General features: G+C 64.5%; 31 protein-coding genes. 13 read left to right on the top strand and 18 right to left on the bottom strand.

Annotation, left to right across the window (positions count from 1 at the left end; all coding sequences use genetic code 11):
* Positions 1-659 precede the first annotated feature (659 nt).
* Positions 660-2552: a di-heme-cytochrome C peroxidase gene (locus tag ACYOEI_RS39245; RefSeq protein WP_462856002.1), complete on the top strand. Its 1893-nt coding sequence runs from the start codon at positions 660-662 to the stop codon at positions 2550-2552.
* Positions 2553-2739: 187 nt separating this feature from the next.
* Positions 2740-3969: a catalase family protein gene (locus ACYOEI_RS39240; RefSeq protein ID WP_462856001.1), complete on the top strand. Its 1230-nt coding sequence runs from the start codon at positions 2740-2742 to the stop codon at positions 3967-3969.
* Between the two features lie 199 nt (positions 3970-4168).
* Here the strand turns inward: ACYOEI_RS39240 and ACYOEI_RS39235 are convergent, their stop codons facing one another.
* Positions 4169-4393: a dual specificity protein phosphatase family protein gene (locus ACYOEI_RS39235; RefSeq protein ID WP_462856004.1), complete on the bottom strand. Its 225-nt coding sequence runs from the start codon at positions 4391-4393 to the stop codon at positions 4169-4171.
* A gap of 192 nt (positions 4394-4585) precedes the next feature.
* Complete coding sequence (locus tag ACYOEI_RS39230) at positions 4586-5302, bottom strand: hypothetical protein (protein WP_462856000.1); 717 nt, start codon at positions 5300-5302, stop codon at positions 4586-4588.
* A 536-nt stretch (positions 5303-5838) separates the two neighbouring features.
* Here ACYOEI_RS39230 and ACYOEI_RS39225 point away from each other — a divergent pair.
* The 3 genes from ACYOEI_RS39225 (at position 5839) to ACYOEI_RS39215 (ending at position 9154) form a co-directional block, all read left to right on the top strand.
* Positions 5839-6357 carry a sigma-70 family RNA polymerase sigma factor gene (locus ACYOEI_RS39225; protein ID WP_462855998.1) on the top strand — a complete coding sequence of 173 codons (519 nt, stop codon included), beginning with the start codon at positions 5839-5841 and terminating at the stop codon, positions 6355-6357.
* Complete coding sequence (locus tag ACYOEI_RS39220; protein WP_462855997.1) at positions 6354-8069, top strand: LamG-like jellyroll fold domain-containing protein; 1716 nt, start codon at positions 6354-6356, stop codon at positions 8067-8069. Before ACYOEI_RS39225 ends, ACYOEI_RS39220 begins: the two co-directional genes overlap by 4 nt.
* Before the next feature lie 62 nt (positions 8070-8131).
* Positions 8132-9154: a DUF1559 family PulG-like putative transporter gene (locus tag ACYOEI_RS39215; RefSeq protein ID WP_462855996.1), complete on the top strand. Its 1023-nt coding sequence runs from the start codon at positions 8132-8134 to the stop codon at positions 9152-9154.
* A 165-nt stretch (positions 9155-9319) separates the two neighbouring features.
* Here ACYOEI_RS39215 and ACYOEI_RS39210 read toward each other — a convergent pair whose 3' ends face one another.
* Complete coding sequence (locus ACYOEI_RS39210) at positions 9320-10144, bottom strand: ABC transporter permease subunit (RefSeq protein ID WP_462855995.1); 825 nt, start codon at positions 10142-10144, stop codon at positions 9320-9322.
* Positions 10141-11049 (bottom strand): ABC transporter ATP-binding protein, encoded by a 909-nt coding sequence (locus ACYOEI_RS39205; RefSeq protein ID WP_462855994.1) that lies wholly within the window; start codon positions 11047-11049, stop codon positions 10141-10143. The genes ACYOEI_RS39210 and ACYOEI_RS39205 overlap by 4 nt, the downstream gene beginning before the upstream one ends.
* A gap of 220 nt (positions 11050-11269) precedes the next feature.
* Here ACYOEI_RS39205 and ACYOEI_RS39200 point away from each other — a divergent pair, with 220 nt between their 5' ends.
* From ACYOEI_RS39200 to ACYOEI_RS39190, 3 genes are all read left to right on the top strand, one after another.
* The gene (locus tag ACYOEI_RS39200) at positions 11270-11992 is read left to right on the top strand and encodes a response regulator transcription factor (RefSeq protein WP_462855992.1); all 723 of its coding nucleotides are present in this window, start codon (positions 11270-11272) and stop codon (positions 11990-11992) included.
* Position 11993: 1 nt separating this feature from the next.
* A complete protein-coding gene (locus ACYOEI_RS39195) occupies positions 11994-13307 on the top strand; it encodes a sensor histidine kinase (RefSeq protein ID WP_462855990.1) in 1314 nt (437 codons plus the stop codon).
* A 196-nt stretch (positions 13308-13503) separates the two neighbouring features.
* Positions 13504-14424, top strand: a complete 921-nt coding sequence (locus ACYOEI_RS39190; RefSeq protein ID WP_462855989.1) for an SAM-dependent methyltransferase — start codon at positions 13504-13506, stop codon at positions 14422-14424.
* A gap of 500 nt (positions 14425-14924) precedes the next feature.
* Here ACYOEI_RS39190 and ACYOEI_RS39185 read toward each other — a convergent pair whose 3' ends face one another.
* From ACYOEI_RS39185 to ACYOEI_RS39160, 6 genes are all read right to left on the bottom strand, one after another.
* On the bottom strand, positions 14925-16007 hold the full coding sequence (locus tag ACYOEI_RS39185) for a type III polyketide synthase (RefSeq protein WP_462855988.1): 1083 nt from the start codon (positions 16005-16007) through the stop codon (positions 14925-14927).
* Positions 16007-16717: a methyltransferase domain-containing protein gene (locus ACYOEI_RS39180; RefSeq protein ID WP_462855986.1), complete on the bottom strand. Its 711-nt coding sequence runs from the start codon at positions 16715-16717 to the stop codon at positions 16007-16009. The genes ACYOEI_RS39185 and ACYOEI_RS39180 overlap by 1 nt, the downstream gene beginning before the upstream one ends.
* A 201-nt stretch (positions 16718-16918) precedes the next feature.
* Positions 16919-17680, bottom strand: a complete 762-nt coding sequence (locus ACYOEI_RS39175; protein WP_462855985.1) for a hypothetical protein — start codon at positions 17678-17680, stop codon at positions 16919-16921.
* 60 nt (positions 17681-17740) lie between these two features.
* Entirely contained in the window at positions 17741-20320 is a 2580-nt protein-coding gene (locus ACYOEI_RS39170) for an FtsX-like permease family protein (protein ID WP_462855984.1), read from the bottom strand.
* Positions 20304-20987 carry an ABC transporter ATP-binding protein gene (locus ACYOEI_RS39165; protein WP_462855983.1) on the bottom strand — a complete coding sequence of 228 codons (684 nt, stop codon included), beginning with the start codon at positions 20985-20987 and terminating at the stop codon, positions 20304-20306. The genes ACYOEI_RS39170 and ACYOEI_RS39165 overlap by 17 nt, the downstream gene beginning before the upstream one ends.
* A gap of 54 nt (positions 20988-21041) precedes the next feature.
* The gene (locus ACYOEI_RS39160; RefSeq protein WP_462855981.1) at positions 21042-21734 is read right to left on the bottom strand and encodes a YceI family protein; all 693 of its coding nucleotides are present in this window, start codon (positions 21732-21734) and stop codon (positions 21042-21044) included.
* A gap of 257 nt (positions 21735-21991) precedes the next feature.
* On the opposite strand from ACYOEI_RS39160, the gene ACYOEI_RS39155 reads away from it, so the two are divergent.
* Positions 21992-22849 (top strand): class I SAM-dependent methyltransferase, encoded by an 858-nt coding sequence (locus ACYOEI_RS39155; RefSeq protein WP_462855980.1) that lies wholly within the window; start codon positions 21992-21994, stop codon positions 22847-22849.
* A gap of 645 nt (positions 22850-23494) precedes the next feature.
* Here the strand turns inward: ACYOEI_RS39155 and ACYOEI_RS39150 are convergent.
* The 6 genes from ACYOEI_RS39150 to ACYOEI_RS39125 all read right to left on the bottom strand — a co-directional run bounded on the left by ACYOEI_RS39150 (position 23495) and on the right by ACYOEI_RS39125 (position 35578).
* The gene (locus ACYOEI_RS39150; protein WP_462856003.1) at positions 23495-26269 is read right to left on the bottom strand and encodes a beta strand repeat-containing protein; all 2775 of its coding nucleotides are present in this window, start codon (positions 26267-26269) and stop codon (positions 23495-23497) included.
* Between the two features lie 815 nt (positions 26270-27084).
* Positions 27085-28293, bottom strand: coding sequence for a leucine-rich repeat domain-containing protein (locus ACYOEI_RS39145; protein WP_462855978.1), 1209 nt, complete (start codon positions 28291-28293; stop codon positions 27085-27087).
* 187 nt (positions 28294-28480) lie between these two features.
* A complete protein-coding gene (locus ACYOEI_RS39140) occupies positions 28481-29686 on the bottom strand; it encodes a leucine-rich repeat domain-containing protein (protein ID WP_462855977.1) in 1206 nt (401 codons plus the stop codon).
* 241 nt (positions 29687-29927) lie between these two features.
* On the bottom strand, positions 29928-31565 hold the full coding sequence (locus tag ACYOEI_RS39135; RefSeq protein ID WP_462855976.1) for a hypothetical protein: 1638 nt from the start codon (positions 31563-31565) through the stop codon (positions 29928-29930).
* Between the two features lie 171 nt (positions 31566-31736).
* Positions 31737-32663: an ABC transporter ATP-binding protein gene (locus ACYOEI_RS39130; RefSeq protein WP_462855975.1), complete on the bottom strand. Its 927-nt coding sequence runs from the start codon at positions 32661-32663 to the stop codon at positions 31737-31739.
* A gap of 356 nt (positions 32664-33019) precedes the next feature.
* Positions 33020-35578 carry a cellulase family glycosylhydrolase gene (locus ACYOEI_RS39125; protein WP_462855974.1) on the bottom strand — a complete coding sequence of 853 codons (2559 nt, stop codon included), beginning with the start codon at positions 35576-35578 and terminating at the stop codon, positions 33020-33022.
* A gap of 824 nt (positions 35579-36402) precedes the next feature.
* On the opposite strand from ACYOEI_RS39125, the gene ACYOEI_RS39120 reads away from it, so the two are divergent.
* The 4 genes from ACYOEI_RS39120 (at position 36403) to ACYOEI_RS39105 (ending at position 39951) form a co-directional block, all read left to right on the top strand.
* Entirely contained in the window at positions 36403-38379 is a 1977-nt protein-coding gene (locus tag ACYOEI_RS39120; protein ID WP_462855972.1) for an APC family permease, read from the top strand.
* 69 nt (positions 38380-38448) lie between these two features.
* A complete protein-coding gene (gene arr, locus ACYOEI_RS39115) occupies positions 38449-38844 on the top strand; it encodes an NAD(+)--rifampin ADP-ribosyltransferase (protein WP_462855971.1) in 396 nt (131 codons plus the stop codon).
* Positions 38845-38899: 55 nt separating this feature from the next.
* The gene (locus ACYOEI_RS39110; RefSeq protein ID WP_462855970.1) at positions 38900-39334 is read left to right on the top strand and encodes a hypothetical protein; all 435 of its coding nucleotides are present in this window, start codon (positions 38900-38902) and stop codon (positions 39332-39334) included.
* 287 nt (positions 39335-39621) lie between these two features.
* Positions 39622-39951 (top strand): hypothetical protein, encoded by a 330-nt coding sequence (locus ACYOEI_RS39105; RefSeq protein ID WP_462855969.1) that lies wholly within the window; start codon positions 39622-39624, stop codon positions 39949-39951.
* A gap of 55 nt (positions 39952-40006) precedes the next feature.
* Here the strand turns inward: ACYOEI_RS39105 and ACYOEI_RS39100 are convergent, their stop codons facing one another.
* Complete coding sequence (locus tag ACYOEI_RS39100) at positions 40007-40348, bottom strand: DUF4180 domain-containing protein (RefSeq protein WP_462855967.1); 342 nt, start codon at positions 40346-40348, stop codon at positions 40007-40009.
* 129 nt (positions 40349-40477) lie between these two features.
* On the bottom strand, positions 40478-41236 hold the full coding sequence (locus ACYOEI_RS39095; protein WP_462855966.1) for an alpha/beta hydrolase: 759 nt from the start codon (positions 41234-41236) through the stop codon (positions 40478-40480).
* Positions 41237-42094 lie beyond the last annotated feature (858 nt).

Below are 42094 nucleotides of genomic sequence, written 5' to 3'. Positions count from 1 at the left end.
AGAGCAGCACCCCGCCCCCCGCGAACGCGACGATGCTCAGGACCCGGAACGCCCAGAGGGCCTCGAAATAGGTCCGCGACCCCGTCGCCAGGAAGCAGAGCGCAGGCAGGAGCGTCCCAAGCGGCGAAAGGACCAACCCAAGGCGTAGAACCGCCGCACGACCATGGAAGCAACTGCCGGGGATAAGGCCGGACTGAAGTGGCTTTATCAAGAATTGCCGGCATCCTAGTAATTTCGTGGTACTCTGATATTTTTTAAATAAAATTGTGCTGGCAATTTTCCGAACTCAAATGCAAAATGTCGTGATTCAAACCCATCAGGTCGTCGAACGACTCGTGCGTTGACCGTGAGCCAGACAATCACCGGCTCCGAGATGGTCACACCTTTCTCTTCTCTCGCGGCAGCGCGCCTCGCTAATGACACGGGAGACGAGTTTTCCCCTCGTTCGCCAGTCTCCGCAAGGGCTTCTGTCTTCTGCAGGAGGAAATGTTCCCCGTGGTTATTCCATTCACCTCAGATAGGACTGCGTTTTTATGAAAAATCCAGCCGATATTTTCATCTTCACTATTTTGTCTTCTGTCGTCCTAACCACAGGCCAAACAAGCTTATTGGCCGCGGATAACCCCAGAAACGTTGACCACGGGCCAGGGATCACGGCGGTGAAGACACTGCCGCAGAACTGGACGGACGAGGAGTCGAACACATTTTACAACGTCCCGCAGGGCTCTCTGCTCGTTCCCTACGACTGGTTCCTCAATCTCGAACAGCCGACAGCCCAGGAGCCATTCCGCGACCCCAAGCACTTGCGTACCCTCGGCTACATCACGCGACTTCCTGATCAGAAGAATCCCGACGGTTTGCCGATCGGCTTTACGCAGGACGGCCCCGACGAGGACGGCACGAGGATGCTCGGCCTCACCTGCGCGGCCTGCCACACCAGCCAGATCAATCACAACGGAATCGCTTATCTTATCGATGGTGGGCCCTCCATGGGCAACCTCGAAGGATTCCTCGAAGAACTCGCCTCGGCATTCCAGGCCACCGCGACCGACGAGGCCAAGTTCAATCGATTCGCGCAAGCGGTCCTCCCCCCCACGGCCACGGACTTCGAGAAGGACGCCCTCCGAGGTGGAGTTCGCTCGGTCGCAAACCTCCGCGCCGGGTACAACGAACGCAATCTTCCCAAGCTCAAAAAGGACCAACACGGCCCGGGGCGGATTGATGCCTTTGGCGCGATCTTCAATGAAGTCGCCTCGACCTTCCTCGACATCCCCGAGAACGTCGCCCCGGCGAATGCGCCCGTGAGCTTCCCTTGCCTCTGGGATACCCCTCAGCACGAGCGTGTCCAGTGGAATGGAGCGGCAGAGAACAAGACCAGCCCACTCGGAGAGTTCCTCGTCGGCACCAAGAATATCGGGGCGCTCGGGAGGAATGCCGGGGAGGTCATCGGCGTTTTCGGGCATGCGGAAATCAGCAAGCAAGAGCGTCATATTTTTGTTCGTTACAAATCTTCGGTTAACCTTAAGAATCTCATTGCGATCGAAGCTTCGCTGGAAAGCCTCTGGTCTCCCCTCTGGCCCGAAGAAGCCTTCGGACCGATCGACGCGGATGCCAAGGCTCGGGGCGAGAATATCTTCGCGAGGGAGTGCCTAAGCTGCCACGATTCGATCAACCGTAAGTCGCCGACAAGGCGAGTCCCCTTCAAGGCTTCCGATGATGGCACCGACCCCAACATGAACCGCAACTTCGAACGCTCGGCCTCGACCGGACGGCTCGAAGGGCGACGCAAGACGCTTCTCACCCTGGAACGATTCGGCAAGACCGCCCCGATCGGAGCCATCCTCAAGCATGTTGTCGAACGGGCGATCCTGAAGCCCGTCAGCAACCCGTTCGAGATTACGCACGAACTGGCAAAGGCTGCGATCGGGAAAAAGCCGTCCGACATCATCGATGCCCTGAATCCCGGCTATCGGGTCACGACGACGATCGAGTTCGGCGACAAGAAATTGTTCGGCCAAGTCGACTCACTCATCAAGCAGGGGCAGAACTTGATCGTGAGCGGGGGAAGATTCCACCTCATGCCGTCGAGCCGAAACATCCTGACTGAAGGGGCGGGCGATGACCTGCTCGACCTCCGAAATCCGGAGGGTCTGCGTGCCGCCATCGGCCGCTTCAATAACAGACTCCTGGCACGACCCACGGGCGCCCCGGCCGTTGACAATGAGCCGGACAAGACCGTGATCACCGGTGCGACCGCGAAGCTCGGATACAAATCGCGGCCGCTCAACGGTATCTGGGCGACCGCCCCTTACCTGCACAACGGCTCGGTCCCCTCCCTCGCGGAATTGCTCAAGCCCGAGAACGAGCGGACCAAGTCGTTCCACATTGGCAGTATCGAATTCGACACCGCCAACGTCGGATTCAAGGATGATCCCTCGCAGCCGGTTTATGACACCACCCTCGACGGTAATTCCAACGCCGGTCATAGATATGGTACTCAGCTCACGACTGATGAGAAACGGGATCTTCTCGAGTACCTGAAGTCGCTGTGATTCTCGCCGCTTTCCGACAACCTCAGCGACTAAACATCGGGCCAAGAAAATGAGGCTGAAGACGATCCGCCTTTTCCTGACTGTGTCCCATCCGAGGCAATTCCTAGCCCGATGCCGGCTCGCTGAATAACATACAATAATCAGCATACATTGCCAAACGTCCCCCCAACTTCCGCGAAAGCAATTTATGAACACCTTGCTCGCAAAGGCCCTCCGCACCGGGTTCGTCCTCGCCGCGGTATCTCCTCTGGGCCATCCCTCCAACCTTGCGATTGGAGAGGAACCTGCCGCACACACCGACGCGTCGGCAGCGGTCGAAGCCGTGCCCCCCGGCGAGGCCGATCGGATCAAGCACATCATTAAGTTAACGTTACAGCAACTCCGCAATCGCTATGCTGGGCAGGAGCAAATCCGCCGTGGCGTCCATGCAAAGGACCACGGTTGTGTGACGGCAGTCTTCGAGGTGGTGACCGACCTCGACCCGGCCTATCGTGTCGGCGTCTTTGCCGAACCCGGGAAGCGATTTGACGCCTGGGTGCGGTTCTCGAATGCGGCCACGCTCGTGCTCCCCGATAACCCGATCGGTCAGAGCGGAAAGCCGACAGCCGGCAGTCGAGGGATGGCGGTCAAGCTCATCGGAGCCAAGGGAACGCCACTACTCCCTCCTCATGGGGCGCTCACGCAAGATTTCTTGATGGTCAACCACCCGGTCTTTGCCTTCGCCAATGTCGAGGATTACGAGGTACTCTCCGAGGTGCTCGCCGATCCCGCCAACATGGAGAATCCCGGGAAATTCTTCGTCATCCAGTCGACCAAGGATCCCGAGACCCAACTGCGGGCGAGGAGGACGCTGGAAATCGCCGGAAGGATCCAAGCCCCGACCGAGTCTGGCCAGGGATTCCAGCCCCAGCCGGCTTGTCCCGTCGATTGCCGCTACTTCAGCGCGGCTCCCTTCCGCTTCGGCGACGGCTCGGTGATGAAGTACTCCGTAGTTCCCGTTGATCCGCCGACCGGCACGACGCCGAATGTTGCCGACCCGAACTACCTCCGGACGGCGCTGATCGAACGGCTGAAGATAAGCGATGGGGCGAAGCCCGTCGTTTTCGAGTTCAAGGTCCAGCGGCGCGAAAACAGCACCCTCGATCTCGCGAAGGACATTGAAAATGTCTGCAACAATTGGCCGGAAGACAAATATCCGTTCGTAAAAGTCGCGACGCTTACAATCCCTCCCCAGCGGTTCAACTCGCCCGAAAGCCAGGCGGCGTGCGAAAATCTCACATTCTCTCCCTGGCACGGGTTGATTGAGCATCGTCCGCTCGGTGGCATCAATCGCATGCGGAAAGCGGTCTACGAAGCATCGACGCAAATCCGCCACCTCCCCAAAGAGCCCGCAGCAGCATCCTCCCAAAGCAACTGAAGCACCTCCGATGCCGCCACGTTATTCGCAAGCCACCCCGGCGCAGGCCGCGCCGGGGCTATTCGGGGGTGGAGAAGCGAAGGAGCCACGGCATGGGGCCTTGGATCGTGGAAGAGCCAAGCTATCAACCGATTTGTGGCCCTACCGAACTCCATCCGCCAATCGAAAAATCCCAAATCATAATCACTCACTAATTGTATCACGTTTCAAGTCTGCGGAGTAGATCCACCAGCGCAGGCGTGATATTGATCTCCCTCCGGGCGCCGACCTGGGCAATCGCCTCCAGGGCATTGACCCCACGCTCCTCCATGAGATATGCCGCGACGATGGCAGCGGATCGGCTGCGACCGGCATGGCAATGGACCAGGACAGGGCCAGCTGTCTTTGCCAACCTCCGCAAGCCGTCGACCGCGAAGCGGAGGATGCGCAGATCGTTGCCCCCCCATCGATCAGCGCGTACGAGGCCACCTCGATAAGCCCGAGTTCGGACGCTCGACTCTCGGCGAGCGTGCCGTCGAGGCTGAGTGCGGAGCGGAACCCGTGCCGCCTCAACAGGTCGGCGTCCTGAGCCTTCAGATAGTTCCCGATGGCAACTCGATCGGTGATCCAGTCCACGTTACCGGTGTCCGCTTTGGAGCGTCCAGGCCTCTCCAAGTGTGCGGGCTCCAGGGGCGACGCGCTCGATTCCGAACCCGACCAGTCCGAAGACGCTGGCCGTGACCAGCGCGGCAAGCCAGGTCCGACGCACGACGGCTCGAGACCAATGAGGGGCCGAATCGGGGCTGATTGCTCGCGACATCGCACCCAGCAGTGCTCCGTCCACAAGCAATTCCGCCAGCAGGACGGGCGACGTGATGATGAGGTAGACGCTCACGATTAGCGTACAGGCCGCTGCAATGAGGACGAGGATAATCAGGGGCCCAAGCCCTTCGCCGATATCCCCGAAATTGCCAAGCCCGCTGAAGGATGAGGAGCTCTTGCGGCGGCGCTCGTCCTCACGTGCCAGTCCCTCGCCCAGGGCGACCCCGCCGAGCGCCGCGACGCCGGGCACGAGGAGCCCTTCCGGATCTTCCGAGATCATCGTCGACGCCCCCTGCCCCTGGAGCCATCCCCAGAGGAGGCCCAGGAACATCGCGTAAGCCGCCGCGACCGCCAGGGGATAGCGAATCGCCATCCGGTCCACCCCCAGATGCACCATCGCGACGGACGCGAGGAAGCCCGACGCGAGGGTGACGGTGAGGACCGCAAGCATCACCAGACGCGGCCGACCCGCCTGCTCCAAATACCCGTGGGCCCGCTCGACGAAGAGTGCGCGCTTTTTGTGATCGTGCATCGGTCGAATCCACTCGATGAGGCGGCATTGCCTCGAGGATCGAAGGGGCCAGGCGAATTGAAATGGCCGCCAGGATCCGGATTCCAGCATATCAAACCAACTCGGCCGAGATAACCCTGGATCAAACCGCCGGAGCGCCGATGACGACCCAGAACCCCTCCCGAAACCCGTTCTTTTCTTAAAGAACGGATTTCGGGACAGTCTCTCGATCCTTGCCGACGAATGGCCCAAGGACCATCAACTCAAATGTTCATAACCACGTTCGTCGGTCCGTGCTTTGATCCCGAGTTGCAGAACTCGATCCCGCGGATCAGGACGACCGACGACCCGAACCTCGACTTGGGCTTCGAAGCCAGGCCCTGGACAGTGGCCGCCCATCGATTTGGGCGTATTCCGGAGAGTCCCCGTTACCTTTTGCCATTCTCTGGTATTGAGATCTAGCGAGATTCCAATGTTCCCAATCCTTGACCCGAAGAATGTCCGTGCTCCCTTGGGGCAAGGGAGTCGGGCACCGACCCCGATGCGCGACCCGAGCGATGAATAGTGAACAACGGACCGAGGATTTCATCCGCTGCCTGACCGACCACCAGAGCAGGCTCTTCATCTACTTGGTCTCGCTGCTCAGCGACGTCCACGAGGCGAAGAACGTCCTGCAGGAGACGAACCTGGAACTCTGGCGGAAGTCGGCCGAGTTCGTCGAGGGGACCGACTTCGGCGCGTGGTCGCGACGGGTGGCCCACTTCAAGGTCCTTGCCCACCTTCGCGATAAGAAGCGCGACCGCCTCCTCTTCGATGAAAACCTTCTGGACCAGATCGCCAGCCGCTCCGAGCCGATCGAGGACGAAGAGGCCGCGCACCTCGCGCTCCGTCAGTGCCTCGCGGCCTTGCCCGATGCGCTCCGCCTGCTCATCAGCCGGCGCTACGGCAGCGGCCAGTCCATCCGCGAGATCGCCCGCAAAGTCGGTAAGTCGGAGGCGGCGACGAAGGTCTCCCTGTCGAGGATCCGGAAACAGTTGATGCACTGCGTTGAGAAGCGATTGGCAACCCACTCATGACAAGCGAATCCCCGGAATTCCACGAACTTTTTGGCCTCCTCTCCGACCTTGCCGACGGTAGTTTGACTCCAGGAGGCAGAGATCGCCTCCGCGAACGACTCCGCGACGACCCGGAGGCGCAGGACCTCTACTTGCGGTTCATGGAACTCCACGCGCGGCTGCACCTCGACTACGACTCCGGCTCCGGCCCGATGGACATGCCGGGTGCCTCGTCGATGCCTTTGAAACCGATCGCTTCTCTCCCTGTCGACCAACCCATCGTCGACCATCACCTCGACGACTTCGACCCGACGTTGTCCACGCGCTCCTGGTCGATCCCGATGTTGGTCGGCGGTTCCTGCTTCGCTGTCCTCCTCGCAATCGGACTCGCCATCGTCTTCCGCGGCCCCTGGGCGCGTCGAGGACCGGCCGTGGTCGCGGTGCCGGGGAAGGTCGACGTGTCGGACGGCGTCGCCGTGGTCGTCCGGACGGCGGACACGCGTTGGGAGATGGACGGGGGTCGGATCCCGAAAGAAGGGGACATCCTGCCCAAGGGGCGGATGAAGGTCCACGAAGGCCGCGCGACGCTGTCGATGCTCAACGGCGTCTCGGTGATCGTCGAAGGGCCCGCGGACCTCGAATTCCTCTCGGTCGACCGGATCGCTTGCCTCAACGGACGGCTCCGGGCGAGGGTCCCTGAGGGGGCCGAGGGTTTCGTCATCTCGGGCCCCGGTTCGGCGGTGATCGACCGCGGTACCGAGTTCGGGGTCAACATCAAGGCCGACGGCAAGTCGCGCGGCAAGGTCTTCGAGGGAGAAGTCGAGGCCGCCGTGCTCGGGCATTCGGGCGCGTTGAGCCACAGCGAAGTCGTGGACAAGGGGAGCGACCCCTTCGAGATCGACCCCGTGGCCGGCCTCATCAGCCCGATCGCCGGGCCCGAGGACTTCGTCACGCCTTCGGTCGCGGTCCCCTCGCCGCTCGTGCTGGACACGAGCTACCCCAACGTCATCCGCGAAGCGAGGCCCCGGCATTACTGGCGGTTCGAGTCGCTCGACGAGGGGATCGTCCCCGACGAGATCGGCGGCGGATCTCCCCTGGTCGCGACCGGCCCCATTCGGCTCGCGGGAGATCCGTCCGGCAACCGTTGCGCCCACTTCGGGCCCGGCCAGCCGAACCAGAGTCTCCGGTCGGATGGCCCGTGGAAGCCGGTGAAGTCCCCGGGTTACGCGATCGAGCTCTGGTTCCTCTCGGAGACCATCGGACACGCCGCGCTGGCCAGCATGATCGCCCCGAAGGACACCACGCACCACCTTTCGCTCGTCGAGCTCACGTCGTCGAACCGGTTCGCCCTGTTCCGACCCGCGTCGGTCCGGTTCCTCTACCGCTGGCCGACGGGACGAGGCGGCGGAGACAACCTGTTCTCCGACGACATCTACGTCCCCGGCCGTTGGCACCACCTGGTGGCCCAGGTCGCCAACGACCGCATGGAACTCTACCTCGACGGCCAGGCCCAGGCCGCGCACTCGATCGGGACGGCCGGCTCGACCGCCCCCTGCCAGCTCATCCTGGGCCGGCTGACCACCCTGACCGACATCCCGAACTTCCACCACACCGGCTACCGGCGAGCCTTCGTCGGGCTCATGGACGAGGTCGCCGTCTACGACCGGCCACTCACCGCGGAGGAGGTCAGGGCCCACCACCGGCTCGCGACCCGGCCCAACCGGCCCGACTGAATCTATCGCGCTACCGCGACGTCATCGCGTTCCATCCCCGAAGAAATCCAAGGAGACCTCTCATGCCGCGCCGTCGCCAGGGATTCACGCTGATCGAACTGCTGGTCGTCATCGCCATCATCGCCGTCCTCATCGCCCTCTTGCTCCCGGCCGTTCAGGCGGCCCGCGAGGCGGCCCGCCGCGCCCAGTGCGTGAACAACCTCAAGCAAATCGGCCTGGGCGTGGCCAACTACGAGAGCGCCATCGGCTGCCTCCCCTGGGGCGAGCCGATCCGCAAGCTCTTCAACAGCGCCCCGTCGTGCCTGGTCATGATGCTGCCCATGATCGAACAGCAAGCCCTCTACAACTCTTGCAACTTCAACAACGCCGGCACGAACAACAACTTCTGGAACTCCACGAGCGCCGTGAACTCGACCGTGCAATTCACGGTGGTCAACGTCTTCATTTGCCCCTCGGACATCAACCGCGTGACCTTGGGGTACGGCACGACCACCTACGCGGCGAACGCCGGCGCGGACGGGTTCAGCTTCACGTACGCCACCCTGAACCAGAACAGCGGACCGTACTCGGGCGTCGGGCCGAACATCAAGCTGTCGAACATCACCGACGGCACATCGAACACCGTAGGCCATAGCGAGATCGTCCGCGGGATCGGCGTTAGTGCGTCGAACTTCGACCCGATGCAACCCTCGTCCTCTCCGATCAAGCTCGCGGCGAAGATCTCCGGGTCGAGCACCGTCATCGGCAGCCCGCAGGTCGACTACAATAACTGCAAAGCGACGAATGCCATTCCGACGGCCGTCTCCGGCGGCTGGCCCTACGGCGCGGCCTGGTGGTGGGGCCGATCGGGCCAGACCCGCTACAACCACGTCATGACGCCTAACAGTTGGAGCTGCGACTACGGCAACGACAACGCCGACAGCGACGCCGATGCCATCACCGCCAGCAGCCGTCACCCCGGCGTCGTCAACACACTGATGCTGGACGGCTCCGTTCGCGGCGTCAAGAACTCCATCGCCCCCACCACCTGGTGGGCCATCAGCACCATGGCCGGCGGCGAGGTCGTCTCCGCCGACTCGTATTAATCGCAATGACCCGACATTGGGCTAAGAAAAAAGGGTGAACACGATCCGCAGATGACACAGATCCCCACAGATAAAATTGAAAATTCTCGCGATTCTATCCGTGCCCATCTGCGGATAGATCCGCCTTTTCTTGTCCGTGTTCCATTACCCTCGACCCGAGAGACCCTAACTGTTCGACGGCAAATCCCGACGTTGGAACACAACGAACGCCGAGATAACCCCCACGGCGGCGACGGTCGCGAGGCCCGCCACGTGTCGGGCGAACGTCTCACCGGCGACGGCGACCTCGACGGGGTCGAACGCCTTGAAGACCGAGAACCGGCCGATCCACTCCCAGTCCGAGAGCGTCGGGATGGTCGAGGCCACGCCCGCCGCGAACCCGGCGATCGTCAACGTGGAGGCGATGAGGTTGGGCCGCCAGCGGACGACGTCCCACGAGGCGCAGAGGAGCGAATAGCCGTAGACGGCCAGGCCGACGAAGCCCAGGTTGACGGCGGGCTTGATCAGGGCGAGCGCCGAGGGAGGATCCGCGACGCGATTGAACTGCCCTCCGACACGATTGCCGATGACCAGGGCCGAGGCCAGGAGGATGAACCCGATCAGGCTCACCGCCACCTGAGTCCCCAGGTATTCCGCCCGGGACACGGGCCGAGACAGGGTGATGTCGAGCGTGCCCCGCTCAATCTCGCCCGCCACCGCGGCGCTCGCCCTCGAGATCGCCCAGGTGCAGATCAGCAGGAGCACGAACGGATGGCTCCAGAACATGACCTGGAACGAGAGCGAGGAGAAATCCATCGCCGCGCCCCCCATCCCTCGGGCGAATCGGCGGAAACCCTCGCCGTCGCCGCTGGCGCGGAGGAAGCGTCGCTCGACGCGGCAGGCGATGAACGACGAGAGCCAGCCCAGGCCGAAGAGCGACGCCGAGGCAATGCCCAGGAACCATCGCGATTCGCCCAATTGCCTGCGCAGCATGGTGCCGAAGCCGGTCATGATGGGTCGTCCTCAACGATGGCGTCGGGGCCGTGGTATCGGTCGTAGAGGCTCCGCAAATCCTCGGTGCCGACCGCGAAGTCGACGATGGCTTGCGAGCCGATCCAGGTCGCCAGGGGCGAAACGGCCCCTCGGTGTTCCATGAGCAGCACGTCACCGTTCCGCTCACGGACCGTGAGTCCCAGTTCTTCGGGAAGGACCTCGGGGATCTCCCCCTCGAACCTTGCGAGGACCAGGCGCAGTCCGCGCCGGGCGTGCATGTCCTCGATGTGCATCAGGCGACCTCGGCGCATGATCGCGACGCGGTCCGCGACCGCCTCGACCTCGGAGAGCACGTGCCCCGAGAAGACGACCGTCTGGCCCGCGGCCTTGGCCTGCGAGACGAGGTTGACGACGTCGTTCCGCACCGTCGGATCCAGGGCCGAGGTCGGCTCGTCGAGGATGAGGATGTCGACCGGGTCGGCGAACGCCTGGGCCAGGGCGAGCTTCTGCTTCATGCCCGTCGAATAAGTCCGGACCTTCCTCGACAGGTCGAGGGCGAGTACGCGCTCGGCCAGGGCGACCGCCCGGTCGAGGGCCTCGCCGCCGCGAAGATCGCTCAGGTATCGCAGCATCTTCAGGCCGGTGAGGTTGCCGAAGAGCCGGATCTCGCCCGGGAGATAGGAGACGCGGTTACGGACGTCCCGCCCCTCTCGCCAGGGGTCGAATCCGGCCACGGTCGCGCCTCCGGCCGAGGGGTAGAGCATCCCGAGGAGGAGCCGGATCATCGTCGTCTTGCCCGACCCGTTGGGGCCGAGGAGGCCGAGGACTTCCCCTTGCCGGACTTCGAGGGTCACGCCCGACAGGGCGGTGAAGCGACCATACCGCTTCGTCAGCCCTCGGGTCTCGATGACTCGATTGTTCATCAACTCGTCCCATCTCCGTGAGCGCCTTGGGCCGGGGCGAACGCCGCCGCGAAGGCATTTGGGCCGATGCGTGCCTCATGGATACCCGACGATCGGAAACCGGTCCGTCAAGATTTGTCAGGCCGGCCTCGAGCCCGCGCACGGAAGGGAGACAATCCGCGGCCGAGGGGCGATAGTAGTGGGGAGAGGGGCTTGCCGATCACGGGACGGAGAGTGGGTCATGGGACGCGAACCGAATTCCCCCGAGGGGCCGGCCCGGGCGCTCCTGGTCGATGACGACGTCGAACTCGGCGAGTTGTTGCAAGACGCACTCGACGAGCACGACATCCAGGTCGAGCTGGCCCACGACGGCCGCCGAGGCCTGGCCCGCGCCCTCTCGGGCGAGCACAGCCTGCTGCTTCTCGACGTGATGCTCCCCGGCTTCGACGGCTTCGAGCTGCTCCGCCTCGTCCGGCGCCAAAGCCGCGTCCCGATCATCATGCTGACGGCTCGCACCGCGCCGGCCGACCAGGTCGCCGGCCTCGACGCCGGGGCCGACGACTACCTGCCGAAGCCCTTCGGCACCGACGTGCTCCTGGCCCGGATCCGAGCGGTCCTCCGACGATCGGGACGGGGCATGGTCGGCCCGAACGCCCTGGACGTGGGCCGGATCCGGCTGCTCACCGCCGCCCGCGAAGCCCAGGTCGACGGCGTCCCGGTCGCCCTGACCACGCTCGAATACGACATCCTCGAGTACCTCGCCCGCGCCGCCGGCCGGATCGTGCCGAGGGGCGAGCTCTCGGTGGCCATGTTCCAGCGCCAGCCCTCGCCCTTCGACCGGGCGTTGGACACACATATCTGCAACCTCAGGAAGAAACTCGGGGCGAGCGGAGAGGCCATCGGCACGGTCCGAAGCGTGGGTTACTTGCTCCGCGTCTCCGACGGCCCGGGGGAGCCGGCCTGACATGCGAACGACGCTGGTTGCCATCGTGCTCTGGGCCATCGCGGCGATCGCCCTGTGCGTCGTCGGCCTCTGGGCCACGGCCAAGGCCCTGGATCACCCTCGGTATCGGGGGGTCGACCCGATGAGAAGCCTCGTCAACATGCTCGCGGAGGATGCCGGCCGGGCTTTAAAGGAAGGGGGCGTCGAGGCCCTCGCAGCCTACCTCCGAACGCACGACGGGAGGCTCCCCGGTGAGCGGTTCCTGGTGGACGCGCGAGGGCGCAGCCTGGTCGACGGGTCCGACCGCTCGGCCCTCATCCGCCCCGGCCGCCGCTCAAATCCCGGCATCGTCAGGCAGCCCGACGGCCGATTCGCCGTCGTCATCCAGCCCAAGAACGGCGGCCCTCGCTTCCTCTGGGTCGTCGAGCCCTGGTTCGAAGCGCCAAACCCCGTGCCGTTCATCGCCGTTGTCGTGGCCATCATCGCCGCGATGGGGACGGCCCTGGCCCTCTATCTCTCCCTGCCGCTCCGCCGACTCCGTAAGGTGATGGACCGCTTCGGCCGGGGCGACCTCCGGGCCCGCGTCGGCTCGCGCCGACGCGACGAGATCGGCGTCGTCTCCCGAGAGTTCGACCTGCTGGCCGAGCGCGTCGAGACCCTGGTCACTGCCGAGCGGAGGCTCTTGCAGGACGTCTCGCACGAGCTGAGGTCGCCGCTCACCCGTCTCGATGTCGCCGTCGACCTCGCAATCAAACGCGACGACCGCGGCCCCCTCCTCGAGCGCATCCGGCGCGACGTCACCCGACTCTCGGCCCTCGTCGGCGAGCTCCTCCACCTGACCCGAGCCGAGGGCGACCCTTCGGCCCGCGTGCTCGACGAGATCCGGCCGGCGGAGTTGCTCCGCGACCTCGTCGACGACTGCGCCATCGAGGCCGAGGCAAAAGGCTGCCGCCTCGGGTTCGAGACGACGGCGTCCGACGCGATCGAGGGCGACCCGGAGCTCCTGCGCCGGGCCTTCGAGAACGTCATCCGCAACGCAATCCGGCACGCCCCGGAAGGCACTCCGGTCGAAGTCTCCCTGACACCCCACAACCGAGGGACGAAAGTCGTCGTGCGAGATTTCGGACCGGGCGTCCCACCGGGTGCGTTGTCGTCTCTCTTCGATCCGTTCTTCCGCGTCGAGGACGACCGCAGCCGCGCCAGCGGCGGCGTCGGCCTGGGACTTGCCATCGCCCGACGCGCCATCGAAGTCCACGGCGGCCAGGTCTCGGCCAGCAACGCCGATCCTGGGCTGGTCGTCGAGATCATCCTGCCGCTTCGATCGTGCCATCAATGATCGAATTGATTTCCAAGAGCGCAGGACGAGGTTTCAAAGTCGATGCGGGCCATGTGAACCCCGGGAACGACAAGTGTGTCGGATCCAGGGAAACCCTCGGAAGACGACTCCAACCGAGTTCTCCGGTTGTTGAAAACATGGCCGACGTCCCGGCCGGAGAGCTTCGATCGCCCCTTCCACGACGACGGAGTCCCGCATGGCTTCAGACGCAAGATTGGTCTCGGAGCGGTTCCCTCGCGCAACGAAGTATCATCCCGATTGGGTGCTCGCCGGGGTCAGCGGGGCGGCCAATCCGTTGTGGCTGACGGAGTGGCTATCCGAAACACTCGACCTGCGGCCGGGCATGCGGGTGCTGGATCTCGGATGCGGCCGGGCGATGTCGTCGATCTTCCTCCACCGAGAATTCGGCGTGCAGGTCTGGGCCACCGACCTGTGGTTCAGCGCCTCGGAGAACCTGCGGCGGATCCGGGACGCCGGAGCCGAAGACGGCGTGTTCCCGATCCACGCCGACGCCCGTTCTCTCCCCTTCGCCGCGGGGTTCTTCGACGCGATCGTGTCGATCGACTCGTTCTTTTATTATGGCACGGATGATCTGTACCTGAACGAGATCGCGCGGTTCGTGAAGCCGGGGGGCGTGTTGGCGATCGCCGGTGCCGGGTTGGTTCGAGAGTTCGACGGACCGGTTCCCGAGCACCTCAGGGAATGGTGGGCGCAGGACCTCCCCTGGTGCTTGCACTCGGCCGCCTGGTGGCAGAGGCACTGGGGACGGACCGGTATCCTCGACGTCGAGGTGGCCGACACCCTTGCCGACGGCTGGCAATACTGGCGGGACTGGCTGCAGGTAATCGCGCCGGCCAACACGGTGGAGATCGCGACGTTGGAGGCCGATCGAGGCACCTCGCTTGGCTATGTGCGGGCCGTCGGCCGACGCCGGGCGGACACTCCCCTGTCTGAGCCGATCGTGTCCGTGCCCACGGAGTACACCAAGGCGCCGTTGCGTCGCCTCGAAGGCGATGGAAGCCCCTCGTCGAAAGGCCAACGAGCACTCTCCGGTCGACTCGGGGGGGAGACTCACCACAAGGACACAATGAAGCCCCAAGGAAACGCATCAGAATAACGTGATATTTTTCAGACTTGAGGTCCAAGGCGGTCATGCGGGACGCGACCGCCATCGACGGGATTTCCTCGCGCGACACCGCTCTTTCCAAGTTGATCGACGTGCGGATACGCCGTCGCTGGGCCGCCGCGGAGGACAGGTCCTATGAGTGGGGCGGTATCCGTGCCGTGAGTCGAGCCACCGGGTTGTCGCCGAACACGATCGCCAATCGCCAAAGGGTCGGTGGAACTGGAGGCGCATGAGGCCGACCCGACTGCCGAGCCTGGCGTGCGGCTACGTAGGCCGGGCGTCTGCCGGCGTGCCGGGCCGGATGCCCTCGGATTTCAACGGGCGATGCCGGCGCCCGATCTTCCCGTTGTTTTTCGCCTCATATGTCGTTATTTTCACTCGACTAATCTCACAGATCCGAATGAGCTCCTTGAAGTATGACGCGACCTGACTCTTCCTCCGTTCGATGTTGCGTTCGAAGCCGCTCGGCCGCGGTGCGTTGATCCCACCGCCTAGCGCAGCAGTGCCACCTCGACGGCCAAACCCGGCCCGAAGGCCAGCGTCACGCAAGGCCGTCCCGCCCCGGCGCGGCGGAGGCGGTCGAGGATGAAGAGTATGGTCGGGGATGACATGTTCCCGAACTCTGCCAGTACGCGTTGACTGTCACGGAGCAACGCGTGATCGAGGCCGAGCGCCTCGCCGACGGCCGAGAGGATGCGCGGACCGCCCGGGTGAACGGCCCAGGATGCGACGGCGCTCGGCGTGAGGCCGAGTCTTGAGAGCCACCCTTCCAACCAGGGACGCAGGTGTTCCCCGATCAGATCCGGCACTCGCGACGAAAGCGTCATCGTGAAACCTTGGTTGCCGACTCGCCACGACATCGCGTCCTCCGACTCGTCGATGAGAGTCGACCCGCTGGCGACCAACCGATACGCCGTCGAGTCGACAGGTGTGCGCCCACCCACTCCCACCACGGCCCCGGCGCCGTCGGCGAAGAGGGCATTGGCCACGACCTTGTCGGCGTCCCACCCATACTGGTGGTGCAGGCTGCACAGCTCAACCGCACACACGAGAGGGACGGCGGTCGGGTCGGCCCCGACGAATCCCTGAGCGACGCGCAAGCCGTTGAGCAGCCCGTGGCAGCCCATGAACCCGACGTGCGTGCGTGCCACGTCGCGCGACAGGCCAAGCTGCCGGATGAGGGCCGCATCAAAGCCGGGCGCACAGAACCCGGTACAGGACACCGTAATCAGGTGTGTGACCCGCGTCGGCGCGATCGCCGCGTCCTGAAGGGCCGCCCGCGCGGCCGACACCGCCAGCGGGCCGGCTCCGTCCTCGTAGCGCTGCATCCGGTCACGCGTGGTCGGCTCGCCCGCGGCAAAGAACGACTGTCGCGCATCCAGGCTGCCGCCGGATGCCTCGAGGAGCACGGAGTGCCGCGTCTCGACGCCGGACCGGCGGTACATCGTGTGGAACATCCGCCGCTGAGCGGGCGTCTCGCACGAGAACTTTTGGGCGATCTCGGCCGCGTCGGCCGAAGTGATCCGGTGCGGTGGGTTGGCCGTGCCGATTCCCGCAATGATCATGGGGACCATCAGATAGCCTCAAAGGATACGGGGATTTTGTTCACACGTTGGATCAACGTCCCGGAGATCGCCGGGCACCACCTCGCAAGGCAGAAGACGCCTCGCGCGACCCGGGGGTAGCGAGCGCCTGCCGTCAGGCCGCGACACACAAACTCATGACGACCGACTAACCGAGCCAACAGGAATCGCTCCGGCCAGTGTCGGGTGAGGGACGCCCCTTTCAAGCCAGCTCGACCAGTCAGGTCCGCCGCCTCTGCCAGCGTGAAGGCCGCAGCGACCGACACCGGCCCGTCGTGGTGCACCACCTTCGAAGTGATGAGCAGCCGGCACCCGGCCCACGCCAGCGCGTGCCCTTTCCGGCTGCGTACGAGGTCATCCACCGGTACCATGTGGTCGGCGGCGTCGCGCATCCGCCGGAGGAGGCCGACGGCCTCCGCGTCGTCGAGGTGGTGCAGGAACAGCGTCGACGTGATCACGTCGTACCCCTCGGGCAGCGGGCCCTTGAGAGCGTCGCACGGGAAGAAAGACACGTCGTACGCCTTCGCTGAGGCGCGTTGCCTCGCGAACGCGATCGCACTCGGGCTCACGTCGCACCCGTCGACCTGCAGGTCAAGCCCCGCCCACGCCGCGAGTTGTGCCAGCGCGATGGGAACATCGCCGCCGCTCGGAACGCCGAGCACCCGGAGTGGCCTGCCGGATCGTTCGAGGGCGCATCGCATGATCGCCGGCCAAAGCACCGTCGCGCTACGGCTGAGGACGTCGATCCTCCCCAGTCCTCGTAGCGCGGCCGCGTGCTCGGCCGGCTCGAGGCCCGGTCCGTCCTTAGCTCAGCCCCGCGCCGAGAGAGGCGAGATAACGCATTCAACCCAATGATCTCCACACATGAAATCCAACTAGGTAAGAATCAGAAATCCGGTCGGTCAGGCCTCGGTCTTCCGGGCCTGTCGCTTCCCGAGCGGCCCGTAAGGGATGAACGGGTAGCCGGGCACGTGCCGCTGGTAGTCGCGGTATCCCTCGCCGATGTAGTAGGCCAGACGTTGGTCCTTGAGATAACTGCCGACGAAGATGTGGGCCGACCAGACGAGCGCCAGGACCGCCCGATCGTAGGTCATCAGCGGGTTGAACCAGACCAGGCCGAGAAAGCTGAGATAGACCGGGTGCCGGAGTAGGCGGTAAGCCCCCTTGGGCTCGAACCCACGCCGCGGCACCTCCTTGCCGCGGGCCCACGCCCACCACGGCGTCAGGCCGGTCTGGTAACCGAGGCCGGTGAGCCAAAGGCTATAGAGCAACGCGCCCCAACTCAGAAGGAACGCGGCGTTGACCAGGCGACCGGCCGTTCCTCGGAGTGCCCAGACCGCGTCCGCACTGGGCTGCCACGTCTCCATCACGAGGAGGAGGCAGGCGCAGGTCGCGGCGCTAAATACGCACCCGTAGAGCGCCGGAGGAATCCAGCGCCCGAGCGTCTTGCGTACCGGGGGGAGAAGGAGGACGCTGTGGACCACCGCGAACTGAATCGCGAGCACGCCATCGGCGACGAACCACAACGTCGAGGCGCCCCGCGCGGGCGAAAACAAACCGTGAAAGCGTCCGCCATCACGGAGGAACGGGAACAGGCGGCAGACCGTTACGACGAAAAGTCCCTGGGTGAACGCGCCGAACGCCAACCAGAACGACCGCTTCATGAGAGAACTCCCTCCGTGGGAACGATGCCGTCGTCGGAAGCGACCCGGATCGGGATCGCTTCACTCGTATGCGATGGCGTCGGTGATGCTCTGCCTCGCCGTTTGGAGCGCGGGTCCTAGGGCAGCCAGCAGGGCCCCCGCGCCCGCGAGGAAGGCAACGACGAGCGCGCACGCCCAGGGAAAGCGGACCGGGAACAGGAACCCCGTCTCTTCGAGCAAGACCACGCGCAAGACGTACCACTCGAGGGCGGTCCCGATGGCAAGGCCGAAGGCGATTCCCACGACGGCCATCAGCCCCGCCTCGGCGAGCACGACGCACGCCGCCTGCGACGGCGTCGCGCCGACGGCGCGGAGGAGCCCCAGCTCGCGGCGACGCTGCAAGGCGGAGATCAAAAGCGCCATGGCGACGCCCAGCCCCGCCACCACGGCGGCCGTGACCTCCTGCACGTACGCCACGCCGTAGAGCCGTCCGACCATCCCGAGAATGTGCGCCCGCAGGGCCTGGCGCGGGACGACGACGAGCGCCTGATCGGCCGCCCATGGGGCCTGCGAGATCGACCGGACGAGTTGATCCGAGTCCGCGCCGGGGGGGGCCGTCACGCTGAAGACGTCGACGCCTGTGACGCCAAACTCGGCGCCCAGTCGGGCTCGGTCGACCATGACGAGGCCGCGATTGCACGAGAAGTCGACGACCGTCCCCACGACTTGGAGTCGCACCGACCCGGTCGCCCCCGGCAATTCGATCGTGTCGCCTTGGGCTACGCCGTACAGCGAGGCGAAGTTCTCCGACACGATCGCCGTCGCCGGTTCGCTGAGGCGACGATACTTGTCGAGATCGGCCAGGGGCGGCCGCCGGCCGCGATTGGCCTCGCAATACCGACGGGGGTCGAGCGCCAGGACCATCACGCGGGTCTCGCGGCCTGCGCGCGTCCAGGGAAGGTAACGGAACGTCATCGCCACGGCGTGCGAGCCGGGGACGAGGGCCTCGACTCGAGAGCGGACATCCTCGCGCATCGGCAGGGTCTGGCCGCTGGCGCTCAGAGGCCCCCCCGACGTGACGAACAGATCGCCGGCGATGCACGTGTCGACCCAACGACGAATGGCTTCTTCGTTCCCGTGGATCACGCCGCCCGTCTGTAAGATCAGCGCCATGCCACCGGCCAACGAGGCGACTGCGACGCCGCTGCCCGCCGGGTGACGCACGAGCCGATCCGCGGCAAGGCGGCCCGGCGGCCCGAGCCAGGCCTCGGCAAGAGGCCGAAGGGCCCGTCCGATGAGCGATGTGACCGCCGGGATCACGAGCGCCGCGCTTGTGAGCAGCGCCACCAGCGTCGCGTAGGCCCTGAATCTCGACCCCACGCGGTCGCCCTCCGCGAAACACAGCCCGGCCGCGGCCAACGCCGCGACCGCCCCCGCCAGGCTCGCCCGCGAGCCCCAGCCCCGCGCTTGCCCTGGCACTCGCGCCAGCGCGGCCAGCGGTGCGCGGAACGACACGCGCGCGATCGGCACAACGGCGGCGATCAGGGTCGTGGCAACCCCTGCGGCGACCCCGCTCAAGCCGGTTGAAACGCCGATCTCCGGCGCCCGCGCGTCCAGCGGCACGAACACGTCACCGAACGCGCGAAGCATGGGCCCGCACGAGAGTCGGGCCAAGGCCCAGCCGAGCGGCAAACCCAGCATCGATCCCGCCAAACCCAGCGCGCAGGCCTCCGCCACGAAGAGCCGCATGACTTGAATGCGCTCGGCCCCCAGGGCACGGAGCAGGCCGACCTCGGCCCCGCGCTCGGTTACGCCGACCGAAAATGCGCCCGACGTGAGCAGCAAGGCGAGCACGAGTGCGCCGGCCCCGCATAGGGAGAACGCGATGCGGAGACTTTCGAGAGCGTCCTGCACACGGGCGTCTTGGGCCTCGGGCGTCAGTACCTCGGCCACTCCCGCGGTCTCGGCCGCCAAGGCGGCCCTTACGCGTTCGCGGTCCGCCCCCGGCGCGAGCGAGACGTCAAGCCGTGTCACGCGGCCCGGATCGCCGATGATCCGACCGGCGATCCGAACGTCGGTCAGCAGCACGTGCCCTCCGAGGGATGCCCACTCTCCCCGCGATTCAAGCACACCGACCTCGATCAGTCGCCGGGGCATTCCCGTCGCCAGGACGTCAATCGTCCTCGCATAGCGCGGCAACTCGGCAGCGAGCGCCTCCCCGACCACAACCGGGGCTCGACCGGCCAGGACGGCCCGGGCGAAATCCGCGGGCGAACCGCCGCGCAACGTCAGCCCCGCGCGTTCGCCTCGCTCGCGCTCGGCGGTCAAGTCGACACCGAGCAGGACGGCCGAACACCGCACGGGCCGCGTGAGACGCACCCGCCGCACGAGCAACGGGCGCACCGACGCGACACCCGGCACCGCCGCAAGTCGCGCCGCCAGGGCGAGCGGTAGCCCCACGTCGCCATGGCCGATGTGGAAGTCCGCACCCGCGGCGAGCGGAGAGGCCGACGATTGCATCGCGGCGCGGAGGGTGCGGTCGAGCACCCGCGTGGTCGTCCACGCGGCAACCCCCAGCGCAACACTCATCACCATCAGGCCGAGCCGCGCCGGGTGCCGTTGAACCTGGCGCAGGCTGAGTGTCCTAATCAATGAGAACATGTGGCTCTCGGATCGTGTCATCGGCCTCGATTCGGCCGTCGCGCAGCGCGATCGTTCGGTCGCCTAGCGAGGCGGCCTCGTTATCGTGGGTCACCATCACGACCGACCGTCGCCCCGGCTCCGGTAGCGACCGCAACAGTTCGAGCACGACGCGGCCGGACGCCGAGTCGAGGCTCCCCGTCGGCTCGTCACAGAGCACGAGCGCCGGCTCGGTCACGAGCGCCCTTGCGAGCGCCACACGCTGCATCTCGCCGCCGGAGAGCTCGTCGGGGAAGTGGCCCACTCGACTCGACAGCCCAAGCCGTCCGAGCGCGGCTCCGGCCTTGGCGAGCGATCGGCGACGGCCCTCCCTCGCCAACAGGAGGGGTAGAGCCGCGTTCTCCACCGCCGTCATCGTCGGGAGAAGGTTGAAGAGCTGGAACACGAAGCCGATCTCGCGCCGACGTAAAATGGACCGCTCCCGGTCGCTGAGCGTTCTCAAGTCGCGGCCGCGGAATAGCACGGTGCCCGCGCTCGGAGTGTCGAGCCCCCCGAGCAGGTGGAGCAGCGTCGATTTGCCCGAGCCGCTCGGCCCGGTGATCGTGAGGAACTCGCCGGCGACAATCTCAAGATCCACCCCACGCAAGGTCATCACCTCGCGACGGCCCTGGCGGTGGACTTGCGTCAACCCGCGCGCCTCGATCAGTCGTTCCCGCGCTTGTAATAGTAAGGGCATGGCGAGTTAACGAGCCCGGGTCGAGGACGGTGTGGCAGCCGCGGGGCGAACGATCAACTCGCCCCAGACCTGCAAGGCGTCGTTCACGCCGACCAGGCCACCGACCGCCGAATAGGGCCTTATTCCGAAGTTCGTCTGCGGAATCGCAAACGCGCAACGCATCCTGAGCACGCCCGTCGTGGTGGTCTTCTCGACGACCGCCGTCAGGGGCATCGGTCGGGTAACCCCGTGAAGCGTGAAATCACCGTCAAGCCGATATTGCCCCGGCGCACCGACGGCCTGGCCGCCCAGCGGTGTCGCAGACCGAAAGGTGTATTGCGCGGTCGAGAACCGGGCGACATTCAACACGTCCTTGCCCTGCATCGTGGCGGTGGTCTTCTGAGCATCCGACGCGGAGACCGCCCCGCTGAGGCCGACGTGGCTCCGGGCCTCGGGCCGATCGGCGACGAAGGTCGGCATGTCGAACACCAGGTTTCCTCCCCCCCCGAGAGCCACCGTTCCCGAGGCAAGCCGGCCGACCACCCCGTGATCGTGCCCGAACCGCGTCGCCGATGTGACCTTGATGTAAACGCGGCTCGCGCCCGTATCCACCCGGAGCGGCACGCGGCCGGGCGCCGGCTCGTCTCCTCCGACCGCCGAGCCCCCGCACGCCACCAGGATTGCCGCGCCAGCACAGTACCCTCGGATAGAAAACGGCATCGCTCTCACCTCCGTGTTCGGCATGATCCGCATTTCGTCCGCACGAGCGAGATGCGGGGGACACGCCACGCATAGGACGCCCCGGGCGTCCTCCCTTTCTCAAGCGTGAATCGGGGGCGGAAGCGCGCGCCGATGGTCGCGACTTTCGTATTCCGATGGGAGTGGACCGCGACGTGACGACAGCCGCGGGCGTCATCGTCCACGGCGACAGAGGGCGCGATCCACCACGGAAAACGGACTTTTTCAAAGGATTTTACATGTCAATTGGCTCGACCGCCGCAACCATCGTGCTCGACCCGGCGGAGGTGGCGGCTCATTACGACGACCTCGACCGTTACTACCGAGAGTTCTGGGGCGAGCACGTCCATCACGGGCTCTTTGACGCTCGGGGAATGTCGCCCGAGGAGGCCACGCGGCGGCTCATCGCGGTCGTGGCCGCGGAGGCGGAGGTCCGGCCCGGGATGAGTGTCTGCGACGTCGGTTGCGGGTACGGCGGCTCGTCGCGAGTCCTCGCCCGCGAGTACGGAGCGACCGTCACGGCACTGACCATCTCGTCGGCCCAGCACGCCTTTGCGGTGTCCGTCGCGCCGGATACCGAGAACCCGCGATACCTGCTGCGCGACTGGCTCCGCAACGGCCTCGAACCCGAGTCCTTCGACGCGGTGATCGCCGTCGAGAGCTCGGAACACATGCCCGACCTCGCGACCTTCTTCCGAGAGGCCGCTCGCGTCCTCCGGCCGGGCCGAAGGTTGGTCGTCTGCGCGTGGCTGTCCCGCGACCACCTGAAGGGTTGGCAACAGTCGACACTCCTCGGGCCGATTTGCCGTGAGGGCCGCTTGCGGGGGATGGATACGGCCAGCGAATACGAACGCCTAGGGCAGGCGTCGGGGCTCGTCCCCATCGCGTTTCAGGACGTCAGCCGGCAGGTCAAAGTGACCTGGCCGATCTGCGCCCGGCGCGTCCTCGGTGCCCTGATCCGCGAACCGGCGGACCGCCACTTCCTGCTACACGGCCGGAGTCCGCACCGCATCTTCGCGCTGACCTTGCTGCGGATCTGGCTCGCGTACGAACTGGGCGTGATGCGTTACGGCATCCTCACCTACGAGAAGCGGTAGCCGGGCCGTCGGCCGGTGTCGATATTGCCCCTTGGCGCCTCGGCGAGAGCAAAGGACGTCCTCCGTGCGAGTCAGAGAAATGTGATCCCGTGGAGGCGGCCAGGCGGCGCCGGCCGGCCAGGGACCACGAAGCGGCCAGCCATTACGCCGACGCAGGCGGATCGGGCCGCACAAGCAGCCAAGGGCTGCGAGTCAGGAGTGATAGCGAATCCGTCAGATGTCCTGCTCCAACCTTCGCGGAACCCACATTTTAATATTCTATACCGATTTTGTCATTTTCAACACTCACAGAAGTTACGCAGCAGTGCTTGTCTGTCCGATGATTTCGATCAGTGGGGCCGCTCCGGAAGCAACCTGGAAATCCCAAGGGTCGCAAGCCCTCCACGGATGGGCCAATTTTCACGAACGAACGTCCACTACTGCGTAACTCCTAACTCAGTCGCATCCCCACAGCACTCCGGCGGCCATTCCGGCCGGGTCGATCCGGGCTGCCGAAGGCTCTCGTCGCTGACTCCGTCGCCGATAAGCCCTTGCCGCAGGGAGGCACGAGACAACAGACGGAAGAAGGGGGAACGCCCCACGGTCCGTCGACCGAGGATGTCCCCCCTTGAGGGAATGATTGAGCCGGGACCGGGGTGCGGGCGATCAGCCCTGGATCAGGATGTTGTCGCCCGTGCCGCCGTCGAGGACGTCGAGGCCCGGCCCGCCGAGGAGGATGTCGTCGCCGGAGCCGCCGAGCAGGGTGTCGTTGCCGTCGCCACCGATGAGGACATCATCATCGGTGCCGCCGTCGGCGGTGAGTGCGATCGCGGTGTTGGTCAGGGCCGAGGCGTCGACGACGTCGTCGCCTCCGAGGGCGTTGATGGTCAAGCGGTCATTCGCGGCCTCGGCGCCCTGGATGTTGACCTGGGCCGGGAGGCCGAGGACCGACACGCCCGCGGCACTACCGCCCGCAGTGATGACATCGTCACCGTCGGTGCCGTTGACGATCACGTTGTCCGCCTGACCATCGCCGGTGTTGCCCCCCACAGTGCCAGCCAGGTTGAGGTTGACCTGGGTGAGGCCGGTGCCGGTGAGGTCATTGACCGTGATCGTGTCGGCACCGCCGAGCGCGTTGAAGTTCAACGCTTCGAAGCCGTTGAGATCCATGGTGATGTTGGCGACGTCGCGGGTGAACCGCACACGGCTGCCGTTGGCCGAGATGGCGATCTTCTCGTTGACGTTGGCCCCGTTGAAGAGCAACGTATCATTCCCCCCCTGCCCTTCGACGGTGTCGCTACCATCGCCGGGGTTCCAGACGAACGTGTCGTCCCCGTCGCCGAGGAACACGACGTCGTTCCCGCTGCCGCCGTTGACGAGGTCGGCACCCTTGCTGCCGAAGATCGTGTCGATCCCGATCCCGCCGTTGATGACGAGCGAGACCAGGTTCGCCGCGAGGCTCGAGGCATCGATGGTGTCGTCACCCCCCAGGCCGTTGACGGTCAGCTTGTCGAGGGCCGCGTCGATATTCTTGACGTCGACGCGGGCCGCGAGGCCGAGGACCGACACGCCGCCGGTGATCGCCGAGACCGAAATGGCGTCGGCCACGTTGGTGCCGTTGACGATCACGTTGTCCGCCTGGCCGTCGCCAGTGTTGCCCCCCGGCGTTCCGGCGAGGTCGATGCCGACGTTGGTCAGGCCGGTGCCGGTGAGGTCGCCGACGGTGACGGTGTCGGCACCGCCGAGCGCGTTGAAGTCGATCGTCTCGATACCGTTCAGATCCATGACGATATTGGCGACGTCGCGGGTGAACAGGACGCGGCCGCCGTTGGCCGAGATGTTGATGTTCTCGGCGACGTTGGCCCCGTTGAAGACGAGCGTGTCGGCGCCGGTCTGCCCTTCGATTGTGTCGCTGCCGTCGCCGGGGTTCCAGACGGACGTGTCATCGCCATCGCCCAGGAAGATGACGTCATTGCCCTGGTTGCCGTCGATGAAGTCGTTTCCGATGTCGCCGATCAGGAAGTCGGCCCCGGCGCTGCCGAGCAGGGTATCGTTCCCGGCGCCGCCGTTCACGGTGAGTTGGATCACGCCCGCAGGCAAGGCCGCGGCGGAGACCGTGTCGTTCCCGCCGAGGGCGTTGATCGTCAGGGAGTCGTTCGCCCCTTCCGAGCCCGTGATGTTGACGAGGGCATGCAGCCCGGCGACCGAGACGGTCGAGCCCGAACCCGTCACGTTGACGGTATCGTCGCCGTTGGTCCCGTTGACGATGATGCTGTCGGCCTGGCCGTCGCCGGCCCCCGCCCCGTTCGTCAGGTCGAGGTCGACCCGGTTGACATCGGTGCCGGTGAGGTCGCCGACGGTGATGGTGTCGGCACCGCCTAGCGCGTTGAAGTCGATCGTCTCGATGCCGTTCAGATCCATGACGATGTTGGCGACGTCGCGGGTGAACAGGACCCGGCTGCCATTGGCCGAGATGTCGATCTTCTCGTTGATGTTGGCACCGTTGAAGAGCATGGTGTCGTTACCACCCGACCCTTCGACGGTATCGCTGCCGTCGCCCGGGTTCCAGACGAACGTGTCGTCGCCGGCACCGAGGTCGACCTTGTCGTTCCCCCGGCCCCCCTTGATGGTGTCGTTGCCGTCGCCGCCGACCAGCGAATCGTTGCCGTCGCCACCGATCAGGGTGTCGTTCCCGGCGCCACCGTCGACGGTGACGTGGATCAGCGCCGCCAGGCCGTTGCCGGCCGTGAAGGAGTCGTCGCCCCCCTGGGTGTCCACGACGAGGCTCTCGGCCGTGCCGATGTCCAGGCTGAACGGGGTCGGTGAGATCCCGTCGAAGCGAACACGCGTCCCATTGGCGGTGACGGTGAACGTCTCCGCGGCGTTCGAACCGTGAACCGCGATGGTGTCGGCGCCTGAGCCCCCTTCGTTGAGGTCCGTCCCGTCGCCGGGGCTCCAGACGATCCGGTCGTTGCCGGCCTCGCCGAACACTTGATCGTTGCCGATGCCACCCGAGAGGGTGTCGTCGCCATCTCCGCCGAAGAGCAGGTCGTCCCCACCCCTTCCCGACAGGTTGTCATTCCCGGCCTCGCCGAAGAGTAGGTCGGCGCCCGATCCCCCGATGAGCGTGTCGTTGCCGTTGCCGCCGAAGAGGTTCCCCCTCGGCATCGCCCCGTTGGTCACGTCCAGGGCGAGGGTGTCGTTACCGTCCTGGCCGAAGAGTTGGATCAGGGACGTGTTGGCCACGGTGGCCGTCCCGCCGGTGATGGCCACGGACCCGCCGTTGACAAGTAGGTTCCCCGTCGCGCTCCGGCCGACGACGATCGTGTTGTTGAGCGAATCTCCAAGGACGGTCAACACCCCGGCGGTCGGGGAAAACGTCGCGACGACGGCCGGAGTGCAGCGCACCTCCAGGAACTCGGGGCCGACGAGCCCAGCCATGGCCCGCCCCCTACGCAACGCCCGGCGACGGTTTCGGCGATCCTCGAACATGCGGCGGAATTGACCCTTCAACATCGTTGTCATCTCCATTGGATTGGGGAGGAAAGCCGCGTCCCGCCCACCCCGCCAGGGGGTTTGGGATCGCCTCGAGGGACGCCCGCCGTGCCGCACGACCGGACACGAACCGAACGCCCAGGCGCACCGCGATCGGCCGGTCGCGCCCTCACGGCCGGGACCAAGCTCCCGAGACCGTTCATATCATCAAATCATCACAAATCGGCCCGTCGACGACTCGATCGCGGCCCCGACGGCGTGCGGATCATCCGCCGCCATCGACCGCGCCTCTCGAAGGCCGAATTCTCCGAGCAGCCAAGGCTGTCCGGGCAAGTCCCTTGAGGACCCGCGTCTCTCGACGCCGAGGGCGTCCGACGTTCCGGCCGCCCCGGCCGTTCGCACGAGCTATTGGGAAATCACCAACCGTGGCCGGAACGGACATGCGTTTTCAGATTTTTTCCCGACGCTCGGCGGCCAGGACACGAACTCGTTTCAAAGAGAAGACTTAAGAAAAACCAAATCCTCGTTACAGGTCGGCTCCGTCCCCCGATTGCCTGGCCGTAGGACGACTCCGTCCCACGGACACCGCGTACCAACAGCCGAACGGCAGGGGACGAAGCGCCACGGGCGTGGAACTCCGTCAGTCCTCGAAGCCCGTGGCTGCGGACATTCCTATCAACCCATCATTCGACAAGATCAAGCCACCACTTCGGGCCGAGTGGGAAGCCCTTCGAGAGCCCTAACGTCGCACGGCATCCGCCTCAAAACCCCATCCGAACGTACCTCGTCTGGGGGCGGACTTTTTGCGCAGCCTGGATGCCCGCGTTCGTGACGGCCGTGCCACCTACTGCGATTTGCTCGCACGCACCGAGCCCTTTCAGGCGGGCGATTCCAGTGTCGGTGATCCGTGTCTTTTCCACGAACAGCAAGGAGAGCTTGTTCAAGCCGGCCAGGTGCTTGAGCCCTTCATCAGTGATCGCCGTACGATTCAGGTGAAGGTTGTTGAGATTCGTCAATCCGGCGAGGTTTGCAAGCCCGGCGTCGGTAATCTTCGTCCCGCTCAGGTCGAGGTGAGTGAGAGATTTCAAACCCTTCATGCGGGCCAGTGTCTCGTCCCCAATCCGGGTGTCCACCACATAAATCTCAGTCAACAATGGCATATTTTCAATACACTTCATTCCCGCGTCGTCGACCGGCGAAGAGTTGATGCTCAGCGACTTCAGGTTCGCCGGATACGGGAAGGTTGACAGGTCGGCGACCCCGGTATGATGGAGATTCAACCAATCAAGCTTTGCCATATTTCGGAAGGTACCGAGGCCGGCCGACGTGATCCGGGGAGAATGGATCGAGAGCATCTTGAGGTTCACGAGCCCCTCCAGCGGGGCCAATCCCGCATCAGTAATCTCGGAGACCCAACCGGCCTGGAGCCACTCGAGGGACGTTAATCCTCGCACATGGACGAGGTCGGCATCGCCGAGGGCTTTGTAGGGTAGTTCGAGCCGCTTGAGCTTCGTCATCCCGGCGATGTGCTTCACGCCGGCGCCGGTCACGCCGGTGAAGCTCAGGTCCAGGGCCTCGATCTCGGTGAGATGGCGAACCCGAGCCAGCCCTGCGTCCGTCACGCCCGCGGCACCGTTGAGGCCCAGTTTCTCAAGAGAATAGAATTGGCCGACCTTGGCCATCATCTCGTCATTCCCGTTCGGCCCCGGGTAGACTTCTTTCACCTCGTCAAATAGATCGAGCGAGAGCGGGCCGAGCAGCCAACCCGACACTTTTAGCAGGAGTCCCGAATCCCCCCGCCTCCCGGGCCGCTGCGAATCATACTCGACCGCTCCTCCCGCTTTCCGGATTTCCGCGACCGCGTCACGCTGACCCTTGGCGCGTCGGACGACCCATCCGAGTCCGCTCCCCACGATCAAGACCGCCACCATCATCAAACGCACGCTCAGTCGAACTTTTGGCATTTTCATTACTTTAATCCCTCTTATTTTCTCTTAATCACAACCCATGCAGTTCGACGCCAGGCCACACTTCGTGGCCGACGAGACGAGTCCGCATCGATGGGTCGTGAGCCGTTCGCTTCCATCGAATGATGACGGATACCTACGCTCCGAACGTGGCCACCAGAGAAAGGAGACACTTTGAGCTGCACCCGTGTCAATTCCCCACGCCGAAGAACTTCACGCGAGGACGCAACTCCTGCGCGGCGTGGACGCCCGCGGACGTGACCGCCGTCTTGCCCAACACGACCTGTTTGCACGACTTGAGGCCCTTCAGGCAGGCAAGCAGTCCGGCGTCCGTGATCCGAGTCCCTTCCACAAACAGCAGCTTGAGCTTGTTCAAGCCGGCCAATTGCGTGAGCCCCTCATCACCGATCATCGTCTCATTGAGCTCGAGATCCTCGAGGTTCGTCAATCCCGCGAGATTGGCGAGCCCCGCATCGGTGATTCGCGTACCACTGAGTCTGAGTCGAACGAGGGACGCTTTATCCCGCAGGAGGGCCATAGTGCCATCACCGACATTGGTGCCCTCCAGGTAAAGATCCGTCAAATTCCGAAATCCTGCAATCGGCCTCATCCCCACATCGTCGATCGGCGAAGAAGTGAGGCCCAGTGAGTCTAACTTCGTCAGGTGCCGGATGGGCGCGAGGTCGACAACCTTCGTCCGGATGAGATTGAGATGTCGAAGTTTCACCATCTTGCGCAAGGAATTGAGGCCGGTCGACGTGATCCCGGGGGCATAGAGCGAGAGAGTTTCGAGGTTCACGAGCCCTTCCAGAGGCACCAGCCCCGCGTCGGTCAGCGTCGAATTCCAGCCGCCCTGGAGCCACTTGAGGGACGTCAATCCTCTCAGTTGGACCAGGTCGGCATCACCGAAGGATCGGAATGGCAGTTCCAACCGCCTCAGCTTCGTCATGCCGACGACGTACTTCAAACCGGCACCGCTCACGCCGCTCGCACTCAGGTCCAACTCCTCGATCCCGGTGAGACTCCGCACGCGAGCCATTCCCAAGTCCGTTATACCGGAGTTGAGACTCAGAGCTTCAAGGGTATTGAATCGTCCAACCTTGGACATCAGTGCATCCTTCGCCTTCGGTCCCAAGTGGACCTGCTCGACGTCGTCGAAATAGTCGAGCAAGTGTGGACCGAGGAACCGACTCGAGATCCTCAGCAGGAACCCAGAGAACGCCGGCCGATCCGGCCTTTGCGAAGCATAGACGACCGAACCTCCCGCCTTCCGTATCTCCGCGACGATCTCGCGTTGGCCGTTGTCGAGTCGGATGACCCATCCGAGCCCGCATCCCACGATCAGAACCGCCACCATCATAAAGCGCAAGCTCAGGCGAACTCTCGCCACTTTCATGATCTTAAGCCTTGCTCGATTTATTTTATTTAATATATTTACAATACAAAAAGTGATCACAAACCTCGAGTGGTGGATCGTGACCAGATCTTCGGTCGTGGTGATAGAGCCAGAGGTCGGCAGGACCGTCTCGCACTGGCAGCCGTCGCCGAACGAACGTCGCGACCTGCCAGTGCGGGAGGGTAGAGGACGCCTCGAGAACTTCCCAGGTCGGTCCGGGCCGAGGCGATGGGAGGGCGAATCAAGCACCGTCCAGGGCATTGGTCAGGGCCGGCCCCCGGTCCTTGGCGAGTTCCTTCTCCCGTTCGTTGAGCCGCACCGTGCGATCAACTTTGCGCTGGGTGACCACGAGGAGGAAATTGAACAGGAACGCGAACGTGATGGGAGGGGCGAGGGCGGCGAGTTGGATCGTGTCGGCGTTGGGGACCCTGCCAAAGCCGGAGGAGAGGGCGATCCCCGGAAGGGGGCTGAGGGCGAGGATCGGCAGCGTCCTCTCCTGGGAATTCGGCGCGTTGCCCATGCCGATGATCGCGCCGACGAGCATCGGGACGAGCCAGGCCAGGAAGAGGAAGAGGGTCGTCAGCACCAGGCCCGATCGCCGGGTCCGCAGCGAGAAGAACTGGAGCCCGAGGCCGACATAAGCGACCGTCAGGACGCCGATGGCGATCGGCCGGGAGTGGATCGACTGCCTCAAGGCCAGCCATGCCTTGTCGTCGAGATTGGCCCGCTCGACGACCGTCGGGTCGGGATTCATGGCGAGGTTGAACATGTCAGGCACGGGAGGCCTGCCGATGACATGAACGACCGCGGTCGTGCCCGCCAGGACGATCGCGCAGAGCGCGAACAGGGCAATGCGATTGCTCCCCGCGTCCGACCAGGGGCTCGGCCGGCGCTTACCCTCGCGTTCGGCCCGGCGCAATCCCTTGATGTACTCGCCCGAGTCGGGCGTGATCGTCACGGCCAGGAGCATCGCCACGACCGAGAAGACATAGACCGCGGCAATCATGATCGCATCGGCGGGCGTTAGCTCGGTCGGAGGGAGCGGCCACATCAGCCTCGCGACATCCCAGAGGCCCCCGATGGAAAGGACGGCCAGGGTCATCATGCAGGCCAACGCTTGCAGCTTTGTATACGAATGGGTCCGCTCCGCCTTCGTCTTGCGGACCACCGCCAGGCCGAGGAAGCCGAACAGCGGCACCTCGTAGATCAGGAGCCAGCCCAGCCAGGGGAGCATCGCGCCGCAGAAGTTCAGCCTGGGAGACTCGTCGAGGAGCCAACGCGTCCCGAAATAGATCCCGAACGACCCGAGGTAGCTCAGGAAGAGCATGAAGAAGACCGTCACGATCGTGCCGTGCATCGAGCCTCGAGGCTTCTTGCGCGTCAGGCATCCCAGCATCGTGACCGCCTGGGCAAGCCAGGTGGTCACCAAGAACGCGACCTCGAGTTGCGCGAACCAGTGGATCCCCTTCCAGGGGTCGTTAACGTCGACGAGGTGGGCGCTGAAGAGTGCGAACGGGAGGCAGATGGCGGCGAGAGCGTACTCACGGATCGGCGCCCCGAAGAAGAAGCCGAGGGCGATCACGGCCGGCGGCAAAGGAGAGACGCGATGGTAGTCGAGGATGCCGGTCTCCCGCGCCCCCCCGAGCGAGGAGTTGATCTGGTTCGACCCGCCGAAGGTCAAGGCCAGGATCTGAATGCCGAGCAGCATCGCCACCGCCGACGTATTGCCGACCCAGGGGACGTTGATCCCCATCCACGTGATGCAGGCCGCCAGCACAAGCACCACCACCCCCCAGGGCAATGCCTGCCCAGGCCGAAGCCTCGAGCGCACATGCTTGATCAGGATCGGATTGTCATACACGATCTCCGCCACACCCATCGCGACCGCCTCCCCACACGGATTTTTTAGCCACGGATTGAACACGGATGAAACACGGACAATTTTGATCTTTTAACTACCGATAATAATTTTTATAATTTAATTCCTGTATTATCCGTATTTCATCCGTGCTCAATCCGTGGCTAAAAAATCCGTGGCCAAAAAGAAATCTCAGGAAAGCTCCTTGGCCCCAACCTTGAGGAAGAGCTCTTCAAGCCCTTCGCGCCTCCTCGAGAACGAGGCAACCCTCACGCCGCCCCGGACCAGCGACGAGAGCAAGTCGCTGGCCTGTTCGGTCTCGCCGCGGTAATGGATGGAGAACGTGGCCCCTTCACGCTCGACCGCGCCGGCGAGCGGGTCCCCCTCGACGATCGACCAGAGGGCCCCGGGATCGCCGAGGATTTCGACGACCAGGACCGTCCCCTGAGTGAGTCGGGCCTGGACCTCGGCGATCGTCCCGTTGACGACCATCCGGCCTCTTTCCATGATCGCGACCGACGTGCAGAACTCGGACATCTCGGCCAGGATGTGCGACGAGATCAGAACGGTCTTCCCCATCGCCCCGAGCGACTTCACCACGTTCTTGAGGTCGATGCGCCCCTGGGGGTCGAGGCCGCTGGCGGGCTCGTCGAGCATCAGGACCTGCGGATCAGGGATCAGCGTCTTGGCCAGCATCAGGCGCTGGCGCATCCCCCTCGAGAGCTCGACGACCATCGCGTTCCGCTTCTCGGACAGCCCGACCAGCGCCAGCGAGCGGTCGATCACCCCCCGCCGATCGGATCTCGGGATCGAGTAGCTGGCGGCGAAGAGGTCGAGGAACTCCCAGCACATCAGGTCGTCGTACATCGGCGGGAAGTCGGGCATGAATCCGACGACCCGACAGGCATCCTTCGGATTTTCGCGCATGTCGACGCCGGCCAGCTCGATCTCGCCGTACGTCGGCTCGATCAGGCCGAGCATCGCCCGCATCGTCGTGGTCTTGCCCGCGCCGTTCGGTCCGATCAGGCCGCAGACCTCGCCCGCGCCGACCTCGAGCGAAAGGTCGCGCACCGCGCAGAAGGCATCATAATCGACGCGAAGGTCGCGCACCCGGATCATCGCACCGGACTCCTCGGCCCTTCAATCATCCATAACCCGCACCACAATAGAGCATACCGTCATGGCCAACCAGGCCCACCCGGCCACACCATGATCGTCCTTGGTGGATAGGCGCGGGGGACATCGAGGGCGTCTCGCGAGTAGTTCGCCGCCGGAGGGAATTCATTGAGGTGGGATCTGCGATTTGCAAAGGACGAGTCGCGGACGACTTGGGATACCAACGTGAGGGAGGACTCGTCGGGAGCACGGTCGCCCACCTCGGGCGCAAGCGTCACGGTGAAAGGGGCAAGGGCAGGATCGGTCGGGTGGGCCGACCCGGTCCTGCCACGCCCCCTCGGTCGATGTCGCTAGACGTTTCAGGAGGTCCTTCGCCGGATCGTCGCCACGCCGGTACTATCGGCGATCGTGGCGCCCGAGGGTTGCGACAGGATGAGTGAGAACGTCGAGTCGGGCACGTTCGCCGACTTCCCGAGGATCGGCACGAGGATCGTCAGCTTGGTCTGGCCGGGCTGGAACGTCAGCGTGCCGCTCGTCGCCTGGTAGTCGGTCCCCGCCTTCGCGGTGCCGTCGGCGGTCGCGTAGCGGATCGTGATCGTCTGGGTGCTCGCCGCCGACAACGTGACCGTGAACGTGGCCACGGGCGTGGAGCCGGCGAACGGAGACTCGATCGGCGTCAGGAGGTTGATCTTGTTCTGGTTGACCGTCTTCCAGTCATCCTGCAGGATGCCGCCGGTGTCGCCCGAGTTCGGGTTCCACGACCACCATGTCCAGCTCAGCCCGGCCTGGCCGGCCGCCAGGTCCGACTTGCCGTCGAGGTTGAAGTCGCCGCCCAGGTACTTGACCAACGTGCTCGCCCAGAGCTGGTCGGATTGCGTCTGGAGCGTGCTGCCGAACTCGCCGAGCAGGACCGGGGCGATGTTCTGCTTGTACAGATAGCCCCAGTTCTTGTCCCAGATCGCCGCCAGGTTCTTCGGGTAATTCGGGTCGGAGAACCAGGACTGGGGGTAGACCGAGGCCGGGTAATCGTGCGGCGAGTAGACGACCCGGTTCGCGACGTTCAACCGCACCGGGAAATCGCCGGCATTCGAGAGGTTTCCGCCCCACCAATCGCTGCCCGATTTGCCGTTCTCGACCCCTTCGACGATGATCAGCCAGTCCGGGTTGATCGCCAGGATGGCGTTGCCCGCGCGCTCGGCGGCGAGTCGCCAGTCATTCGGGCCGCCGCCTCCCCAGTTCGCCGGACCGTGCGGCTCGTTGGCGAGGTCGCCGCCGATGACCGTCGGATTGCCCGCGTAGTGCTGGGCGAGCATCGTCCAGTCGGAGATCCAGCGGCTCTCGGGATAGGCGCTCGTGTACCACAAGCCCGACCCCTCGGCCCCCGCGCCGGCCTCCGACCGGTGATGATCGAGGAAAACTCGCATGCCGATCTGACCGGCGTAGGCCACGATCTTGTCCATGATCCCCAGGCCGTTCAGGCCCTGGAGGTCGGGGTTCAGCGAATAGTTGATCCCCTGGGGCTTGCTGCTCGCGTCGAAGAGCTGGTCCGAGAACGGCAGCCGGATCGTGTTGAACCCGAGCTGCTTCATCTGGTCCATCATCTCCTGATAATTTCGCGCCCAGAGCCCGTCGGGGGCGTAGTTGGCCGTCTCCATGCCGAACCAGTTCACGCCCGCGATCTTGACGGCCTGGTTGTTCGCGTCGAGGATCTGGTTCCCCTGCGTGTGGAAGTAGCCGACCGCGCCCTGGGCGGCGGTCACCTGCACGGTGGCGTCGGAGATGGTTGTCGACGGGACGACCACGGGGGTGGGGTCGTTGTCCACGATCGTCACCGTGGCCTGCCCCCGCGCGATCGTCGCGCCCGAGGCGCCGGAGATCGTCACGGCGAATGTCTCATTGGGCTCGTCGAGGAGGTCGCCCTTGATCGTCACCGGGATCGTCTTTTGCGTCTGGCCGGGCGCGAACGTCAGCGTGCCGCTGGCCGCCAGGTAGTCGGATCCCGCCTTCGCGGTGCCGTCGACCGTCGCGTACGAGACCGTCACCGCCCGGGTCGACGCCTTGGAGAGACTGACCGTCAGCGTCGCCGAGACGTTCTGGGCGTCCCCCTCGGTCACCGAGACGTCGTCGATCGAGAGCGTCGGCGGGGTCGTGTTCGTCGAGCCGATCGCAACGCCGTTGAGGATGTATCCCGACGGCGCCGGGCTCGCGCTGCCCGAGGCGACGAAGCCGAAATTGACCGACTGCCCCGCGGGAATATCCTGGTTATAGTCCAGATGGGTCACCACATAATGGTTCCCCGTATGGCTGACGATCGACGCATTCCAGATCGACGTAATCGTCGCCGGAGAGTCGAACGCGAGCGTCCAGCTCTTCACCGGGCTCGTGCCGGGGTTCGCGATCGTCACCGAGCCCTGGAACCCTCCTTGCCATTGGCTCGTCACCGCAAACGAGGCCGTCGCCCGGGCGGCGTTCGGGTCCGAACCCGGGCTCGTCGTGACCTGGCCCGCCCCCTGGAACACGAAGTTGGTCGGACGGTCCCCCGAGCTCCCCGCGCCCGCGACGAATCCGATCGACACCGCCTGCCCCGCGCCGATCGTGGCGTTGAAGCCGGCATTGTTCAGGACGTAGTGGCTCCCCGTGTGGCTGACGATCGACGCGTTCCAGAGATTGGCGATCTGCCGAGGGTAGTCGAACGAGAGCGTCCAGTCCTTGAGCGGGGTCGCCTCGTCGTTGGTGATCGTCACCTGGCCCTGCAAGCCGCTCCCCCAGTCGTTCACGGCCGAATACGCGACGACCGGCAACCCATCCCCCACCCCCGACAAGGCCAACCGCTCCTCGAGCCGGTCCCATGCCGGGACCACCGAACGCTTACGCCCCGACACCCGCCGGCCCGACCTCGACTCCCGAGAATTCGCCATCGTGGGGACCTCCTCAAGGTGCATTCTTGGCAGAAGAACCTTAGCCACCCAGCGATACTATGCAACCACGCATGCATTGACAAGCGGCGTTTCGCAATCACCACACGAGTCAGGACACAAAGCGCAACCATCAATCGAGACAAATCGTACCCCGTCAAGCCTTGATCCGGGGTGTGCCATGGCCGCTCTCGTCATCATCGGACGCTCGAGACCGCACGCACATCACCCCGAATATGTGGAGCACTAATGCTCTCGGAGCCGAGCGAAACCCGCGGGGCAGGAGGAACCCACCCATCGCGTGACCTATACATCATAATTCATACAAATCAATGTCTAATTTTGTACAGATCTAAAATTTATTAATATATCTCGTGAAATAACATTTTCGAGGCGACTCTCGAAAAACGCTTCCCGGAACCGCCCTTGGTATTCGCAACTCTCCAAAGTGGCTCTCTCCAACACTTCACGAACCAACTGAAGTGCGGTTCCAACTTTAGCGGGTGTTCGACTTCTCGCGGCGGCCTCGGGTGTACGTGCTCCCGGGGTCGCTTTCGGTGACGTGCTCGCTGGATGCGGTGGCGCATCGGGCGAGGGTGGTGGGGGAGTGGGCCGAGGCCATTGCCCCGAGGGCCGCGAATCGCGTTGCCAGTCGACAACCAAACCCGGAATCCGTTAAGGAATTCGGTTTTCGCCTTTTCAAGCCAAAACGTCGACACCGCCACGCACTTTGAACAGGAACAGATTCCCCGCGACCGTCAGCCCGGTTAACCTGGCTTTCCCCAACGTCTTCGTTAGGGTCAACTCAGACGGATCGGGTACGAATCATGGCGCAGGCTCTCGCTCCCAAGCCCAGCAACGGAAAAACCCCTGCGCACGCTTTTCGAGAGTGGTTGCTGGAGGGCCAGACCAAGGGGATCAAGGGGCCGGCCAGCAAGCCAAACGCCCAGCACGAGCATCCGTGGTGGCAGGTCATGTGCCTGACCGGGGTCGACTACTTCTCCACCCTGGGATACCAGCCCGGCATCGCTGCACTTGCTGCGGGTGCCCTCTCGCCCATCGCGACCCTGATCCTGGTGCTCCTCACGCTGTTCGGCGCCTTGCCGATCTATGGCCGTGTCGCCCGAGAAAGTCCGCACGGCGAGGGCTCCATCGCCATGCTCGAGCACCTGCTCGCCTGGTGGAAGGGGAAACTCTTCATCCTGGCCCTGCTCGGCTTCGTCGCCACCGACTTCATCATCACCATCACCCTTTCGGCCGCCGACGCTACGGCGCATATCGTCGAGAATCCGTTCTCGCCCGCCTTCCTACGCGGCCACGAGGTCGGCGTCACCTTGACGCTCGTTGCGCTGCTCGGTGCCGTCTTCCTCAAGGGATTCAAGGAGGCGATGGGTATCGCGGTGGCGCTGGTGGCGGTGTACCTCGCGCTCAATGCCATCGTGGTCGGTTATGGCCTGGCCAGAGTGGCGAGCCATCCCTCTCTGCTCGTCGAGTGGAAGGGGCGGTTGTTCACGGCCCATGGCAACCCGCTGGCGATGCTCGGCATCTCTCTGCTGCTCTTCCCCAAACTGGCCCTGGGCCTCTCCGGATTCGAGACCGGGGTCGCCGTCATGCCGCTGGTCCGAGGCGAGCCCGCGGACTCGCCCGATCTGCCCGAGGGTCGCATCCGTCACACCCGCAAACTCCTGATCGCCGCGGCGCTCATCATGAGCGTCTACCTGCTCGCGAGCAGCCTGGTCACGACTCTCCTGATCCCTCCCGCCGAGTTTCTCCCGGCCTCGGAAGGTCATGCGGCGGGCAAGGCCAACGGCCGGGCACTCGCGTACCTGGCGCACAGGTTCTTCGGCGAGGCGTTCGGTACCGTATACGACCTCTCGACCATCCTGATCCTCTGGTTCGCTGGAGCCTCGGCGATGGCGGGATTGCTGAACATCGTCCCACGCTACCTGCCGCGCTTCGGGATGGCTCCGGAGTGGACCCGCGCCGCGCGGCCGCTGGTCCTGATCTACACGGCCATCGCCTTCGCCGTCACGCTGTACTTTCGCGCCAGCGTCGACGCCCAGGGCGGGGCCTACGCGACCGGCGTCCTCGTCCTGATGACCTCGGCGGCGGTCGCAGTCACCCTCTCGGCTCGACGTCGCGGGGCGAAGGGGGCGGCCGCCGGGTTTGCCGTCATCGCCCTGGTCTTCGCGTACACGACGGCGGTCAACGTCGTCGAGCGGCCTGACGGAGTGAAGATCGCGGCCTTCTTCATCACCGCGATCGTGGCCGTCTCGCTCATCTCGCGGGTCTGGCGGACGCTGGAATTGCGTGTGGACCGGGTCGAACTGGACGGCGAGGCGCGGCGGTTCATCGCCGAATCTGGGGAGGGCGACCTGCACCTGGTCGCCAACCATCCCGACGCCAGGGACGAGGAAGAATACGAGGGCAAGGATAGCGAGGCCCGCGAGGACTTCTACATCCCGGCCGAGCAGCCGATCCTCTTCCTCGAGATCTACGTCCGGGATTCGTCCGACTTCTCGGAAAACCTCAAGGTGCGGGGCGTCGACGTCGGCGGTTACCGAGTCCTTCGCGCCGAGGCGACGGCGATACCGAATGCGATCGCGGCGTTGGCGCTCTACCTCCGCGATGAGACGGGTCGCCGCCCGCACGTCTACTTCAACTGGACCGAAGGCAATCCACTACTCTACCTAATCCGCTACGTGCTCTCGGGCCGCGGAGACATTGCCCCGATAACACGCGAAGTTTTACGCGAGGCCGAGCCGGACAAGGAGCGGCGACCCGCCATACACGCAGGAATCTAATCGCCCAGGAGGCGAGTCGTCGCTGCTAGTATCGAGGTTTGCGAAGCGATTCCATGACGAGGTTTGCGTATGCCTGTTCTGGACGGCGGCCCATTCTATCACGGCACGAAGGCGCATCTGCACGCCGGCGATCTGCTGATGGCCGGCTACACCTCAAATTACGATCCCAAGGTCGTGATGAACCACATCTACTTCACGGCCTTGGCGAAAGGGGCAGGGCTCGCCGCCGAGATCGCCAAGGGCGACGGGAAGCCGCGGGTCTACCTCGTCGAGCCGACGGGAGAGTTCGAGAACGATCCGAACGTCACGGACAGGAAATTCCCCGGCAACCCGACGCGGTCGTACCGAAGCAAACAACCTCTGCGAGTCATCGGGGAGCTCGAGAGTTGGGAACTCTACGACGAGGAATTCATCCAGAAGCTCAGGAGCCGCATCGGAACCGGCATGGGCGAAATCATCAACTGAGGGCCGTCGCGCGGGGTGCGAGGGAAGATAAAGACGACCGCAAAAGGACAGGCTAATGGCTGATGAATTCGAGGGATACCGCCTCAACGACATCACGTACTGCATTGATCCTCGGACGAGCGATTTCTTCCCCGTGCGCGTCGTTAAGTTAGGGCGCAAGTTCCTGGACGTAGAACCACTGGATAATGAACTGGCGACGTCAATCGCACCCGAGTTCAAATCGGACAAAGGGAACCGGCGATTTCTGCGGCCGAAGCTCCCGAGCGACTCGCGCTTCGGCGGATGTGACGAGCGTACGGTGAATGCCGAGCGATTAACTGGGCAGGAACTGCGAATCCTTCCGTATCATTACTGGACGTACACCGGAAATGAAATAATCGAGCGCCACAAGGAAGACCCGACCCGATGGCCAATGCCGACGGGTGTCGTGTACGAGCGCTGGTTCAAAAGGGTATTGCAGAACCGGGGCCGCGAACAGCCAGAACGGTAGCCTTGTGAGGCGAACGATCCGCTCGGCCATCCCTCCGAGGTTTGTAACGCAGCGGCCCCGAAGCACTCACCTTACTGACGCTCGAGTGAGCTGGTAACTGAGCGCGTACCCTCAGGTGTCATCGGAACCTGATCCGTCGTGACGGTTTCTGCTGTGATCGTAGGCGATCGGACCTCAAGGGGCCGTTGAGGCGGGTCTTTTTGCGAACCCATCGTCGCTCCCATGTGTCATGCGCGCATCCCAAAGATGCGGTCCACCGAGTTTTGTCTTCGGCGGCGGTGGAGGAGATGAAGTTCATCGTGCGGAAAGGGTTATCTGCGAAGGCTCTGCGTGCGTCTGTGCCGACCAGTTACCGTTCGCTCCTGCCCAACCCTTTGTCTGACGGGCCACACACCTTGTTGCGGTTCCGCAATGACAACGGGGAGGCTATCCTATCTCGGACTGTCGGTTCCGCGCTTGCCAAAGCTGCCGATCCGAGTGAAGCGCTGGTGGCGGTCGGCGGATGCTTCACGGCCGAGGGACTCGAGTTGCTCCAGGCGAGGCAGGCGGTGATCCTCCGTCTAAATGACTTCCATTGGACGGACGAGAGCTACACAAACGTCTATGATCACCTCTGAGGAACTTTTCTTGCATCTGCAAAGCCCAGATGGAAACCAATGCTCGGCGCCGTCTTCATGACCACCAAAATGAAGTACATGTGGATGGCTCAGCGATCCCATTAGGGGGGACTTGGGTCGGGTCGGCGAAGCGGCTGCTAGATCGATCAAATCCGCCTACCACGGCCAAACCCACTCGGTACTGCCGCAGCTTCTGGAGGATGGAGCCAGCCTGGCCGGAGCTGAGGTCGAAGAAGCCGGCGGGCAGGTTCTCCGCATACAGGATAGCCGAGCGGGCACCGGTCGCGAAGCAGGCTTCGAGGACGAGGTCGACATCGCCGGGGCCGAACATGAAAGGGGCGTCGGGTTGGCCCTCCTCGATCGTCAGTCCGCCGTCTTCGAGTGTGCTCAGTTCCATTACAGGCTCCGTGGCTCGTTTTTGGGCTCTCGATTCCAACAGGGATGCGTCAACCACATAGGACACGTATGGATCGTCGGCCGGTTCACTTTGTCGTTGCCAGCGGCATCGATCTGCGCGAGGTGAGCCTCATGGCTTCGCGATTTTCGATCGCATGAACTCGGCCATATGCCGGACCGCCTCGCGCGATTCCGGCAGGCCCCTGATGTGGAAGACATGCACCATTCCCGGCCAGACTTCGAGGGTGACCGGGACGCCATCGGCCCGGGCTTTCTGCGCAACGCGAACGCTGTCGTCGCGGAGCATTTCTTCTTCCCCGACCTGGATCAGCAACGGGGGGATACCTCGATAGTCGCCGAAAACGGGCGAGGCCAGCGGGTTGCGAGGATCGGTTTTCCCGAGATAGCGAACTCGAAACTCAGGCATCGTCTTCGCGCTGAGGATGGGGTCGTCGACCGTCTTCAAGGATTCGCTGGCGAGCATGAAATCCGTGGCCGCTGAAATGGGGATGCCGCCGGCCGGAAGCCTTCGCTTGCGGTCTCGCAGGGCCAGCAGCGTCGCCAGGGTCAGATTGCCGCCGGCGGAGTCTCCTGCGATGAAGGTCGCCCTCGCCGGTGCAGGGCCCGTCGGTCCGTTCGCGGTCAGCCAGTCGTGCGCCGTGATGCAATCCTCGAGCCCCGCCGGGAAGGGATGCTCAGGCGCCAGCCGATAGTCGGGCAGGAGTACGGCACAGCGGGCCTCCCGGGAAATCTCGGCCGCGAGTTGCAGGTAGCCGCCCCCGCTCCCCGAGACCCAACCGCCGCCGTGCAAATAAAGGAGCCGCACATCGGCCTCCGCACCGGGGGCCAGGACCCACTCGCACGGGATCTCGCCGATTTTGGTGCGCATGAGCCGCACTCCCTCGACGGTCGGCTCTGCACGCGATCCCATGCCGGCCCGCAGGCGGTTGAGGTCGAATGAGACGGCGCCGAATGGGGGGCTTTTCCGCCGGCTCTCGAGGAACGCGCGACCTTCCGGCGAAACCACCCGCGGCTTGCCGACGCTCACTTCCGGCGAGGGTGGTTTGTCGTCCGCGGCTTGTGCACGGATAGCGAGGACCAGCATTAGAGCGAGAGCAATACGGATCATCTCGAACCTCCGATGACAACGAGACCGCCATGTAATAGTCGGATCCCGAAGGATACGGGACAACCGCCAAGCAGAACACAGCCACGGGACACGTGCATGCGGTCACCGCGTGGGCCGCCGAAAACCGCCCGGTCCTCGGCACGGCGAGCGTTGCTCGTCGAGCAGGGCGTGTCGGAGTTGGGGCAAGTGGCGGTAAGGAGGCCTCTTCCACTTCCTCAAACGGCGCGACGGGAGCGACGTCGGTGTGCTCGAGCTGTTGCGGGCGGAGCTGGGGAGGAGTGAGGCGGTTCAGGATAGCGAGAGCCTGACGGAGGAATGAGGCGAGACCATCGCCCCGAAGTCCGCGAATCGCGTTGCGAGTCGACAACCAGACCAGGAGGCGGGTGATCGAGACAACACAGAAACAAAAATAGCAAACCAATAAAATCTCACACTTGGCACACTTGGTGTCAGACCTAGTTTCTAGTTTTTTGTGATGGCGTCACACTTGGTGTCAGACCTAGTTTCTAGTTTTTTTGTGATGGCGTGGCGACGTTCGATGGCCTGTCCAGTTCGTCCTCCATCCGTTGATAATCCAGGCGGACTTCGGCGTCGGACGACAAGAACGACGCGTAGCGT

It is taken from the genome of Singulisphaera rosea (assembly GCF_054877945.1).
The sequence above is the reverse complement of the archived record's forward strand: the minus strand, read 5'-3'. Positions and strand labels throughout refer to the sequence as shown.

Coding starts and splice junctions, on each gene's coding strand:
- ACYOEI_RS39145 (WP_462855978.1), bottom strand. CDS start 28,293: ATGAAAATGCCAAAAGTTCGACTGAGCGTGCGTTTGATGATGGTGGCG.
- ACYOEI_RS39125 (WP_462855974.1), bottom strand. CDS start 35,578: ATGGCGAATTCTCGGGAGTCGAGGTCGGGCCGGCGGGTGTCGGGGCGT.
- ACYOEI_RS39230 (WP_462856000.1), bottom strand. CDS start 5,302: ATGCACGATCACAAAAAGCGCGCACTCTTCGTCGAGCGGGCCCACGGG.
- ACYOEI_RS39210 (WP_462855995.1), bottom strand. CDS start 10,144: ATGACCGGCTTCGGCACCATGCTGCGCAGGCAATTGGGCGAATCGCGA.
- ACYOEI_RS39150 (WP_462856003.1), bottom strand. CDS start 26,269: ATGGCTGGGCTCGTCGGCCCCGAGTTCCTGGAGGTGCGCTGCACTCCG.
- ACYOEI_RS39100 (WP_462855967.1), bottom strand. CDS start 40,348: ATGGAACTGAGCACACTCGAAGACGGCGGACTGACGATCGAGGAGGGC.
- ACYOEI_RS39160 (WP_462855981.1), bottom strand. CDS start 21,734: ATGCCGTTTTCTATCCGAGGGTACTGTGCTGGCGCGGCAATCCTGGTG.
- ACYOEI_RS39185 (WP_462855988.1), bottom strand. CDS start 16,007: ATGGTCCCCATGATCATTGCGGGAATCGGCACGGCCAACCCACCGCAC.
- ACYOEI_RS39180 (WP_462855986.1), bottom strand. CDS start 16,717: ATGCGATGCGCCCTCGAACGATCCGGCAGGCCACTCCGGGTGCTCGGC.
- ACYOEI_RS39215 (WP_462855996.1), top strand. CDS start 8,132: ATGCCGCGCCGTCGCCAGGGATTCACGCTGATCGAACTGCTGGTCGTC.
- ACYOEI_RS39205 (WP_462855994.1), bottom strand. CDS start 11,049: ATGAACAATCGAGTCATCGAGACCCGAGGGCTGACGAAGCGGTATGGT.
- ACYOEI_RS39220 (WP_462855997.1), top strand. CDS start 6,354: ATGACAAGCGAATCCCCGGAATTCCACGAACTTTTTGGCCTCCTCTCC.
- ACYOEI_RS39225 (WP_462855998.1), top strand. CDS start 5,839: ATGAATAGTGAACAACGGACCGAGGATTTCATCCGCTGCCTGACCGAC.
- ACYOEI_RS39240 (WP_462856001.1), top strand. CDS start 2,740: ATGAACACCTTGCTCGCAAAGGCCCTCCGCACCGGGTTCGTCCTCGCC.
- ACYOEI_RS39105 (WP_462855969.1), top strand. CDS start 39,622: ATGAAGTTCATCGTGCGGAAAGGGTTATCTGCGAAGGCTCTGCGTGCG.
- ACYOEI_RS39140 (WP_462855977.1), bottom strand. CDS start 29,686: ATGAAAGTGGCGAGAGTTCGCCTGAGCTTGCGCTTTATGATGGTGGCG.
- ACYOEI_RS39200 (WP_462855992.1), top strand. CDS start 11,270: ATGGGACGCGAACCGAATTCCCCCGAGGGGCCGGCCCGGGCGCTCCTG.
- ACYOEI_RS39135 (WP_462855976.1), bottom strand. CDS start 31,565: ATGGGTGTGGCGGAGATCGTGTATGACAATCCGATCCTGATCAAGCAT.
- ACYOEI_RS39120 (WP_462855972.1), top strand. CDS start 36,403: ATGGCGCAGGCTCTCGCTCCCAAGCCCAGCAACGGAAAAACCCCTGCG.
- ACYOEI_RS39190 (WP_462855989.1), top strand. CDS start 13,504: ATGGCTTCAGACGCAAGATTGGTCTCGGAGCGGTTCCCTCGCGCAACG.
- ACYOEI_RS39170 (WP_462855984.1), bottom strand. CDS start 20,320: ATGTTCTCATTGATTAGGACACTCAGCCTGCGCCAGGTTCAACGGCAC.
- ACYOEI_RS39195 (WP_462855990.1), top strand. CDS start 11,994: ATGCGAACGACGCTGGTTGCCATCGTGCTCTGGGCCATCGCGGCGATC.
- ACYOEI_RS39110 (WP_462855970.1), top strand. CDS start 38,900: ATGGCTGATGAATTCGAGGGATACCGCCTCAACGACATCACGTACTGC.
- ACYOEI_RS39130 (WP_462855975.1), bottom strand. CDS start 32,663: ATGATCCGGGTGCGCGACCTTCGCGTCGATTATGATGCCTTCTGCGCG.
- ACYOEI_RS39175 (WP_462855985.1), bottom strand. CDS start 17,680: ATGAAGCGGTCGTTCTGGTTGGCGTTCGGCGCGTTCACCCAGGGACTT.
- ACYOEI_RS39155 (WP_462855980.1), top strand. CDS start 21,992: ATGTCAATTGGCTCGACCGCCGCAACCATCGTGCTCGACCCGGCGGAG.
- ACYOEI_RS39095 (WP_462855966.1), bottom strand. CDS start 41,236: ATGCGCACCAAAATCGGCGAGATCCCGTGCGAGTGGGTCCTGGCCCCC.
- arr (WP_462855971.1), top strand. CDS start 38,449: ATGCCTGTTCTGGACGGCGGCCCATTCTATCACGGCACGAAGGCGCAT.